General features: G+C 57.3%; 51 protein-coding genes and 1 pseudogene. 33 read left to right on the top strand and 19 right to left on the bottom strand.

Annotated features, from left to right (window positions below; all coding sequences use genetic code 11):
* Positions 1-97 precede the first annotated feature (97 nt).
* Together ACO6VD_RS03135 and ACO6VD_RS03130 are read right to left on the bottom strand one after the other, a co-directional pair.
* On the bottom strand, positions 98-1,024 hold the full coding sequence (locus tag ACO6VD_RS03135) for an S-4TM family putative pore-forming effector (protein WP_422416994.1): 927 nt from the start codon (positions 1,022-1,024) through the stop codon (positions 98-100).
* A gap of 4 nt (positions 1,025-1,028) precedes the next feature.
* Positions 1,029-2,027 (bottom strand): hypothetical protein, encoded by a 999-nt coding sequence (locus ACO6VD_RS03130; protein WP_422416993.1) that lies wholly within the window; start codon positions 2,025-2,027, stop codon positions 1,029-1,031.
* A gap of 308 nt (positions 2,028-2,335) precedes the next feature.
* On the opposite strand from ACO6VD_RS03130, the gene ACO6VD_RS03125 reads away from it, so the two are divergent.
* From ACO6VD_RS03125 to ACO6VD_RS03115, 3 genes are all read left to right on the top strand, one after another.
* Positions 2,336-3,847: a site-specific DNA-methyltransferase gene (locus ACO6VD_RS03125; RefSeq protein ID WP_422416992.1), complete on the top strand. Its 1,512-nt coding sequence runs from the start codon at positions 2,336-2,338 to the stop codon at positions 3,845-3,847.
* A gap of 2 nt (positions 3,848-3,849) precedes the next feature.
* Entirely contained in the window at positions 3,850-6,489 is a 2,640-nt protein-coding gene (locus ACO6VD_RS03120; RefSeq protein WP_422416990.1) for a DEAD/DEAH box helicase, read from the top strand.
* A 579-nt stretch (positions 6,490-7,068) separates the two neighbouring features.
* Positions 7,069-8,619, top strand: a complete 1,551-nt coding sequence (locus ACO6VD_RS03115) for a DEAD/DEAH box helicase (RefSeq protein ID WP_422416988.1) — start codon at positions 7,069-7,071, stop codon at positions 8,617-8,619.
* Positions 8,620-9,322: 703 nt separating this feature from the next.
* Here ACO6VD_RS03115 and ACO6VD_RS03110 read toward each other — a convergent pair.
* From ACO6VD_RS03110 to ACO6VD_RS03100, 3 genes and pseudogenes are all read right to left on the bottom strand, one after another.
* Positions 9,323-9,601: pseudogene (locus ACO6VD_RS03110) on the bottom strand (TonB family protein); the annotation flags it as partial.
* A gap of 596 nt (positions 9,602-10,197) precedes the next feature.
* Positions 10,198-10,491 (bottom strand): hypothetical protein, encoded by a 294-nt coding sequence (locus tag ACO6VD_RS03105; protein ID WP_422416986.1) that lies wholly within the window; start codon positions 10,489-10,491, stop codon positions 10,198-10,200.
* 9 nt (positions 10,492-10,500) lie between these two features.
* A complete protein-coding gene (locus ACO6VD_RS03100; protein ID WP_422416984.1) occupies positions 10,501-10,731 on the bottom strand; it encodes a hypothetical protein in 231 nt (76 codons plus the stop codon).
* A 115-nt stretch (positions 10,732-10,846) separates the two neighbouring features.
* On the opposite strand from ACO6VD_RS03100, the gene ACO6VD_RS03095 reads away from it, so the two are divergent.
* Positions 10,847-11,101, top strand: coding sequence for a helix-turn-helix domain-containing protein (locus ACO6VD_RS03095; protein ID WP_422416983.1), 255 nt, complete (start codon positions 10,847-10,849; stop codon positions 11,099-11,101).
* Between the two features lie 24 nt (positions 11,102-11,125).
* On the opposite strand, the gene ACO6VD_RS03090 is transcribed toward ACO6VD_RS03095, so the two are convergent.
* Positions 11,126-12,688 (bottom strand): TIGR04141 family sporadically distributed protein, encoded by a 1,563-nt coding sequence (locus ACO6VD_RS03090; protein WP_422416982.1) that lies wholly within the window; start codon positions 12,686-12,688, stop codon positions 11,126-11,128.
* Positions 12,689-12,947: 259 nt separating this feature from the next.
* Between ACO6VD_RS03090 and ACO6VD_RS03085 the strand changes: the two genes are divergently transcribed.
* From ACO6VD_RS03085 to ACO6VD_RS03070, 4 genes are all read left to right on the top strand, one after another.
* Complete coding sequence (locus ACO6VD_RS03085) at positions 12,948-13,505, top strand: recombinase family protein (RefSeq protein ID WP_422416980.1); 558 nt, start codon at positions 12,948-12,950, stop codon at positions 13,503-13,505.
* A 336-nt stretch (positions 13,506-13,841) separates the two neighbouring features.
* The gene (locus tag ACO6VD_RS03080) at positions 13,842-15,362 is read left to right on the top strand and encodes a recombinase family protein (protein WP_422417005.1); all 1,521 of its coding nucleotides are present in this window, start codon (positions 13,842-13,844) and stop codon (positions 15,360-15,362) included.
* A complete protein-coding gene (locus ACO6VD_RS03075) occupies positions 15,359-16,261 on the top strand; it encodes a plasmid partitioning protein RepB C-terminal domain-containing protein (RefSeq protein WP_422416978.1) in 903 nt (300 codons plus the stop codon). The genes ACO6VD_RS03080 and ACO6VD_RS03075 overlap by 4 nt, the downstream gene beginning before the upstream one ends.
* Entirely contained in the window at positions 16,258-17,202 is a 945-nt protein-coding gene (locus tag ACO6VD_RS03070; protein ID WP_422416976.1) for a plasmid partitioning protein RepB C-terminal domain-containing protein, read from the top strand. The genes ACO6VD_RS03075 and ACO6VD_RS03070 overlap by 4 nt, the downstream gene beginning before the upstream one ends.
* 333 nt (positions 17,203-17,535) lie before the next feature.
* Here the strand turns inward: ACO6VD_RS03070 and ACO6VD_RS03065 are convergent, their stop codons facing one another.
* Positions 17,536-19,014: a tyrosine-type recombinase/integrase gene (locus ACO6VD_RS03065; protein WP_422416975.1), complete on the bottom strand. Its 1,479-nt coding sequence runs from the start codon at positions 19,012-19,014 to the stop codon at positions 17,536-17,538.
* Positions 19,015-19,225: 211 nt separating this feature from the next.
* Positions 19,226-20,257: an AraC family transcriptional regulator gene (locus ACO6VD_RS03060; RefSeq protein WP_422416973.1), complete on the bottom strand. Its 1,032-nt coding sequence runs from the start codon at positions 20,255-20,257 to the stop codon at positions 19,226-19,228.
* Positions 20,258-20,468: 211 nt separating this feature from the next.
* Here ACO6VD_RS03060 and ACO6VD_RS03055 point away from each other — a divergent pair, with 211 nt between their 5' ends.
* The 9 genes from ACO6VD_RS03055 (at position 20,469) to ACO6VD_RS03015 (ending at position 34,053) form a co-directional block, all read left to right on the top strand.
* Complete coding sequence (locus ACO6VD_RS03055; protein WP_422416971.1) at positions 20,469-22,064, top strand: FAD-binding oxidoreductase; 1,596 nt, start codon at positions 20,469-20,471, stop codon at positions 22,062-22,064.
* Positions 22,065-22,068: 4 nt separating this feature from the next.
* A complete protein-coding gene (locus ACO6VD_RS03050) occupies positions 22,069-23,664 on the top strand; it encodes a glycerol-3-phosphate dehydrogenase/oxidase (protein ID WP_422416970.1) in 1,596 nt (531 codons plus the stop codon).
* A 21-nt stretch (positions 23,665-23,685) separates the two neighbouring features.
* On the top strand, positions 23,686-25,254 hold the full coding sequence (locus tag ACO6VD_RS03045; RefSeq protein ID WP_422416968.1) for an FGGY-family carbohydrate kinase: 1,569 nt from the start codon (positions 23,686-23,688) through the stop codon (positions 25,252-25,254).
* Between the two features lie 253 nt (positions 25,255-25,507).
* Complete coding sequence (locus ACO6VD_RS03040; RefSeq protein WP_422416966.1) at positions 25,508-26,809, top strand: phospholipase; 1,302 nt, start codon at positions 25,508-25,510, stop codon at positions 26,807-26,809.
* A gap of 63 nt (positions 26,810-26,872) precedes the next feature.
* On the top strand, positions 26,873-28,828 hold the full coding sequence (locus ACO6VD_RS03035; protein ID WP_422416965.1) for a DUF1302 domain-containing protein: 1,956 nt from the start codon (positions 26,873-26,875) through the stop codon (positions 28,826-28,828).
* Positions 28,829-28,866: 38 nt separating this feature from the next.
* Entirely contained in the window at positions 28,867-30,240 is a 1,374-nt protein-coding gene (locus tag ACO6VD_RS03030) for a DUF1329 domain-containing protein (RefSeq protein WP_422416963.1), read from the top strand.
* Positions 30,241-30,444: 204 nt separating this feature from the next.
* Positions 30,445-30,822: a type 1 fimbrial protein gene (locus ACO6VD_RS03025; protein WP_422416961.1), complete on the top strand. Its 378-nt coding sequence runs from the start codon at positions 30,445-30,447 to the stop codon at positions 30,820-30,822.
* Between the two features lie 310 nt (positions 30,823-31,132).
* A complete protein-coding gene (locus ACO6VD_RS03020; RefSeq protein WP_422416960.1) occupies positions 31,133-32,572 on the top strand; it encodes an alanine/glycine:cation symporter family protein in 1,440 nt (479 codons plus the stop codon).
* Between the two features lie 584 nt (positions 32,573-33,156).
* Positions 33,157-34,053 (top strand): LysR substrate-binding domain-containing protein, encoded by an 897-nt coding sequence (locus ACO6VD_RS03015; protein ID WP_422416958.1) that lies wholly within the window; start codon positions 33,157-33,159, stop codon positions 34,051-34,053.
* On the opposite strand, the gene ACO6VD_RS03010 is transcribed toward ACO6VD_RS03015, so the two are convergent.
* Positions 34,054-35,451: an amino acid permease gene (locus tag ACO6VD_RS03010; RefSeq protein WP_422416957.1), complete on the bottom strand. Its 1,398-nt coding sequence runs from the start codon at positions 35,449-35,451 to the stop codon at positions 34,054-34,056.
* A gap of 203 nt (positions 35,452-35,654) precedes the next feature.
* Between ACO6VD_RS03010 and ACO6VD_RS03005 the strand changes: the two genes are divergently transcribed.
* Positions 35,655-36,458, top strand: coding sequence for a phytanoyl-CoA dioxygenase family protein (locus tag ACO6VD_RS03005; RefSeq protein ID WP_422416955.1), 804 nt, complete (start codon positions 35,655-35,657; stop codon positions 36,456-36,458).
* Positions 36,459-36,519: 61 nt separating this feature from the next.
* Here the strand turns inward: ACO6VD_RS03005 and ACO6VD_RS03000 are convergent, their stop codons facing one another.
* On the bottom strand, positions 36,520-36,747 hold the full coding sequence (locus ACO6VD_RS03000; RefSeq protein WP_400174040.1) for a YdcH family protein: 228 nt from the start codon (positions 36,745-36,747) through the stop codon (positions 36,520-36,522).
* A gap of 116 nt (positions 36,748-36,863) precedes the next feature.
* Between ACO6VD_RS03000 and ACO6VD_RS02995 the strand changes: the two genes are divergently transcribed.
* The 5 genes from ACO6VD_RS02995 (at position 36,864) to ACO6VD_RS02975 (ending at position 41,557) form a co-directional block, all read left to right on the top strand.
* Positions 36,864-37,229, top strand: coding sequence for a 5-carboxymethyl-2-hydroxymuconate Delta-isomerase (locus tag ACO6VD_RS02995; RefSeq protein ID WP_422416953.1), 366 nt, complete (start codon positions 36,864-36,866; stop codon positions 37,227-37,229).
* 188 nt (positions 37,230-37,417) lie between these two features.
* Positions 37,418-39,043, top strand: a complete 1,626-nt coding sequence (locus tag ACO6VD_RS02990; protein ID WP_422416952.1) for a phosphoethanolamine transferase — start codon at positions 37,418-37,420, stop codon at positions 39,041-39,043.
* Between the two features lie 80 nt (positions 39,044-39,123).
* A complete protein-coding gene (rnd, locus tag ACO6VD_RS02985) occupies positions 39,124-40,257 on the top strand; it encodes a ribonuclease D (RefSeq protein WP_422416951.1) in 1,134 nt (377 codons plus the stop codon).
* A complete protein-coding gene (locus ACO6VD_RS02980) occupies positions 40,254-40,547 on the top strand; it encodes a YcgL domain-containing protein (RefSeq protein WP_422416949.1) in 294 nt (97 codons plus the stop codon). The genes rnd and ACO6VD_RS02980 overlap by 4 nt, the downstream gene beginning before the upstream one ends.
* A gap of 77 nt (positions 40,548-40,624) precedes the next feature.
* Entirely contained in the window at positions 40,625-41,557 is a 933-nt protein-coding gene (locus ACO6VD_RS02975) for a D-2-hydroxyacid dehydrogenase (protein ID WP_422416948.1), read from the top strand.
* Between the two features lie 31 nt (positions 41,558-41,588).
* Here the strand turns inward: ACO6VD_RS02975 and ACO6VD_RS02970 are convergent, their stop codons facing one another.
* Entirely contained in the window at positions 41,589-42,182 is a 594-nt protein-coding gene (locus tag ACO6VD_RS02970) for a nitroreductase family protein (protein WP_422416946.1), read from the bottom strand.
* A 166-nt stretch (positions 42,183-42,348) separates the two neighbouring features.
* Between ACO6VD_RS02970 and ACO6VD_RS02965 the strand changes: the two genes are divergently transcribed.
* Entirely contained in the window at positions 42,349-42,798 is a 450-nt protein-coding gene (locus ACO6VD_RS02965) for a YcgN family cysteine cluster protein (RefSeq protein ID WP_422416944.1), read from the top strand.
* A 55-nt stretch (positions 42,799-42,853) separates the two neighbouring features.
* Complete coding sequence (locus tag ACO6VD_RS02960) at positions 42,854-44,068, top strand: hypothetical protein (RefSeq protein ID WP_422417003.1); 1,215 nt, start codon at positions 42,854-42,856, stop codon at positions 44,066-44,068.
* Here ACO6VD_RS02960 and ACO6VD_RS02955 read toward each other — a convergent pair.
* The 3 genes from ACO6VD_RS02955 to ACO6VD_RS02945 all read right to left on the bottom strand — a co-directional run bounded on the left by ACO6VD_RS02955 (position 44,065) and on the right by ACO6VD_RS02945 (position 45,406).
* Complete coding sequence (locus ACO6VD_RS02955; RefSeq protein ID WP_422416943.1) at positions 44,065-44,424, bottom strand: YgaP family membrane protein; 360 nt, start codon at positions 44,422-44,424, stop codon at positions 44,065-44,067. The two genes, ACO6VD_RS02960 and ACO6VD_RS02955, sit on opposite strands and share 4 nt — an antisense overlap.
* A 67-nt stretch (positions 44,425-44,491) precedes the next feature.
* Positions 44,492-44,962 carry an RNA methyltransferase gene (locus ACO6VD_RS02950; RefSeq protein ID WP_400174048.1) on the bottom strand — a complete coding sequence of 157 codons (471 nt, stop codon included), beginning with the start codon at positions 44,960-44,962 and terminating at the stop codon, positions 44,492-44,494.
* 72 nt (positions 44,963-45,034) lie between these two features.
* Positions 45,035-45,406 carry a YajD family HNH nuclease gene (locus ACO6VD_RS02945; protein ID WP_400174049.1) on the bottom strand — a complete coding sequence of 124 codons (372 nt, stop codon included), beginning with the start codon at positions 45,404-45,406 and terminating at the stop codon, positions 45,035-45,037.
* 126 nt (positions 45,407-45,532) lie between these two features.
* Here ACO6VD_RS02945 and ACO6VD_RS02940 point away from each other — a divergent pair, with 126 nt between their 5' ends.
* Positions 45,533-45,808, top strand: coding sequence for a hypothetical protein (locus tag ACO6VD_RS02940; protein ID WP_422416941.1), 276 nt, complete (start codon positions 45,533-45,535; stop codon positions 45,806-45,808).
* Here the strand turns inward: ACO6VD_RS02940 and ACO6VD_RS02935 are convergent.
* A complete protein-coding gene (locus ACO6VD_RS02935; protein ID WP_422416939.1) occupies positions 45,805-46,275 on the bottom strand; it encodes a cyclic nucleotide-binding domain-containing protein in 471 nt (156 codons plus the stop codon). The genes ACO6VD_RS02940 and ACO6VD_RS02935 overlap by 4 nt on opposite strands.
* 179 nt (positions 46,276-46,454) lie before the next feature.
* On the bottom strand, positions 46,455-48,506 hold the full coding sequence (locus tag ACO6VD_RS02930) for a S9 family peptidase (RefSeq protein ID WP_422416937.1): 2,052 nt from the start codon (positions 48,504-48,506) through the stop codon (positions 46,455-46,457).
* Between the two features lie 84 nt (positions 48,507-48,590).
* Between ACO6VD_RS02930 and ACO6VD_RS02925 the strand changes: the two genes are divergently transcribed.
* Genes ACO6VD_RS02925 through ACO6VD_RS02915 form a run of 3 tightly spaced genes read left to right on the top strand, consistent with a single transcriptional unit; the run spans position 48,591 to position 50,408 of the window.
* Positions 48,591-49,079 carry an MFS transporter gene (locus ACO6VD_RS02925; protein WP_422416935.1) on the top strand — a complete coding sequence of 163 codons (489 nt, stop codon included), beginning with the start codon at positions 48,591-48,593 and terminating at the stop codon, positions 49,077-49,079.
* Positions 49,080-49,102: 23 nt separating this feature from the next.
* On the top strand, positions 49,103-49,876 hold the full coding sequence (locus ACO6VD_RS02920) for a class II glutamine amidotransferase (RefSeq protein ID WP_422416934.1): 774 nt from the start codon (positions 49,103-49,105) through the stop codon (positions 49,874-49,876).
* Between the two features lie 10 nt (positions 49,877-49,886).
* On the top strand, positions 49,887-50,408 hold the full coding sequence (locus ACO6VD_RS02915; protein WP_422416933.1) for a DUF2937 family protein: 522 nt from the start codon (positions 49,887-49,889) through the stop codon (positions 50,406-50,408).
* Here the strand turns inward: ACO6VD_RS02915 and ACO6VD_RS02910 are convergent.
* Entirely contained in the window at positions 50,405-51,316 is a 912-nt protein-coding gene (locus ACO6VD_RS02910; protein ID WP_422416931.1) for a LysR family transcriptional regulator, read from the bottom strand. The genes ACO6VD_RS02915 and ACO6VD_RS02910 overlap by 4 nt on opposite strands.
* 143 nt (positions 51,317-51,459) lie before the next feature.
* Between ACO6VD_RS02910 and ACO6VD_RS02905 the strand changes: the two genes are divergently transcribed.
* The 4 genes from ACO6VD_RS02905 to ACO6VD_RS02890 are packed head-to-tail and all read left to right on the top strand — an operon-like array spanning position 51,460 to position 55,142.
* On the top strand, positions 51,460-52,746 hold the full coding sequence (locus ACO6VD_RS02905; RefSeq protein ID WP_400174189.1) for an MFS transporter: 1,287 nt from the start codon (positions 51,460-51,462) through the stop codon (positions 52,744-52,746).
* 25 nt (positions 52,747-52,771) lie between these two features.
* Positions 52,772-53,524, top strand: a complete 753-nt coding sequence (locus ACO6VD_RS02900) for a 5-oxoprolinase subunit PxpA (RefSeq protein ID WP_422416930.1) — start codon at positions 52,772-52,774, stop codon at positions 53,522-53,524.
* Positions 53,521-54,225: a 5-oxoprolinase subunit PxpB gene (pxpB, locus tag ACO6VD_RS02895; RefSeq protein WP_422416928.1), complete on the top strand. Its 705-nt coding sequence runs from the start codon at positions 53,521-53,523 to the stop codon at positions 54,223-54,225. The genes ACO6VD_RS02900 and pxpB overlap by 4 nt, the downstream gene beginning before the upstream one ends.
* Complete coding sequence (locus tag ACO6VD_RS02890) at positions 54,222-55,142, top strand: biotin-dependent carboxyltransferase family protein (RefSeq protein WP_422416927.1); 921 nt, start codon at positions 54,222-54,224, stop codon at positions 55,140-55,142. The genes pxpB and ACO6VD_RS02890 overlap by 4 nt, the downstream gene beginning before the upstream one ends.
* A gap of 2 nt (positions 55,143-55,144) precedes the next feature.
* Here the strand turns inward: ACO6VD_RS02890 and ACO6VD_RS02885 are convergent, their stop codons facing one another.
* Both ACO6VD_RS02885 and ACO6VD_RS02880 read right to left on the bottom strand, forming a co-directional pair.
* Positions 55,145-56,821, bottom strand: a complete 1,677-nt coding sequence (locus ACO6VD_RS02885; RefSeq protein ID WP_422416925.1) for a type VI lipase adapter Tla3 domain-containing protein — start codon at positions 56,819-56,821, stop codon at positions 55,145-55,147.
* Positions 56,818-57,317 (bottom strand): effector protein Tle3 domain-containing protein (locus ACO6VD_RS02880; protein WP_422416923.1); only part of this gene is annotated, 500 nt, incomplete at its 5' end. The genes ACO6VD_RS02885 and ACO6VD_RS02880, both read right to left, overlap by 4 nt.

Genomic DNA, 57,317 nt, shown 5'->3' with positions numbered 1-57,317 from the left:
GGCCTCCTGCAACCGGCTATGGATAGTCTCACTCGTGTGAAGTGAAGTGAAATGAAAATGTGGTAAGTTTAAAAAACATTAGAGGAAAAATTAGTAATTACCTAAATCTTTCTTCAAGTTGGTGTGTGGTTAAGCGCATAACGTTTTCATCAGAATTACGTAGGATTTTGTAGAAAAAATCAGGAATCAACCAGTCGCTTTTTCGTTTTACATACAGTTGGTCTTGAATTGCTTCAATTGATTTATAAATTTCAGCGTCGTTATGGTTCTGTGCTGCATTGGTAAGTGACTGATCTAGGCATTCAAGCAACCGTTCTGAATTGGAAATAGAGGCTTTATTTTCTTTTAGGGTATTGTAACCATAGTCTAGAATTGGACCAAGCAAAGCGGTCAAATTCGTAACGATTGCCGATGTAGAAAGGTCAAACGCAAAGCACAAGATAAGAGCTGCTGCGAATATCAGAATGCCGAAAATTAGCACTGCGTAATTTATTCTTTTACGCAGGTTGGTGTCCCAATAAAGCGAAGAGTTCTGACAGATCAGGATTTGAAATTTATGTTGAACTGCGTCGCTATCGACGGCATACCAATCTCGCAGTTTCGTGTCTGTGTGTTTTCTGAGATACCATTCACCATGTTTAACAATGTCTTCGATTCTCGGCTGCGAGCCAGCTAAGGCGCTATTCCATCCAAGATTAAATATTTCCCTATCAAATTTTTCCTGAATTTTCGCAGCCAGCTCTCTCGTCGAATCAATTTTTTCGCCAATAATCAGCTTGTCTATGGTTAAGACAATGATTGACGCTACAGCTAACCAGTTCGAATAATCCCGCTGTTGGAAATCGAAATATTTTGCAAGCTCTTCGGAGTTCAGTCCGATAGACAAGAATGTTAAAATGGTCATCATCACAACGTTGAGCATGACATAGCCGTTGTTGTATTTCTTAGCTATAGAGTACAGCCTTCTGAAAGCAGCAATTTTCTGAATGTTTTCATAGGTATTTTGTCTGTCTTTGATAGCCATGCTGTCACCCATACGTGGGGAATTCGTTGCCGAAAATTTCACGCCATTTATTGATAGACCCTTTGTGGTCCTTTTCTGTTTCTAAGCGTCTCGCTTCAGTAGCTCTCTGACAGTCAAGGCTAGCTCGGGCACTGATACTCATTTTTTGCTCGAGGCTAAGGGTATTAAGATCACCCTGAAAACCTTTGGGATCTGCAACGTATTGATATACAGCCGATGAAATATGATTGAATATAGCTGGCAAGGGCATATCCACAAATTGTGAGCAGTCCGTTCGGTGTTGATAGTAGTTTAAGATAATATTTTCTAATAGGTATGAACCCATCGTATGCATTGTCGCACGGCTATTCCAGAATTTCACCGTTCTTATTACGTTAAGCAAATTGCCATTGTTCTGTTGGTTTATTGTGATCGTTCGATTTTTGTCGATGCGCGGGTCGGCTTTTTTCCAATCACCGCTACCGTTAGGGATGATGTAAAAGTTTTTTCCGAACTGCTCGACGGTTAGGAAGCATGGAACAATATCGAACGACCAATCCTTGTTTATCAGGTTTAGTAACACTACTTCTTGTCGCCTGTTTATCTCTGCGCTTCTATAGTGGTAGATATTTGCCAAACTTGATTTGAATTTGTTGAGAATTTTTATCGAGCTTATTGTTTTGTTGTCGTCTTTTGTGTACTGATAGAGCCTGCTGGACGTATCCGTGAGGCTGAGCGTGATATTGTCTGGATCATAGTCATTATACGTCGCTCCCTGCGCCATTAGACAAAAAAACATATCTACGTCATCGAGCGGCCTTTTCTTGGTCCGCCGTGAAAATGACCCGTAATTTATGTCTGCGTCGGTATAAAGGTATGGGAAATAATCTACTGTGGTTTGCAGACCTTGGACTCGGCTTCGTAAATTATCTCTATCCAGTCGAGCAGCTTTGGTATCTTCGGGATCTAAATTAACGGAATTTTGGAGGAATTCGTTAAAAGCATTGATCACAGTGGTAGCCATGTAGCGCCCTTTTTTTGAGAGACCTTGCCTCCAATTGGATCACAAAATGCAGCGAGTCGCTATCAATGTGCCACCTGGTTCTGACAAGGTTCGGATGACTGGTCAGAGAGTGTTGTACGGCTGTAGACGACCTGGAAAGGCATTTGAGCTCCAGGTGGTCTGCTCGCATCGAGGGTGGGGGTGAACAGGACGAGTTAGAGCCTTCTGCTCGCTGATCCGGTCTCCTTGAGCCGATGGTGCGATGGATGGCGGACCTCCAAAGCAGGTAAAGTAGAGGATTGATTTGCCGTCTCTTGGAACCTCTCCGAATGCCTCTACTGTCTTGGTTCAACCGTGATGCCGACCTGACGCGGGCTGCCCTTGCGCCTTACCGTCTGCTTGAGCCGGTTGTTGAACTGTCTCATGGAGAGCCGGACTCTCCGAATATGCTCATTGAGGGCGACAACCTTGACGCCTTGAAAGCCCTGCTGCCTTACTACGCTGGTCAGGTGAAATGCATTTTCATCGACCCTCCGTACAACACGAAATCAGCGTTCGAACGGTATGACGACAACCTAGAGCATTCGAAGTGGTTGTCGATGATTTACCCCCGGCTGGAGCTTCTGCGGGAGCTGATGAGTCAGGAAGGCTCGATCTGGATAACCATCGATGACAACGAAGCTCACTACCTGAAAGTTATCTGCGACGAGATTTTCGGTCGGAAGAATTTCATCGCTGAAATCATTTGGCAAAAGCGCACATCACGCGAAAACCGGGCGGCTGTCGGCTCGTCTCATGACACGATGCTTGTGTACGCAAAAATGGAAGCGTCCAAGTGGAAGAAGTACCGGAATCTGCTTCCGTCCAACGACAAGGGCTACGGGAATGCCGACCAAGATCCTCGTGGACCTTGGCGATCTATCCCTTTCTCCGCGCAGGGATTCCGACCTAATCAGATGTACCCAATTACCAGCGATTCAGGTGATGTGCATCTGCCGCCGAAAGGTCGGTGCTGGGGCGCGGTGGAATCTGTGTTCAATCGATACCGCGAAGAAAACCGTGTCTATTTCCCCAAGGATGGGAAAGGTAAACCTCGTATCAAGCGTTTCCCATGGGAGGATGAGGGGCTGGTGCCCATGACCCTTTGGCATGCTGCGGATGCCGGTACTACCGAGGAAGCCAAAAAGGAAATCTTGGCTCTGTTTCAGGATGTGGAAGCCTTCGACACTCCGAAGCCTGAACGCCTGCTAAGGCAAGTTTTGGAAGTGGCGAGTAAACCCGGTGATCTGGTTCTCGACAGCTTTCTAGGCTCTGGCACGACTGCTGCCGTGGCGCACAAGATGAAACGTAATTGGATTGGCATTGAAATGTCTGCGAACGCTCGGCTTTTCTGCGGTCCACGACTCCAGAAGGTCGTTGACGGGGAGCAAGGCGGTATCTCCGAAGCTATGGGATGGATTGGAGGTGGCGGTTATCGCTATTACAAGCTCGGCGTTCCTGTCTTCGATGACTCCGGTCACATCAGGGAAGGTATTTCCTTCGAGCAATTGGCGGCTCACGTATGGTTCGCTGAAACCGGCACCGCTCGGTCGTCATCTGCCGAAAAATCCCCTTTCCTTGGTGAGAATCACGGTACGTCTTACTACCTCCTATTCAACGGCATTCTCGGTGATTTGACTGCGGCTGGCGGCAACGTCTTGACCAAGCGGATTCTCAAGGCGTTGCCGAAGACTGATGGTCCTATGGTGATTTACGGAGAGGCGTGCGCAATTCCATCTGAGCTACTTCTGGAATCGAAAATTACCTTCCGGCAAACCCCATACGACATTAAGGCTCGTTGATCATGGCTCTGACGCTAAAGCTTTACCAAAACCGCGCGTTGTCGATGCTTGAGAAATTCCTCGACGTGGCTCGTCTGGAAGGACCATCAAAGGCGTTTGAGCAAACCGTAGATGACGGGCTTGTCAGCGACTACAAGCTGATGCCGGGTTTGCCTGAAATCCCTTATGTTTGTCTCCGCATCCCTACGGGCGGTGGCAAGACGGTGATGGGTGCCCACATCATCCAAATCTGTGGTTCTTCCTATCTCGAACGTCAATACCCTGTCGTTCTTTGGATGGTCCCAACGACTCAGATCAAGACCCAAACCATAGAAGCGTTTCGTGACCATCGTCACCCGTATCGCCAAGAGCTTAATGACGCCTTTGGCGGTCAGGTTGCAGTGTTCGACGTAGCGGAGTTCACGCGGATTCGTCCGGCAGATCTGGTAACTAAGGTTTGTGTGGTTATCTCCACTGTGGCAGCACTGCGTGTCGATAAAGAAGAAGGTCGAAAGGTCTACGAGCATCATGAAGACCTTGAGGGGCATTTCACAGGTTCTGCAAGTCAACTCGAACACCTTGATAAAGGGAAAGACGGGAAAGCGGTCGCGTCATTTGCAAACCTTCTCAAGCTTCATGGTCCGCTGGTTATCATGGACGAAGCACATAACGCTACAACGCCGCTTTCATACACTGTCTACGAGCGTCTTGGGCCAAAGGCAGTGGTGGAGCTTACAGCCACTCCTGATGTGTCCAGTTCGAACGTACTGGTCAGCGTCTCTGCATTCGAGTTGAAGGCAGAGAACATGATCAAATTCCCTGTAATCCTCAAGGAGCACAACGGGGAATGGCAGGTTGCGGTCAGCAGTGCCGTAGCACGGCGAAAAAGCCTCGCCAAAACCGCGCTGGATGAACCTGAGTACATTCGTCCAATCCTGCTAATTCAGGCTGAAAATGCCAAGAGCGAAGCCACCGTTGAAGAGGTGAAGCGGCACCTCATCGACACTGACGGTGTGGACGAAAAAGCGATTGCTATCGCGACGGGCACCACGCGGGAAATTGACGGAATCGACCTCTTTGCCAACGACTGTCCTATTGAAATCATTATCACCAAGCAGGCTCTGAAAGAAGGTTGGGACTGCTCATTTGCCTATGTCTTTTGCTCGGTAGCGCAGGTCAAATCTGACAAGGATATTCAGCAGCTTCTTGGTCGTGTTTTGCGCATGCCGTATGCCGTTCCTCGGCGTCAGGACGCGATGAGCAAAGCGTATGCTCACGTCACCACTGATACGTTTGGACGGGCTGCAGGTGAGCTTACACAGTCACTCATCAACATCGGCTTTAACCCGATGGAAGCTGCTGCCGCCATCCGCAAGGAGAAGACTCCTGAGCTGGCATTGCAGGGTGGTCAGATTGGTACTCCTGAGCTTCCTGTATCGCGGGTCTTCGTAGCGAAAGCTCCTGACTTTTCGAAGATTCCCGAGCGTGATCATGAGCGGGTTCAGTTTGTGCTGGGTGCTGATGGAATCGGCGGTGTCGTTGAGCTGAAAGACGAACTCGACCTACTGACCGTCGAAGCCATCGTTTCTACGGTTTCTGGCAAGGAGAAAAAAGCGGCGGTTGCTGCTGAGGTGGAGCGTCATCAACAAGCTACCGTGGCTGCGAAAGCTCCAAGTGAAAGAGGCGTGGTGTTTCAGGTTCCACGGCTTTATTCGGTGGAGCAGGGTGAGCTTGAGCTGGTTGACCGTGGCGCGGTTTCCGCATCGTTTAGCTGGGATCTGCTGTCGTCTCCACCTGACCTATCATCCTTCCGCTTCGACGAAGCGAGCATGACGTTCGAGGTGTATCTGGATGATAAAACCGTCCAGTTCCAGAACATGAAGGACGATGTTCAGACCTACCTTCCCGGCTTCGCACAGGACCGCTCCGCATCAGACCTGATTGGCTGGTTGGATCAGGAAATTCGTGAGCCATCAATCAAACAGCCAGTGCTTCGCGAATGGTTGCGTCGAGCTGTTACCGGGCTGATGGAGGATCGCGGCTTCTCACTGTCGCAGCTTCTGAAAGGTCAGTTCATTCTTCGCAGGAAGCTGGGTGAACAGTTGCTGCTGGCGAAGAAAAAAGCTTACGACCAGGGATTCCAGCAGGCTCTGTTCCATGATGATTTGGAGCTGGTCACTTCGTCAGAACCGGACCATGCGTTCACCTATCCCGCAGACATGGCGCTGTACCCGGCTACTTCGTACTACGCTGGGTCATTCAAGTTCAAGAAGCACTACTACCCATTCCCCGGCATGCTTCCTTGGAAAACATCGAAGGGCGAGGATGCAGAGGAATACCTCTGTGCGCAGGCAATCGAGCTGTTGGATGAAGTCGATTTTTGGGTGCGGAACCTCGTTCACGCAACCCAGTTCTGGATGCCTACCGCGACTCAGCGAACCTATCCTGATTTCGTGGTTAGGCTGAAAGACGGCCGATTGCTCGTGGTTGAATACAAGGGCGGCGACCGTGTGAGCAACGATGACAGCAAAGAGAAGCGTCTGATTGGTGAGCTTTGGGCCAAAAAATCTGCGGGGAAAGGTCTGTATCTGATGGCTCAAAAGAAGGATGAGCAAGGCCGTGGTGTTCGTGAGCAGTTGCTTGCGGTCATTGGGACCGCCTGACTTTCGCGCCCGGCCACTGAGCCGGGCTTTTTCATTGGAAGGAGCGAAAATGGAACTCGTGGTAAAGGCAGAGCAGGTAGCAGAAAACCTTGCTGAGCTGGACCGTGCCAGAGCTTTAACGGACGGCGATGGTAAGGTCTATCGTGATCTCATCAGAAGAGGGACATGCTATTTGCCATAGCTGATCACATGTGCTGCCATCTACAGGGGCATCTATTGAAATAGTGTTGGAGCGTTCTCAGCGAGGTTGGCATCCCAAGGAACAAACATCTGGATGAGCCAGGTAGGAGTGAGAGGAATTGATGGGGTAAGAAGCCGAATTAAGAATGCGAAATCAAAAATGCTTTTAGGGGGTTGTATCATTTTTATAGAAATACTCTGAGTTGGCCTGTGTATGGGTATTGCTTCAGTAATGACGTGCTCTGTAACGATTGCATCAAAAAAATCAGGCATGCGCGATGCCATGCTGTTATAAGTTAAAGTTAAAGTGTGCTGAATGTTTATCCGGGTCGTCAGTGTATAGTAGTATGGGCCCTAAACGGGTGGCATGTTGCGGCTCGAAAAAATTAGGAAATATATTTGATACAAAAAACAATACACCTGGCTCTCGCACTGCCAGGTAGCGGAAAAACACACAATTTCTTGTGCGCAGCTAAAAAGATCATCAGTTCTGGTAAAAAAATCCTCTATGCCCTGCCGACAATTCCGTTGGCCGATGCAATTATGGAGCGTTTGCCAACGGACCTTCAAGCTACACGTGTTGATTCGAGCACTAGGGCAAAGGCGAATGTTGTACGCATGTTAAATGACGCATTGATGCCAAATAGCGGCGAAACGTTTGTTATCTGTCAGCATGCCACTCTTCATAAGTGCTCGACGGAACATTTGAAAGACTGGATATTGGTTGTAGATGAAACACCTGCAGTCCTTAGCCTCAAGCACCACACGTTCAAACTCGACCAATTCAACCAGATCAAATATATCGAGTGCGTAGATGGCGAGGTGCGAATCAAAGCCGGAATGCGTCATATGGTACAAGATGAACTGCAATCGTACAAATCTTCAAGGTCGAATACATCTACAAAGACAGCAAGCACACTCAGTGATGACGTGCATGATGTTTACGATGCTTTGCATAACGACTATCCGGTATTTGTCGATGATAACGCGATAAATGATATTTCCGGCCAAAGCAGAAAAAATAGAACAATCAGAATTATTCATGAAAGAGATTTTTTTCCTCGTTTTGCTGCGGCACAAGAAACACATCTTTTGACAGCGACCGTTGACGGAAGTGTGTTCGACTATTATAGAAAGCTGAATGAACATGTGTACACTACATCAGTGTTCACGCCGCCGACCAGAAACGTATTTCCGTCGATTAGAATTTTCCCTATGTTATCGCAGGGTACGTCTTTCTCAAAAAGCCTCGTCAACGCTGAAAGCGAACTACAGCCGAACATCAAAAATTTATCCGTGATGATCAATTCTGTGAAAACGTATTTGGGCAATAATCAGTGCCTGCTGTTCACCCACAAGTGGGCGCAAAACTTTTACGGGTCAAATATTATTGTATGTGACTTTGATAGTCGAGGAATTGATACGCTTAAATTTTGCGATCACGTATTTGTAGCCATTCATGGGAACCCAACGCCTCCCGAACGTCGATCATTGGAGTTTCTTGCCAAATCTCACGGCACAAAGCTGCCAACAATGTTAAGGGCGTGGGAGGTCACCTACAAGCTTGAAATCACACTCCAAGATGTATTCCGCTCCAGTTTGCGAAGCATGTACAGAGACGACGGAACCTTAAGCGTGGAACCAGAGAACAAGGTTTTTCTGTTTGTGCAAGATTATGCAACTGTCGAGTATTTGAAACAGTATTTACCCGAAGCTATTGTTGATGGATCGTTAGCCAAGTCGTATCGTGAAACGAAGCCCAAAGGGCGAACCTCTCATCCAAGCAAGGAAAAAATGATCAGGATGATCAAAGAAGGATTTGGCACCAACGAGATCATGGCAGAAACTCGAATATCACGAACGACTATTTGTAAAGAACGATTGAGTCTTGCGATTCCGTCAAGGCGTTCAAAGTTGATGGTAATGGAAACCGCAAACAACCCTGAGTAAAAGTAAACATAACCCTTATAATTCTTTAAGGAATTAGTTTACATAAACAGATGAACACACCGTAGGTGTTTCCGAAGCCGCTAGGCGAGGAATATTGACAGTTTTTTAGCTTTCAAATAGACCTAGACGACTCATGTTTATGCTCGCCTATCGGCTTCGCATGAACTGCGTTCTTATGAATATTTTTTGATACATGATTCTATCTGGTTCAGATGGCTTCTATTATTTTTAGACCTCGCTGGTCGACTATGACGATGTAGACGTCAGACAAGTATTAAAGTCTTGTGGATGATCATCGCGGTTCTATCAAGCTATTAACGGTTTCAAATGGTTCTTGCTCTTTCAGTTTGACCTACGTGTTTACTATTCGCTGTGTCGTTAATGCGTTGCAAAAAAATGCTCACCTGTCTGTGCATGTTACATGGTTCGGTACTGTATTGTCATGGCACCCACAAGACACTACAGAAGGCATGATGTATCTTTTCATACTTCCTGCAGGCCTTTGAAGGCTATATGCCTTATAAGGCCTGCCAGAAGCTGTTAGGTGCCATCACGGTACTGGTACCATGCACCTGGTACCAAGTACCATTTAGCTATATGTGAGTGGCAGTTCAAGGCTTCTGAGTTCGAAACTTTTGTTGAATTAAATCCAGCCATGCGGCAGGTGAGATTGATCAATGCGTAAACATAACTCATGTTAGCGTTACAATGCCAAGTCATCTGGTGTAAATGACATTTTAAACAATCGATAGTTGGCGATGTCACTTGGCTTCATATCCTGTACCTCCGATAGTTGGCCGATATTTCTTATCGTCGCGACTACTGAATTATCATACGGAGTATCACCGCTCGGATTTACAACCTCGACTGATGTAATGGTTCCATCGGTGGCCATGCCGATCTGTAACGTTACCGTCATGCTATTTCGTGTTGATGGCGGACGCGCCCAGCCTTCAGATGCCCGTGCCATAATCAGTTCGTCAAGGTGGGAACTGAAATCAGGGGTTTCTGGCTTGATTACATCAATAGTTGGTTTCTTCACTGGCTTCTTCACTGATTGTTTCGCTGTTTTCTTATGCGCGCTCAGCCTAGTGACAATCATGGTTCCGGCTATGTCTGTGTCGATGATTCGGATCAATTGTCCCTTTAGTTTCCTTCCATTGAAGTCACCTTCTTCTTGTTCTACGGCAAGCATTAAGGAAGCACTGCTATCCCGCATGTAACACAGACCATCTCCGCACATTCTGATGGTGAAATCTTTATCCAGTTCAAAAGCCTTGTTTTTGAACCAAGTCAAACCTTTGTGCTGATTATTCGTAAAAGCATCTGAAAGCCCGCCTGAATATTTGACGCCGTTGGCATCTTCCAACGCTTTCAAGTCGGATTGACTCAATGCCTGTCCGAGCGTAACTGCTGGCAATAAGGCCAAGGCCAAAATAGAAATCCGCATAATTCCCAACGATCAAATTAGAATGGTGTGAGTCTTGCTATCAGCAGAGGTGACCGCCATCAAGCATCACCCCTACTGACCACAACAAACATCTAGTTTTATGATTTACAGACTCATCATCGTCGTTATCATTTCTGATGTGTGAGCCAAGCAAGCCCCATCATGATTGCCACCCAAGCGGCGGCTATCAATGACCATTTCAGTGCGGATAGAAAATCCGTACCGCTTGCAGCACCGTACCTGAAGCCCATCCCCCAGTACCGCCATTTGTTAGCGGCATAAGCCACTGGTGGGATCGCAAGCAAGAATGCCCACAGCATTTGGTCAGATGTGTCATTGCCAGTTTGGTTAGCTGATACAGCGTTAGACGCGTTTGCAATTATTGCCGCTGCCAGCCACAACAGACTTCTTCGTTTCTTCACGGCTTGTCCTTATGCCTTGGGGGCTGAGCTGGCCGTTGCACGCAGACGCTGCAAGGTTGATGGAATGCCACACAAGAACAGAATCAGTGCCAGTAGAAGCATCACCAAGGCCACACCGACACCAGCTCCGGTGGCTTGCCGTATATTCCAGACGTAGCCAAGCTCCAAGGCAAAGATGCCGGCCAGACTAGCTATCGGCATGCTTAACGCAGCCAAAAAAAGCCCAAAGTACAATTTCATCCCGGTTTCCTTGTGTTTTGAATTGGTGATTGCTGTACAAGGCATAAAATATCTGAAAATCAGATATCTGGAAAGTAGATATAGCGTATGGGGCTGTCATTTGTGGATAGCTCCCATGCCCAAAGCAATATATCGGCCCGAACACGACATGTTTTTGGCTATTCTAAAGGCTCGCAGAATCGATTCAGGGATGACCCAGGCTGACTGTTCCCAGGCTTTGGGGCGCCCTCAATCATTCATGAGTGATGTCGAACGAGGGGTTAGGCGGCTGGATATAATTCAGATTCATGACCTATGCAAAATTTTGGGATGCAAACTTATTGATGTAATTCAAGAGTTTGAAAGCAGCTTGAACAAAGCAGGCTATTGAGTTTCGTTCAATGTACAACACATATCAAATATCAATTTTGGCTAATTCAACGTGGTATCCCATCGCCACTAAACGCTGCGAATATTGCCGGAAGTTCACCTTTGAAAAGAATGGCATGTGCAATGCGCCTTGACTACTCTGCATAATGGCAAAAACTATATGGTTGTGTCTTGGCTGGACGGCTGGATCAAACTCAAATATATGTGTGCCTTGAGTGGCAAGATGAGCATTAATTTGTTCAATTATTTCTGGGGCGTGTATGAGAGACTCTGCTGAAACATAAGCTTGGGAAAAAAGGTGGCTTAATACACTGGATGAGGAATATTTCTTAACATGTATGATGTGATTGTCTGATGTAAGGATATCGCAGAATTCGATGACACTTGAGGCGCCATTGACTCGTACATTATGCTGGTCGAGTAGGTGGAATGCTATACCATCTGAAATGTTTCGCAGGTAATCACCCTCATGCGCTCCATTGTAGCGAGGGAAGACAATATCTGATCGTGGGAAAACGTCAAAATAGTGGTTAACTTGATTTGCATAGTCATTATCAATGCAATACCAATCGCCTTCACTCAAAAGATAATTCCCTCCTTCAAATTCTACTTCTCCACTAAGGCATTCATATAAAGTCCATGTATCAATTTTGTTGTAGTCTGCACCATATAAATAGATTTTTGTGGATTTTGCAGTTTCTACTGAAAGGTTTCCAACTAATGCTTTTTCGGTCAGGCAGCGTTGTAAATCTAACTCAAATCCCACAACTGGTCCGTTTCCGTTTCGCCCACGCTGTGACGTATATGAAAAGCCTGAGAAGCCTTCATACTCTATAATTCTTGGGGCAGCTATCCAGAATTCATCATAAAAACCTTGATTCACCGAATTGATTAGTAACTCATCTAGTGCAGAGGAAACAGAATCATCTCGTATCGGAACAATGTGGTCCATCCAAGGGTATTTTTCTTTTCCTCTTTCATCTTCATATGCTGTTATGAGGCGCTCTGCAATTTCCGGAAATTGTGCGAGTTGTACATCTGTGTGTAAAGAGAGGGAGTCCGAGCCGCTTACAACTTCGTGTTCATTGCCGTCGGTTGATTCAACTATTCCGGTTAAAGACTTAAGTATTTCTGAATCAAATTTGAATTCAAATTCTGAAATTGAAAGGTTTTTTGATGATTGTGAGCGAGATCGTAGCGGAATTTTATCGATATTCGATTTGTCGATTGACTTAATTAATTGCGGGTCGGTCATGCTTAAAGCCGTTCTTAATCCAAAGTACCTTTCGATTGAGGCTTTGTCGATTAGGTGTCGAGCATGACCAAATGTGAAGCAGAAGACCCTTTCGTTCACGGATAAAACCAATACACCTTGTAATGATCTTCCGCGCATTTGGGTGGTATCTATTTGTTCAATACCGTTAAACAAGTCAACCCATTTTGGCTTTGAAGGGTTTGTTTGATAATAAAACAAACAGGTTGTATTATCTATCTCAAACTGCTGTGGCTGAGTTGCATGCTCATCAGATAATGCGTCATAGATAGTCCGACCGGACTTCAAAAGAAATACATTAATTGTAAGCTTCATTGATCAGTCCCTGATTGAGTGCAGTCCATCAGAAAGCATTTCTACGATGAGTGTAGCTAATCCCGCTCTTATGAGATGACTTATGGTAGGACGGTTCTCAGGCAGTCAGTCCTCGACCTCTGATGAGTAATGGGATCAACAAACGACCGTATTTGAACCTAGCACCGCATCTGCTTCAGAGTGGTGTCAAAAATATGGGGTTGACGTTTTGAGCCTGCCCCTCATAATGACACTACCTTTTTGAGCTAGGGTGTTAGCCATGAGCCGTGTTTTTCTCTATGCCCGCGTATCGACCGCAGATCAGACCACCGCAAACCAACTGCATGAGGTAAAGACGGCTGGTTTCGATATCAAACCAACCAGGATTGTCGAAGAACAAATCAGTGGTAGCGTGCCTACTTCTGAACGCAGAGGGTTCCAGAGCCTGCTAAACAAGATCGAAGACGGTGATGTTCTGGTGGTCACAAAGCTTGATCGCCTCGGACGAAACGCTACGGACGTGCGTTCAACCGTCGAAATGCTACATTCGAAAGGCATCAAGGTTCACTGCCTCGCCTTAGGTGGCGTCGATCTGACGTCGGCATCTGGGAAAATGACGATGCAGGTCCTCGGAGCAGTTGCAGAGTTTGAACGTGACCTGTTAATCGAACGTACACAAGCAGGGTTACAGCGGGCCAAGGCTGCGGGAACGAAGCTGGGAAGACCAAAAGCAGCATCATCAGATGCAGTGCAGACACTTAAAAACGATGGACTTTCCCAATCCGCAGTAGCTAATCAACTCGGAGTTAGTCTTTCTACCGTGAAACGACTCTGGTGATGTGCTTCACGAAGACCGGTAGCAAGCTCCTTCATGACGGAAGCTCGCACAGAGCATCCGCTAAGCCCCGTGAGGTTGGCCCCCCCTAGGGGCGGGGGGCAGCTTTTCGCATGGTACCTAATCGGCTACTAGTGGTAAGGAGAACCCCAGGGCCGGTGTCCTTTCGAATACCCCTCACAGCGGCTTCGCTCGTCAAATGACCTTCCGTCTGGCCGCAAGAGAATCCTGCGAATGTGCCTGTAATCTTCGTTGACTTGTCGAACGTTCAGATCGGCGGGGGAGTTCAAATTGATCTCTAACCCCTCTCAGGAATTTTCGAGTCACGCCCCCGACGGTTTGGTACCGGCTGCGGAGTATGTCCGCATGTCCACAGACCACCAGCGCTATTCGACGGAAAACCAATCTGCCGCAATCAGCACCTATGCCGCGAGCCATGGTATGGCCATCGTGCAAACGTATCGAGACGAAGGCAAGAGCGGATTAGACATTGGCGGTCGCGATGCGCTCAGACGCTTGATCGATGATGTGCAGGCAGGCCGTGCCAGGTTCAAAATCATCTTGGTGTATGACGTAAGCCGATGGGGCCGTTTTCAAAATACTGATGAAAGCGCGCATTACGAATATCTTTGTACCCGGGCTGGGATTCAGGTCGTGTACTGCGCCGAGCCCTTCGACAACGACGGCTCACCCCTTGCGACTATATACAAGGGCATAAAGCGCTCGATGGCTGGCGAGTACAGCCGCGAATTGTCTGCCAAGGTGTTTGCAGGGCAATGCAGACTCGTTCAACTTGGTTTTCACCAGGGCGGACCGGCAGGGTACGGATTGCGTAGAGCTCTTCTAGATGACCGCCAAGCCTATAAGGGTGAGCTGTCTCGCGGTCAGCACAAGAGTATTCAGACTGACCGCGTGATTCTCATACCTGGCCCACAAGCCGAAATTGATGTGGTCCAGCGTATTTATCAGCAGTTCGTGTACGAGCGACTGCCTGAACGAGCCATCGCTGAAGGGCTTAACGTAAATGGATTGACGACAGATTTGGATCGCCCATGGACCCGTGGGACCGTTCATCAGGTGTTAACCAACGAAAAATACATCGGCAACAACGTCTACAATCGAACATCCTCCAAATTACGAAAGCATACCGTACGAAATGCTCCGGCTTTATGGGTCCGCTGCAATGGCGCATTTCAGGGAATCATTTCTGTTGAGCTGTTCACCAGGGTTCGGGAAATCATTCTGGAACGGAGTCGTCGCTTGGACGATGCGGAGCTGCTCGCGATGCTCCGCTCGTTACTGGAGCGTGCAGGATCACTCTCAGGCTTGCTTATAGATGAAGAAGAAGGCATGCCATCCAGTACCACCTACATCAGTCGATTCGGTGGATTGCTGCGGGCATACTCATTGATCGGATACACCCCGAACAGGGACTATCGGTATCTAGAAATCAATCGCGCCTTACGTCGATGGCGTCCCCAGATTCTGGATGAAGTCGCCTCGCATCTATTGCGAGTCGGCGCAGAAGTGGAACGGAATCCTGAAAGCGACATTTTGACCGTCAACGAAGAGTGGACAGCCTCCATTGTCATCGCACGATGCCAACCAACTCAGGCAGGAACACTGCGTTGGCGGTTACATTTTGACATCACCCTGTCCCCAGATATAACCATCGCAATCCGGATGGACCCTGCCAATCAGCACGCCATGGACTATTACCTGATCCCACGACTCGATATGGGGGCGTGGCCGCAACGGTTGGTCGAAGAGAACAGCGCTCTAATTGATAGCTTCAGGTTCGAAACTCTGGCAGTTCTCGACGAGTTGGCCGCACGCAGCCCCCTGAAGGAGGTTTCATGACCGCTAACACCTATTCTCGTGACCATGTCGAACTCATCCCCATCGCGCAAATCCATGTGCTCAACCCCCGAACCAGGAACAAACGAATTCACCGGGAACTAATCGACAATATTCGTGACGTGGGATTGAAGCGACCTATCACAGTTAGTCAACGAGCCGAAGATCGGGGGCCGCACAAGTACGACCTTGTATGCGGACAAGGCCGACTGGAAGCCTTCCATGCGCTGAATCAGACAACGATTCCGGCGTTTGTCATCAATGCCAACGAAGAGGACTGCCTTGTCATGAGCCTTGTGGAAAACGTGGCTCGGCGGCAGCATCGCCCCATTGACTTGATGAATGAAGTCGGACGTTTGCGCGAGCGTGGCTACAGTGACACAGAAATAGCCGAGCGAATCGGGGTGACTGCTTCATGGGTCAATATGATTGTCGGATTACTGAAGCGCGGTGAGGAAAAGCTACTGGCCGCAGTAGAGACTGGTTTGATTCCGTTGAGCATGGCAACGGATATCGCCAGGAGCAGTGAGGCTGAAATTCAAAACCTTCTTGAAGATGCATACGAGCACGGCATCCGTGGGAAAAAGTTAACAACTCTTCGGCATCTACTGGAATTGCGAGCAAAGAAGGACAAGCTGGTTCGAGCCAACCCAATGGGGGGCGGCCAGCCCAAGAAAAAGCGGATGACAACCGCCGATCTCCGTCGGTTATTCGAACGAGAAGCCGAACGACAGCGCTTGATGGTTAAGAAGGCAGCCTATACGCATGATCGTCTGGTTTTCTCGATCCAGGCACTGAAGGAGCTGCTGAACAACAGCGAATTTATCGATCTGTTAAGAGTCGAGAAACTGGGGTCTGTGCCGAAGCTGGTCCAAGCCCGTATACAGCAGATGGGGAAATGAAAATGACACAATTTCCAGACCACCTACCATCTCCCTCACCAAAAAGCGATTTTCTTCATGAGTGTGTAAGGGTAGCAATCGAAAATATTGTGCCCTTGAAAATCCTACGTCCAGCAGTCAAGAACAGCCTTAAATACCAACAGATTCTTGCATCGGTACAGGACGTGGGGTTGGTTGAGCTACCCGCTGTCATGCCCAACGCTAAGCGTCAGGGGCAGTATTTCTTGCTGGATGGCCATCTGCGCATCGAAGCTCTCAAAGACCTTGGGCAATCGGAAGTGGATTGTCTCGTGGCTCTTGACGATGATACTTATTCGTACAACAAACGGATAAATAGGCTGTCTGCTGTCCAAGACCACAAGATGATTGTCCGAGCCATGGAGCGAGGCGTGTCGGCAGAGCGTTTGGGTAAGACACTAGGTTTGTCGCCGCTGACCATCAAGCACCGCTTCCGGCTTCTCAACGGAATCTGTGAAGATGCTGCCGCGATACTTGCGGATACCAACTGTCCTGCGAAGGTGTTTGACATACTCCGTCAGATGAAACCGTTGCGGCAGATCGAAGCGGCCGAATTGATGGTTGGAAACAAGAACTTCTCTGTCATGTTCGCCAACGCCTTGCTTGCAGCAACTCCGGCCAGTCTCTTAGCCTTCGAGTGTAAGGCCGCGCCGGAGCAGCAAGTATCAGCAGAGTCCATCGCCCGCTTGGAGCGCGAGCTTGCCGCTTTGCAGATGCAAATCAAGGTCGTTGAAGACGACTACGGACCGGATGTTCTCCATCTCACGGTTATTAAAGGTTACCTGACCAATATGCTGACTAACGCAGCAGTCGTGCGCTGGCTGGCAAAACACCAGCCGGAATATCTGAAGGAATTTCAACGCATTACTGAAATGACAGATTTACCTGGGGAGGATTATGGAGTCACCCCCAAGGCGGGATGACTGTAAGGCACCAAGTAATTCCTTGACACCGCCGCCACAAGCCTGTGTGACCAGCGCTGCACAGCTTTCTACAAGCTTGTAGTAGCGCTAGACGGCGGTGCTCTTTCAGCCAACGTGTGATCACATTTCGCTGCGGATAATTGGGCCTATAAAAAACGGGGCAAGCCGGGCTTGGGCTTCATGTCCCGCCATGGTCCAACAGAAAGCACCGAAATGCTCCTTATTGAGCAGTCATTGTGGGCGCTGTTTGATAATTGATCCAATTCACCGATTGAAAGTCGTTCTAGAGAGGATTGCTGCCCGTCACTGTGAGTTTCAGGCTAACATTTTGGCCTATTTAACAGCGGGTGTACGGACGGGGTTCAGAACTGGTAGTTTTGAAATCGCTTCGTATTTCTGGCTCATGGATGAACCTTGGCTGTAAACATCGAATGTGGTCTGTCCGACCTCATGCCCTACCAGTTCTGCAATCAAAGTCCCTTGCACGCTCGCCCTGACAAGCTGAGTGATGGTCGTTTTTCGGATTGAGTGAAATACACGATCAGGTCCGAAACCTAGAGAAGCCTTGAGCCTGCCGAATGCCTTCACCATCGGGTCAGAGCGAATGCCATACTTACTACGACTGTTGGTAGCAATTAGATATCCATCCTCTGAATCATCGATCAACCTCTTCACAATGTTTTTGATATTTGGATGTACAGGCACGACTCTGATACCGGCCCTTGTCTTACTATCGGTAATGTCGAAAGCTTGAACACCATCAATATCAATCACATTGTCTGTCTTTAACTGACACAGTTCCTCGATGCGGGCACCTGTGTAGACGCCAAGCAAAATCAGGTCTGCGAGTGCATGCAACTTTTCGGATTTAGCTGCCGCATGTAGCCTGGAGAGATCTTGGAGTGCAAAGTCTTTGCGTTGTGCGTCAGCACGATCCTTGCCTCGCACCTTCGGTAGGTCGTGGTCTTCAAAGGGGTTCGCCTTGCCCTTGTAATCGATCCGCCAGCGGATATCGTGCTTCATCGCCCATTTCCAAAAGACGTTCCCTGCCAGCAGATACTGAGTCAGTGTCTTGCTGCTCAAGCTAAACGAATCAAGCCACGCTGACACTGCGTCAAAATCGAGTGGGCGGCCTGTTTGGGTTAGGAATTTTGACAGTTTTTCAAGCTTGGATTGTTGTTGGTCAATCGTCTTGGCAGCGACATTTCTATTTTCACGGAAGGTTCTGAACTCGGTAAGCCTTGCTTTCGTGATGGGGGACCTTGGTGTGTATCCACTGGGATTATTGATCAAGGCATCCAGTTCTTGACGCTCGTCTGTTGAAAAACGGTGCTTGTCGGTCATCTCCCTTCTTATCGCCTTTTTGAACACCCCATGCAGCACTTCCTGGATGCGTAGGTCACCGTCGACTCCGCTGTCTCGCTCGTGCTCGACAATTTTCTCAATCAGGGCCGTCAAGGCGGAATTTCGCGACTTGAAGGTTTGGACTTCTTCCTCGCTTACCGGCAGGGGCTGTACTTGCTCACCGATGATCTTCAGCTTTCGGTTTCTTTTCAGAGACTCCAGTTCGGCGACCGCTGAATGCACAGCGTCTTGCCAGTCCTCGGGTAGCGGTTTTCCTTCCCGTGCGATTTTGATCTGTGCTTTCCAAGTTGCAAGGATCGGTAGCCTGCGATCCAAGGCTTCTTTGTAGACCCCGGTCATGAGTGATCGCGAAAGGATGCGACGTCCGCCGAATGCTTTTTGTACGTCCGCAGGGATGGCTAGTCTTACGTGGTAAGTGCCTCCTTGAAGTTCTAGGTTGTTGGCCATTTTTGTTCACCTGTTTTCTGTTGTACGTATTTATTGTACGTAAAATCATTATGAAAGCCAGGTTGCGTAGGGGTTTATGGTGATTTCCGTATAAAATGGAGCGTCCCTATCTCTCCGCCATATATCGAAAAGCCCCTGAATCGCAAGATTCAGGGGCTTTTTGTTTTCCGCTCGAATTCACGTCCGAGTGAGCACCACGGCGTCAGGACACTTAAGTTTGATCCGCCGGCTCGCGGTACGTCTGACGAAACTCTCCCGGTGGTATCCCGCGCCGGCTTTTGAAAGTGCGGTGGAACGACCGTGGTTCGGTGAAGCCCAGGTACTGGGCGATGTCCTGGATCGGCAAGCTGCTGTGCAGCAGGTAATGCTCCGCCAGTTCCTGGCGCAGATCATCGAGGATTTGCTGGTAGGAGGTGTTGGCCTGGTGCAGCTGGCGTTGCAGGGTGCGCACCGAGACGGCGAACTGCTCGGCCACCTGTTCCTTGCGCGGCAACCCTTCCTTGAGCAACTGACGCAGGATGTTCTTCACCCGTTGTTCCAGCGACGCGTCTTCCAGTGTGGCCATCAGGCCCAGGGCATGGTCTTCCAGGGTGCGCAGCAACTGCGCATCGGCCTGGCGCAAGGGCAGCTGCAGGTAGGGCAGCGGCACAACGAGCGCCGAATAGGGCTGGCCGAACAGCACCGGGCAGTCAAAAAACTGTTCGTACTGGGTACGTTCAGTGTCCACCGGCTGAGGATGTTCAAGCCACACGGCGGTGGGCGAAAGTTGGGCGTCGGCGATCCAGCGCGCGTATTGCAGCCAGGAGCCAAGGACGTTTTCCACCAGGTGGCGGCGGATGCGTGGGCGTTGGTGGCGGCAGGTCCAGATCAGGTGCACGTGCTCACCCTGCGCTTCGGCGCGGCTGACGCCCATGTCGCCTACCAGTTTCTCGAACGGCATGATGCGATTCATCGCATCGCCCAGGGTTGCACAATTCATGGTGATGTAGCCCAGCACGTTCCAGGAGTTGGGTAACACGAAGCGCGCCGAGTTGAGGCCGAACAATGGATCACCGGAATGCTCGCAAAAGTAGTCGAGCAAGCGTTCATGGGCTTCGCCTGGCACCCGCAGGCTGTTGTCGCTCAGTTGCTGGGCTTGCAACCCGGCCAGCGCCAGCGCCGGTTCAACGGCCATGCCCAGTTGTTCGGCATGACGCACATACTTGAGCAGGGGGGGAACCGAGCTGTAGCCGAGGGATTGCATGATCGGGTTCCTTTTGACCGAGGCAGACAGGCGCAGGTGAAGACCCTGAAAGGTAATTTGAAACCACCGCTAAAGTAAATGGCGGCAGCCGCCTGTGCGTTGGCTCAATCGGCTACTCGAGCTGGCCGGATGCGACCGTGACAGGTTCGGGTGGCTGGCTACTATAGGCGCCTGAACTGTTACCTGATAAGAGCCATAAAAGGACACACGCATGCGACGCTGGAACGGCTGGGGGGATGCAACCACGGTGGTCGAGCTGCCGGCCCAGGGCGCGGGGTTTCTCGCTGCCCGGGTAGGCGCCGGGGCTGCGCTGCCCGACGCCACGCTGGAGGCGGCACTGGCACGAGTTCCGGCTTCGCGTCTGGCGGCGCATCCGCTGTACAACCTGGAGGCTCATGATCGTCTGCTGCATGCGCGTGGCCAGAGCTTGCCGGACTGGTTGGCGTTACGTGAAGGTACGCTGGGAACCTACCCCGATGCGGTGGCGTTCCCGCAGGATGTCGAACAGATCCGCCAGTTGCTGGCGCTCGCCCAGGATAAAGACCTGTGCCTGATCCCTTACGGTGGCGGCACTTCGGTGGCCGGACACATCAACCCGCCATCCTCCACGCGGCCGGTGCTGACCGTGTCGCTGGCGCACATGAACCGTCTGCTCGATCTCGACGAACAGAGCCTGCTGGCTACCTTCGGTCCCGGCGCCACCGGGCCGCAAGTGGAAAGCCAACTGCGTGCCCGCGGTTATACCCTGGGGCATTTCCCGCAGTCGTGGGAGCTGTCGACCCTCGGCGGCTGGGTCGCCAGTCGCTCCAGCGGCCAGCAGTCGCTGCGCTACGGACGCATCGAGCAGTTGTTCGCTGGCGGTACCCTGGAAACCTTCGCCGGCCCGTTAGAAATCGCAACCTTCCCGGCCTCGGCCGCAGGTCCCGATCTGCGCGAAGTGGTGCTGGGCAGTGAAGGGCGCTTCGGGATCATTTCCGAGGTCAAGGTGCGGATCACTCCGCTGCCGGCGGACGAACGTTTCTATGGGGTGTTCCTGCCCGACTGGAAGCGGGCCCTGCACGCCATTCGCCAGTTGGCCCAGGCACGCGTGCCGCTGTCGATGCTGCGCCTGTCGAATGCCACGGAAACCGAAACCCAGCTGGCCCTGGCCGGGCACCCGCAGCAAATTGCCTGGCTGGAAAAGTACCTGGCCTTGCGCGGAGCGGGTGCCGGGAAATGCATGCTGACCTTCGGTGTGACCGGCAACCGACGGCAGAACGCGCTGTCGCTGAAGCAGGCGCGGCAACACTTGAAGGCCTTTGGTGGGGTGTTCACCGGCACGCTGCTGGGCAACAAGTGGGCGCAGAACCGCTTCCGTTTTCCTTACCTGCGCGAGAATTTGTGGAACGCCGGTTACGTGGTCGACACCCTGGAAACCGCCACCGACTGGAGCAATGTCGACAACCTGCTCCAGCGCATTGAAAGCAGCTTGCGCGACGGTCTGGCGGCCGAGGGCGAGCGGGTGCATGTGTTTACCCACCTGTCGCATGTCTATGGCGAAGGGTCGAGCATCTACACCACCTATGTGTTCCGCCCGGCGGCGACTTATCCGGCTACCCTGGCGCGCTGGCAGGCGCTCAAGCAGGCGGCCAGCCAGACCATCGTCGACAACCACGGCACCATCAGTCACCAGCATGGCGTCGGCAAGGATCATGCTCCCTACCTGCTGCGCGAGAAGGGCGCACGGGCGCTGGACACCTTGCAGGTGCTGAGCCGGCATTTCGACCCGGCCGGGCGCCTCAACCCCGGCACCCTGTTGCAGGAGTGACGGCATGAGCCAGGACTGGAATGCCGCGTGGCGACAGCAGGTACTGCCGACCCTGGCGGATGAAACCTGGGACCTGATCGTCATTGGTGGCGGCATCAGCGGTGCCGGGATCCTGCGTGAAGCGGCCCGCCGCGGCTGGCGCTGCTTGCTGCTGGAACAGCGCGATTTTGCCTGGGGCACCTCCAGCCGTTCTTCGAAGATGGTCCATGGCGGCTTGCGTTACATCGCCAAGGGCCAGTGGCGCCTGACCCGCGATTCGGTGCACGAACGTCAGCGCCTGCTCGACGAAGCGCCGGGGCTGGTGGAGCCCGCGAGTTTCATGATGCCGCACTATCGTGGCGGCTTTCCCGGGCCGCGGGTGTTGGGGGGGCTGTTGACGGTGTATGACGCCCTGGCCGGGCGGCGCAGCCATCGTTTTTACGACGCGCAACAGCTGCACTACCTGGCGCCGGGTTTGAAGGAGGATCAACTGCTGGGGGGCACCTGTTTTGTCGATGCGCTGACCGATGATGCCCGCCTGGTCATGCGCGTGCTGGCTGAAGCGCGGGCGGATGGCGGGTTGGCGCTCAATGGTGTGCGAGTCCGGCAACTGCTGCGTGAAAATGATCGGGTCTGCGGCGTGCAGGTTGAGAACACTGAGGATGGCGAGCTGTTGCAGCTGCGTTGCCGGGCGCTGGCGGTGGCGACTGGCGCCTGGGCCGAACGCCTGCGCCCGAGCGACGCGCCGCGGCAATTGCGGCCGTTGCGCGGCAGTCATCTGCTGTTGCCCGGCTGGCGTTTGCCGGTAGCTCAAGCGATCACCTTCTTGCATGCTGACGATCAGCGGCCGGTGTTTGTCTTCCCTTGGGAAGGTGCCACGGTGGTGGGTACCACGGACCTTGACCATCAGGAGGACCTGGATCAGAGCGCGAGCATCAGCGCCGAGGAACTCAACTACCTGCTGGCTGCCTGTGCCCAGCAGTTTCCCCAGGCTAACGTGGTTGCCGGCGATGTATTGTCGACCTGGTCGGGGGTGCGTCCGGTAGTGGGCAGTGCCAGCGCAGAGCAGCAGGGCAAACCGTCGAATGAAACCCGTGAGCATGTGCTGTGGCTTGAGCCCGGTTGTGTGACCTTGGCCGGCGGCAAGCTGACTACCTTTCGGCCTCAGGCGCTCGAAGTACTCAAGGCCTGTGCGCCGATGCTCGGGCGCGAAGTCAGCGATGACGGCGCCCCGGTTTTTACCACGGTACCGGCGTTGCCGATTGCGGATCTCAACAGCCGCCAGTGGCGTCGCCTGGCCGGGCGTCATGGTCGCGACCTGCCACGCCTGGCGCTATTGCTGCAACAGTTGGGCTGCGCCAGCGTCGGGGCCAGCGACACCTTGTGGGCCGAGCTGGCGTTTGCCTGCGAGACAGAGCTGGTTCTGCACCTCGATGACCTGCTGCTGCGCCGCACCCGTATCGGCCTGTTACTGGCCCGGGGGGCGGAGGAATATCTACCGGCCATCCGCCAGTTGTGTCAGCCACGGCTGGGTTGGGATGACCGGCGCTGGCAGGCGGAAGAACAGCGTTACCGGGCGTTGTGGCAACGCCACCATGGCTTGCCGGACGCCACGCACTGAATGCCCATTGAAGAGAGCTCCATGGATAACGACAAGAACAAGCGCTACCTGCTGGCGATCGACAATGGCACCCAGAGCGTGCGCGCATTGCTGTTCGACCTGCAGGGTAATCTGTTGGGCAAGGGCAAGATCGAGCTGCAGGCCTACACTTCGGCCCAACCGGGCTGGGCCGAGCAGCAGCCGGATTATTACTGGGCCAAGCTGGGCGAAGCCTGCCAGCAGTTGTGGCAACAGACCGGCATCGATCGTACGCAAATCGCCGGTGTATCACTGACCACCCAGCGTGGAACGGTGATCAACGTCGACGCTCAGGGCAAGGCCCTGCGTCCGGCGATTCTGTGGCTCGATCAACGCCAGGCCGAGGTCGAGGGCGGGATCAAGGGGCCGTGGGGCTGGTTGTTCAAACTGGTTGGCGCGCAGGCTACCGTGGATTACTTCCGTGCCCAGGCCGAAGCCAACTGGATTGCCCAGCACCAGCCCGAGGTGTGGGCGGCGACCGACAAATTCCTGCTGCTTTCGGGTTTTCTCACCCATCGCCTGTGCGGGCGCTTCGTCGACTCGGTGGGTTGCTGCGTGGGCTACCTGCCGTTCGATTTCAAACGCCTGCGCTGGGCGGCACCTTCCGACTGGAAATGGCAGGCCCTGGCGGTGCGCGCGGAACAATTGCCGACGCTGCTCAAGCCTGGCGAAACCCTGGGCCATATCAGCGCCGAGGCGAGCCGGCATACCGGCATCCCCGAAGGCGTGCCGCTGATCGCTGCCGGTGCGGACAAGGCCTGTGAAGTACTCGGCGCCGGCGTGGTTGATGCGTCCACGGTGTGCCTGTCCTATGGCACCACCGCGACCATCACCATGACGCGTTCGCGCTATCTGGAAGTCGTCCCGTTGATCCCGCCTTATCCTGCGGCGGTACCGGATCAGTACAACTGCGAAGTGATGATCTACCGCGGCTACTGGATGGTCAGCTGGTTCAAGAACGAGTTCGGCCTGCGTGAAATGCAGCAGGCCAAGGAACAGGGGCTGGAGCCAGAGCAACTGTTCGACGCCCTGGTCGATGCGGTGCCGCCCGGCTCCATGGGGCTGATGCTGCAACCCTACTGGTCGCCGGGGATTCGTGAGCCGGGTATGGAAGCCAAGGGGGCGATGATCGGCTTTGGTGACGTGCATACCCGCGCACATATCTATCGGGCAATCCTTGAGGGGCTGGCCTACGCCTTGCGTCAGGGCAAGGAGAAGCTGGAAAAGCGCTCGAAACAGTCGATTCAGCGTCTGCGCGTTGCCGGTGGCGGGTCGCAGAGTGATGCCGCGATGCAGCTCACGGCGGATATTTTCGGCCTGCCGGCCGAGCGTCCGCATGTCTATGAGGCGTCGGGCCTGGGGGCAGCGATTTGTTGTGCGGTGGGGCTTGGCCTGCATGCCGACTTTTCCTCGGCGATTGCGGCGATGACCCGCGTGGGCGCGGTGTTCATGCCGCAGCCGGAGGCGCAGCAGGTCTATGAGCGGTTGTACCGGGAGGTATACCTGCGCATGTACCGCCAGCTCAAACCGCTGTACCAGAGTATTCGGCAGATCACTGGTTACCCAGCCTAGCAGTCCCTCTACCGGTGGGAGCGGGGGGGGGGGGGGGGGGGGGGGTTTCCTTTCGACCCTCCCCCCCGGGAAACACCCTCCCCCCCCCCCCTCCCTCGTCCCCCCCCCCCCCCTCCCACCAGCCCCCCCCCCCCGCTCCCACTGAGAGTTCGTGGCGCAATTGGAGAATTTATTTGGCGACATCGGACAGTGTCAGGGGCAGGGTCGGTTGTTAGGCTCAGCCCTCAAGCACTTCCAATAAGAACTAATAACAATGAAGCTGAAACTTCTCCTGATGCTGCTCTGTGGTATCGCTCCGGCGGCATGGGGCTGGTCCAACCATACGGTCGGCAGCTACCTGGCGTTGCAGGATCTACCGGCGCTGCGCGAAGCACCTGAAGTTGAAGTCGAGCCGTTGGAGCAGTTTCTCACCCAGCAATATGACGCCATCGCCGCGCTGCTGGACGAGCAGGAGCGTTTCGCCTGTCAACACGTTGCCCAGTACCCGCCGCGTCCCGACAGCCTGAAGCTGCCCGCCGTGCCAGGGGACAATCTGCGCCGCGCCTTTCTCAGCGCCCTGCGTATCAATCCGCAGATCCATCTGGCCATGGTCATCCAGCCGTTACCGGGGCAAGACCTGCCGCAGCGTGAACACCTCAAGGCCGAGCAGGTGATGGTCGAGCAGACCCTGTCGCCGTGGAATCAACAGCGCTTCATCCGTTTGGCGAACGGCGAAAAAGTCGCGCCGTTGGCGGTGTTGGCCAGCGCCGCCGACGAGCCGGATTACGGTCACGACATCAATCTGTTCAGTGACAACCCCGGTGAAGTGTCGGCGCTCTACGGCTTTGGTCCGCAGCCATTTGGCGATGAACGTTTCCAGTACAGTTCGCAGGCGCCGTTCCATATGGGCTTCTTCCATGAGAACCCGGTGGTTTACGCCGCCGCCGGGTTTCTTCAGCGCAGTTGGCCGCACTGGCGTGCGTACCAGTACCTGGGCCTGGCGCGGCTGGCCTTTGCCACAGGCCATCGCTACTGGGGCTACCGCTTTCTCGGCTGGGGCATGCACCACGTTCAAGACCTGACCCAGCCGTATCACGCCAAACCACTGCCCGGTGTCGGTCTGCTCAGCATGCTGCTGATGGAAGGCAAGGCGCTGGCCGGTTATGACAGTGACAAGCACGCCGCCATCGAGCGGGTCGCCACCCGGCACATGGAGGTGGAGAAGTATCAGGCCGCCTGGCTTTCTCGCCTGCTGCGCAACGGGCAGCGGGTGCATCCGATGCTCCAGGCCTATGCCGACACCGCACAAGACGCCAGCTATCCGCCGTACTCGGTGGACTACCTGCGCGACGTGGTCAGCGCCCAATCCGCCGCCGCAGGTGCTGCGTTTGATGAGGCCATCGGCCAGTGGCTGGCCACGGCACCGGTCACCAGCAGCTTCAGCGCCGGTAACCAGGTGCAGCGTGAGCGTTACGACCATCCGTTGCTCAACCAGCAGTTGTTCCAGCTGCTGGGCAATTTTGCCGCGCACAGCCGCAGCTATGCCCGTGCGGGCCTGGCTCCGTCAGAGCATTAACGTCGCGCCGTAACCGCTGTCAGGACACAAAAACAACAAGATCAGCACAGGGAGAAGCACACCATGGGGATTCGATTACGCCAGTCTGGCGCAGTGATGTCTGGGGTAGGGTTGGCCGGGCTGTTGCAATTGTGTGCGCTCGAGGGCGCGCAGGCCGTTGAGTTCAAGGTGCTGGACAATCAGGTCACCGGCTCGATCGATACCACCTTGTCCTACGGCCGCTTGTGGCGGGTCCAGGGACGGGACAAGAGCAACGATGACATCAATACCAACGACGGTAATCGCAACTTTGACACCGGGCTTGCTTCGGAGGTCTACAAGATCACCTCGGAGCTGGAAGCCAACTACCAGAACTACGGGGTGTTCATGCGCGGCACTGCGTTCTACGACACCCAATTGATGGACAAGCGCAACGATTACTACGACAACAACAACCCGTCGCAACCTAGTCAGAACTTCCCCAACGACGACCGTTTCACCGACCAGACCCGCGACATCGCCGGCCACCACATCGAGATGCTCGACGCCTATGTCTATGGCAGCTGGGACGTGGCGCAGATGCCACTGACCGCGCGCCTCGGGCGCCAGGTATTCAACTGGGGCGAGGGCATGTTCTACCGCGGCGGGATTAACACCACCAACCCTGTGGATGCGGCAAAGTTTCGCTTGCCGGGTGCTGAGGTGAAGGAAGTGTTGATGCCGGTGGAGGCCGTCAGTTTCAACATCGGCCTGACCGACAGCCTGACTCTGGAGAGTTTCTACCAGACCAACTGGAAGGAAACCCGCATCGACCCGGTCGGTACTTTCTACTCCCAGACCGATCTGTTCGCCGACGGTGGCAACACCGCCTACAACAACTTCAGCGGCACTGCCCTGGACAGCCCAGTGCCCGGTTTTGGCAATGTCATCGGTCTATACGAGGGGCTGGGCAACGACCCGCTGTTCAGACAGGTCCTGGGCAGCACCGGTCTGTACGCTAACGGCGTGACCCCGGCCTTTGGCAATACGCTGAAAGTGGCGACCATCGGCAAGGACTTCAATGCCCGCAACGACGGACAGTTCGGCTTCGCTTTCCGTTACATCGTCGAGGAGCTCAACAGCACCGAGTTCGGCCTGTACATGGTCAACTATCACGCCAAGGAGCCGACCATCTCCGCCGACCTGGGTGGTTACCAGGGCATCGACATGAACGCCCTGACCAACCTGCTGGCGGGGATTGCCGGTAGCCAGGCCGGGGCGCTTGCCGGTGGCCTGGCTACCGCCGACGTGATGGGCAATATCCAGGCGCATCGGCGCTACGCCGAAGACATCCGCATGTACGGCTTCAGTTTCAACACCACCGTGGGGCAGGCGTCGGTGTTTGGTGAACTGGCCTACAGGCCCAATCTGCCCATCGGCATTGCTGCCACCAACGACCTGATCGGCGACCTGGCCAATGGTGCTGCGGCCGCGGCTGCCGGCCAGACCGTCAACATCGGCGGGCAAATGGTCCAGCTCGACAGCCAGATAAACAACGCGGAACGAGTGGAGTCCTTCAATACCTCGCTGGGCACGATCTATAGCTTCGGCCCCGGGCTGTCCTTCGACTCGATATACGGGGTGTTCGAACTGGCCTCCGAGCACTTGCGTGGCAGTAGCCTGCATTACACCGCCTATGACGGCAGCAGCCGTTACTACGCCGGTAGTGGCAACACCTCCTATGTATCCGGCGGTGAGCGTGGCGACCAGGTCAACCGCAACTCCTACAGCTACACGGCGATGCTCAACGCGACCTGGAACGATGTCTACGCCGGGATCAACGTTTCGCCCTATGTCGTCTACAAGGACGACTTCGAGGGCAACAGCTATCAGGCGGGCAACACCATCGAGGGGCGCAAGGCTTACACCCTGGGCATCAAGGCCAACTACCAGAACAAGCTGGAAGCCGAGTTGCAGTACACCGAGTTCTATGGCGGTGGCCAAAACAACAGCATTCGCGACCGTGACAACGTCGGCTTCAACCTCAAGTATTTCCTGTGACGGCTCAGACCTCAAGGTCTTCAATGCGGAGAACATCCATGCTTTACACACCACGACTGCTCAAGGCCACGCTGGCGCTGGCCCTGAGTCTGGCGGCCGGCGGGACGCTGGCCGCGATTTCGCCCCAGCAGGCCGAACAACTGAAAACCACCCTGACGCCCATGGGCGCCGAGCGCGCGGGTAACGCCGCCGGGACCATCCCGGCCTGGGACGGCGGTCTCACCCAGGCCCCGCAGGGCTATGTGCCAGGCAAACATCACCTGGACCCGTTCGCGGCGGATAAACCGTTGTTCACCATTACCAAGGCCAATCTGGACCAGTACAAGGACCAGTTGAGTGCGGGCCAGATCGCGTTGTTCAACAGCTACCCCGACACCTTCCAGATGCCGGTGTACCCAAGCCGCCGCTCCGGTTCGGCACCGCAGTGGCTGTACGACAACACCTTCAAGAACGCCACTTCGGCCAAGCTGCTCGAAGGCGGTAACGGTTTCAGCGACGCTTATGGCGGCGTGCCGTTCCCCATGCCCAAGGATGGCGTCGAGGCGCTGTGGAACCACATCACCCGCTATCGCGGTATCTATGTGGTCCGGCGTGCTTCAGAAGCACCGGTGCAGCGCAACGGCAGCTTCGCGCTGGTGACCGCGCAACAGGAAGGGATGTTCAACTACTACCGTCCGGGTGGGCAGTTCGCTGACCTGAAAAACACCCTGTTTTACTACCTGACCTTCGTCAAGAGCCCGGCGCGCCTGGCCGGTGGCGCAACGCTGGTTCATGAGACCCTCGACCAGGTTGTGGACCCGCGTCAGGCCTGGATCTATGACGCTGGGCAACGCCGCGTGCGGCGCGCGCCGAACCTGGCGTACGACGTGCCGATCGCCTCGTCCGACGGCTTGCGCACGGCCGACGATACCGACCTGTTCAACGGCTCGCCGGACCGTTATGACTGGAAGCTGGTGGGCAAGAAAGAGGTCTACATTCCTTACAACAACTACAAGGTCTCAAGCCCCGAGGTGAAGTACGCCGACCTGCTCAAACCCGGGCACCTCAACCCGCAGTACACCCGTTACGAGCTGCACCGGGTGTGGGTGGTGGAAGGCACGCTCAAGGCAGGTTCGCGGCATATTTATTCCAAGCGTGTGCTGTTTCTCGATGAAGACAGCTGGGGCGCGGCACTGGTCGATCAGTACGACGGGCGCGGGCAGTTGTGGCGGGTGTCGATGGGCTACCTGAAGAACTTCTACGACCTGCCTACCACCTGGAGTTCGCTGGACGTATTCCACGATTTGCAGGCGCGTCGTTACTATGTGCAGAACCTGGATAACGAAGAACCGCAGACCGTGGACTTTGCCCAGCCGGTGCCCGAGGACGCCTACTTCATGCCGTCGGCATTGCGCCAGCGCGGTACACGCTAAGCGTCTTTGTAGGAGCGGATGAATCCGCTCCTACAGACCGCGTGGTCTGGACTGCTCGGTGGGAACGGGCAAGTGCAATAGCGGGTTTAATCGGTAATCTGTGACGCACTTGGCAGTGCGCAAATTTTGCTATCAGGCAGGTATGAACATTCTGCTGAACGTGCCGACACTCAAGACAAGGACTTTTTCCTGGGGAGTGTCTGCATGAGTGGCAAGCTGAAGATAACCAGTGTGGCCGTGCTGTTCAGCCTTTGTGCCGTGTGCCAGGCGGCAACCCCGGTGGCTCAGGGCGAGATCAGGTTTACCGGCAGCATCGTTGAGTCATTCTGCACGACATCCCCCCAATCGAGCGGTTGGCGCATGCAGGGCTGCCCCTCGATGGCGCGGGGGACAGGCATTGATGTACGCCGGATCGATCCACAAGCCACGGTCAGGGCTTTGGATAACGCTTCGGCGCAGGTCAGGCTGGTTGCTGACAGTGGAGAGCGGGGTCGTTACTACGATCAGCAATATGCGCTGGTCGATAACGCGGGCAGGCCGGTAACTACGGGTAACTACCTGATCACCCTGACCTCGCCGTAACCTCTCTGGACGGCGCATTACCACCAGGCAGACCCCTTCGCGAAGGCAACGGCAAGATCTGCTATCATGTCGCCCCTCAACACAGGGACCTGCGCATTTATCAATGCATGCGGGTCACATCGAGCCGCTGATGCTCGACCTCATTCATCACCAGACCGGTGATGCCGAAGCGCTTTGCTGAAACAGTGGGCGCCTCCCGTTGTTACAGGCTTTTCACATTGCAGAAGGCACGGGTCGTCCGCTGACGCCGGTTGCTTTACAGACTGAGCAGGGCCTTTTAACGGCCCTGCGCTTTATTTGGGAACATACAATGACAGCCGTGATCAACGCCGTTAATACCTTCTTCTGGGGGTATGTCCTGATCTATGGCCTGCTGGCCGCAGGTATCTATTTCACTGTCCGCTTGGGCTTTATCCAGTTTCGCCATTTGCCGGAGTTCTTCCGCTCGGTGCTGCGCGCGCCTGCTAACGATCCCAGCGGCATCACGCCGTTTCAGGCGTTGTGCACCAGCCTGGCCTCGCGGGTAGGTACCGGCAACCTGGCCGGTGTGGCCGTGGCCATTACCCTGGGTGGGCCGGGTGCGGTTTTCTGGATGTGGGTGGTGGCCTCGCTGGGCATGGCCACAGCCTACGCGGAAAGCACCCTGGCCCAGCTGTACAAGGTACGCAACAGCAACGGTGAGTACCGCGGTGGCCCGGCGTTTTATATCGCCAAGGGGTTGAATGCGCCCTGGGCGGCAGCGATTTTTTCCGTGTGCCTGATTATCGCCTTCGGCCTGGTGTTTGGTGCCGTTCAGGCCAACTCCATTGCCGATGCCACCCTGGGTGCCTTTGGTGTGCCCAAGCTGACCACCGGGGTAGTGGTCGCAGCACTGGCCGGGTTGGTGATTTTCGGCGGCATCAAGAAAATCGCCCGCATCGCCGAATGGGTTGTGCCGTTCATGGCCGGTGCCTACTTGTTGGTGGCGGTCTATGTGATCGTGACCAATCTGGATGCCGTACCGGGCGTGCTGATGCTGATCATCAAGAGCGCCTTCGGTCTGGAGTCGGCGGTCGGCGGTGTGGCCGGGGCCTTGCTCAACGGCGTCAAGCGTGGCTTGTTCTCCAACGAAGCGGGTATGGGCTCGGCGCCGAACATCGCGGCGGTAGCGACACCCAACCCTCACCATCCATCCTCGCAAGGCTTTGTGCAGGCCCTGGGTGTGTTCATCGATACCTTGCTGATCTGTACCGCCACCGCGATCATGATCCTGCTGTCCGGTGTGGTGCCGGGCCCGGAAATGACCGGCACACCGCTGACCCAGGCGGCGATGAACGTCCACATCGGTTCGGCCGGGCAGTACTTCATTGCCGTGGCGATCTTCTTCTTTGCCTTCACCTCCATCATTGGCAACTACACCTATGCCGAAAACGCCATGGTGTATCTGAAGCTGAACTCTCGCCTGGGTCTGACCGTGTTGCGCAGCGCAGCATTGTTGATGGTGGTCTGGGGCGCTTATGAAAGTGTTGCCACTGTATTCGATGCAGCCGATGCGGCGATGGGCCTGATGGCGACCATCAACCTGATCGCCATCTGCTTGCTGTCGGGTGTGGTGGTCAAGCTGACCCGTGACTACTTCGCGCAGAAGGCCGTGGGCACACCGGAATTCAATGCCAAGGACTATCCGGAGCTGGCAGGCAAGATCGATGCGGAAATCTGGGGGGCTGCCGACGGTAGCGGGCAACCCTTGCAGGCGCTGAAACAGCGCTGACAGGCAAAACCGAAGCCCCGCCATTGGCGGGGTTTTTTATTGGTTCTTCATGGAACTCCGGGGACTATGATCCTTGGGTTGTGATGTTGGGACTGCGAGCTTATCCATTTGGTGTGGCGCCGCTGCTGGCCCCTTCCGCCCTTACGACGGCCTACTTTTTTCTTGGAAAAAGTAGGCAAAACCGCTTGCTCCTGCATACGGCCCTACGCTGCGCTCCGGGTCCCTTCGCTCCGGCACCTTCCGGGGCCACGCGGCCTACGACTTGCTTCGCCAAGTCTACGGCTCGCGTTCTTCGGCTACGCCGAAGGTGCTGCGCACTGGCCCCTACAGGCACCTCCACTCAGCCTCCTGAAGTCGCAGTTCGCGGCGTCTGTACTTGCGTGGAACAAGATCAAGATCAAGATCAAGATCAGAAGCGGGCTTGCCCGCAGGTTTCAGTCTGGCTTCGCCAGATTTGATTTCGAAGATGCGTCAGTACAGGCACCGCCCGTAACTTTGCGACTTCAGGAGCCACAGGTTGCTGGACGACATGCAGCAACAGGCCATAATGGCCCGATTGTTCAGTCATCTCTCGGGGCATTGCGATGATCGGCTTCACCTTTCGCCAGTTGGAGTACTTCATCGCTGCCGCCGAGCAGGGCAGCGTCAGCGCTGCGGCGCGGGCCAAGCATATTTCCCAGCCTTCGGTGTCGCTGGCGCTGTCGCAACTGGAGGCAACGCTGGGTGAAAAGCTCTTTCATCGCCAGGTCAGTCGCGGTCTGGAGCTGACGCCCGCAGGGCGCAAGTTGCTGGAGCAGGCGCGGGACATGCTGAACCTGGCTGCGGCAATCAGTGGCAAGGGCAAAGAGCAGGATGTGGTACGTGGGGCCTTGAGCCTGATCTGCTTCCAGGACCTGGGGCCGTACTATGCGCCGCGCTTGCTGAGCGGCTTTCGCCAGCGCTATCCGGAAGTCACCATCACCTTGCTCGAAGCGGACCTTGCCGAGGTCAATCGGCGTCTGGCCGATGGCAAGGCAGAGTTGGCGCTGACCTATGATGTCGGGCTGGATTCGCCAATTGAAAAGCGTGTGCTGGCGCAGTTGAAGCCTTACGCCCTATTGCCCGCCGACCATCCCCTCGCGCTGCAGGAGCGGGTGTCGCTGGTGGACCTTGCCAATGAATGCCTGATCCTCGAAGACATCGCCAGGACTCGTGAATACTTCCTGTCGCTGTTCTGGGCGCACGACCTGCAGCCAGGTTCGTTGCAACTGACGCAAACCTTCGAAATGCAACGCGGCCTGGTTGCCCATGGCTATGGGGTGGCGTTGTCCTGCACCCGGCCAGTGGCTGATTGCAGTTACGACGGTCAACCGCTGGCGTGCCGGCCACTGCTCGAGTCGGTGAGCCCGCAGCCGGTGGTGCTGGCCCAGTCCAGTGCCATGCGCCCGTCACCAGCGGCGCAAGCATTCCTCGACTGGGCCAGCCAGCAGTTCCCGAGCTGATCAGCTACGGGCGGTATCCGCCAGTACCGCTACGGGCTGGCGCGCCACGAACAGCCAGTAACCCACTGACAGCAAGGCCAGCCAGCCGATACCCACGTACAGCGCCATACGGGTGTCGGGGAACCAGGCCAGCACACCGAAGATGAACAGCATGAAAGCTGCTGCGCACGCCGGACCTACCGGCCAGAGCGGGACCGGGAAGCTCAACCCGGCGACTTCTTCGGCGCTCATGCCGCGACGCATGACCATCTGCGAGAGCAGGATCATCAGCCACACCCAGACGATCGAGAAGGTCACCACCGCGGCCAGGATCAGGAACAGGTTTTCCGGCACCAGGTAATTGAGCACCACACCCAGCAGCAGAGCGACGGCCATCACCACCACGGTCATCCACGGCACGCCGAAGCGCGACAGCTGCGAGAAACTGACCGGTGCCTGACCGTTCTGGGCCATGCCATACATCATGCGTCCGGCACTGAAAATGTCGCTGTTGATCGCTGAAATCGCCGCCGAGATCACCACGATGTTCAACAGCGTCGCCGCCGAGCCAATCCCCAGGCCACTGAAAATCTGCACGAACGGGCTGCCTTCGCTACCGATCTTGCTCCAGGGGTAGATCGACATCAGCACGAACAGGGTAAGCACGTAGAACAACAGGATCCGCAACGGCACTGAGTTGATCGCCTTGGGGATGACCCGCTGCGGGTCCCTGGCTTCACCGGCGGTAATGCCGATCATCTCGACCCCACCGAAGGCAAACATCACCACCGTGAACGAGGCAATCATGCCGCCCACGCCGTTGGGGAAAAAGCCACCGTGGCTCCACAGGTTGCCGACCGTGGCCAGTTGCTCGCCGGAGCCGCCGAGCTGGATGCCGAACATCAGCACCGCCGCCCCGGCAAGAATCATCGAAACAATCGCCGTGACTTTCAGTAGTGACAGCCAGAACTCCAGTTCGCCGAACACCTTGACGCTGCACAGGTTCAGCGCACCGATGAAGAACACGATGCCCAGCACCCAGATCCAGCGCGGGGTCTCCGGGAACCAGAAACTCATGTACACCCCGAAGGCGGTGACGTCCGCCAGGCACACCACCAGCATCGAAAAGGCGTAGCTCCAGCCGGTCAGAAAGCCCGGGAAGCGGCCCAGGTATTGGCTGGCGTACTGGCCAAACGAGCCGGATACCGGATTGCGCACGGCCATTTCACCGAGCGCGCGCATCATCATGTAGATGGCTGCGCCACCGATCAGATACGCCAACAGTACGGAGGGACCAGCCAGTTTGATGGCCGCTGCAGAGCCGTAGAAAAGCCCGGTGCCGATGGCGGAACCGAGCGCCATGAAACGAATGTGACGGGTACTCAGACCGCGCCGCATGGCGCTGCTGTTTTCGTTCATCCCAGGTAACTCCTCATTGTTCTTATTCTTCGATAGCAAGGCGCCGTAGGACACAGGCAAGGCTATTAACCGGCCAAAGACCGGGGCTTACAACAGCTGCCCCATACAGATTGCCTATAGTGGCGAATAGGTAATCTGTGGTTTACCGGGCGTTCGCCAGCCGCCAATACTTTTGTCACTACAACAAGAGAGGAGGGGCCCCGATGAATGCCGATATCGAACAGTTTCAGCGCAACGGTGCGATCGTGTTACGTGGCGTGTTCCGCGACTGGATCGAGCGCTTGCGTGAAGGGTTCGAGCAGAACCTGGCTGCGCCCAGTGCCTTTGCCATCGAGAACGTTGGCAGCGGCGAAGGCGGACGCTTTTTCGAGGACTACTGCAACTGGCAGCGCATTCCGGCGTTCACCGACTTTGTGCGCAACTCGCCGGCAGCGGCAATTGCCGGTGAGCTGATGCAGTCCCGGGAAGTGCAGGTGTTTCATGAGCACATCCTGGTCAAGGAACCCGGTACCTCCAAACCGACCCCCTGGCATCAGGACCTGCCGTACTACTGCGTCGATGGCCTGCAGACCGCCAGCTACTGGATTCCCCTGGATCCGGTGACCCGCCACAACACCCTCAGCGTAGTGCTGGGCTCGCATCGCTGGGCCAAGCCGGTGCGGCCGAAAAGCTGGGCCAGCAACAAGGATTTCTACGGGGCTGATGATGCGGATACGGGCCAGAGCCTGTTCATGGACATGCCGGATGTGGAGAACGGCGAATTTGAAATCCTCTCGCCCGAGCTGGAGCCGGGCGATGCCGTGGTGTTTGATTTTCGCACCGTGCATGGCGCCGCCGGCAACAACGGCAGCAATCGACGACGGGCGTTCTCGACCCGTTTCATGGGCGATGATGTGCGCTATGTGCAGCGACCGGGGCGCACCTCGCCGCCATTCCCCGGTATCGACCTGAAAACCGGTGATCGGATGCGTGAAGACTGGTTTCCGGTGGTCTGGACCCGGCCTTGAGCTTCAACGCTAAAAATGAAAAGCCCCGCGCCTGCGGGGCTTTTTACTATTCTGCGGGTGCTCAGGATTTCACATGGGCGACGATTTCGTCCTTGATCTTCAGACGTTCCTTGCGCAGCCGGGTGACGGTGTCATCGGCGCTGCTGCTCTGCTCGGCTTCGACCACTTCGGCGTCTTTGCGGTTGTAGTCCTCGTGCAACTGGCTCAGCCGCGGGTCGGTTTTTTTCTTCTCGATGAACTGCTCTTTGGTCAGATTAAGGTCTGCGAGTAGATCGTGCTTTACCGGCATTTCTTCACCTCTCCGGGGTTTGGGGTGGAAGTCATGAACTATGAGGATAGTCGTGTTTGTCGGGTTTCGTGATTGAGGTAGTCTGTTGCAACATTTCTCACTTCAGGGCTCTTGCAATGCCTCATCTGCACGTGGAATACAGCGACAACCTGGGCGAACTTGATGTCGATCGCTTGCTGCTGCGCCTGAACCATGCACTGGTCGGCAGCGGCCAGTTCGCCGATGAGCTGGACATCAAGAGTCGGGCCGTGGCCCTGGCCAGTTACCGGGTGGGCACCGCGTTGAGTGAGCGAGCCTTTGCCCATATCAAGCTGGCGATCCTCAGCGGCCGTTCGCCTGAGGTGAAGCGGCAGTTGTCGGCGAGCCTGCTGGAGGTGCTCAAAGAGGCCATCCCTAGCGTTGCCGGGCTGGATATCCAGTTGTGCGTCGAGGTACTCGATATTGATCGCGACTCTTATTCAAAAATACATTTGCCGGCGTAGGGGTGGCATAGTCGGTGTGAAAAATCTCAATGATTAATGTGAAAAAAATGTAATGTTAAAATTGACGTCATCGCACTAAACGTTGGCGTCTTTTTCACAAAAAATTGATGCTGTTCTACTTAACGTTCGCTTGGTCTAAAAACGCTGCCGCAACGGCACTATTACCGATCAATAATCAAGCGAGCATCATGTTCAAGATCAAACCACTGCGGGCCGAATGGGTCACTCTGCTGGCCAGCCTGTACCTGCTGGTCGCGTTTAACTCAGTGCTCTGGCAACACCTGTCCAGTGTTGTAGAACCCGGCGTTTCAGGCATGCTCCTGCGGCTGGCGTTCGCTGTACTGATCTTCTGTGCGTTCAACCTGATCTTGACCTTTGTCGCCTTTCGAGGCGTATTGAAACCGGTGCTTGTGATATTGCTGCTGCTCGGCGCCGGTGCCGCTTATTTCATGAATCAATATGGTGTATTGATTGATGTTGGCATGTTGCGCAATACCGCTGAAACCAATGTCACGGAAGTTCGCGATTTACTTTCGTTGAAACTTGCCCTGTATATAGTGCTCTTGGGTGTTGTGCCATCGTTGCTGCTGTATAAAACCCCGATCAACTACCGAGTCTGGTATCGCGAACTGTTCGGCAAGTTACTCGCCAGTGTCGCCTGTATTGCCGTGCTTGGCGTCGTGGCATTGCTCAACTACCAGGGGCTGGCCTCGCTGTTTCGCAATCATCATGAGATTCGCCTGATGTTGGTGCCCAGCAATGTGGTCGGTGCCTCTTTCGGTTACATCGGCGAGCAGATCGGTACGGCGGCCAAGCCCTTTGCCAAGATCGGTGAAGACGCCCAGCGCGACCCGGCCTGGCAGCAGCATGCGCGCAAGTCTCTGACGGTGCTGGTGGTGGGGGAGAGCGCCCGGGCGCAGAACTTCGGGCTGCTGGGCTACAGCCGTGACACCACGCCGCAATTGAGCAAAGAGGCGGGATTGATTGCTTTCAGTGATGTTCACTCCTGCGGCACCGAAACGGCGGTGTCGGTGCCGTGCATGTTCTCCGGCTTCACCCGCAAGGATTATCAGGCCAGCAAGGCCAGGAGTCAGGAAGGCCTGCTTGATGTGCTGCAGCGCGCCGGCTTGAGTGTGCGCTGGCGTGACAATCAGTCGGGCTGTAAAGGCACCTGCGACCGGGTTCAGTTCGAAGATGTCAGCAATGCCAAAGATCCCGCGCTGTGCACCAACAGCGAGTGCCATGACGAAATCCTTCTGCAAGGCCTGGCGTCGATGATCGATAACCTGGAACAGGACACGGTACTGGTGTTGCACCAGATGGGCAGCCATGGCCCGGAATACTTCAAGCGTTATCCGATGGCCTATGAGCGTTTTACCCCGGTGTGCCCGAGCAACGCACTGAATCAGTGCAGTGAGCAAAGCATCATCAACGCGTATGACAACACCCTGGTTTACACCGACCACGTATTGGCATCGCTGATCGACATCCTGCGCAGCAAACAGGACAAGGTCGACACGGCCATGCTCTACCTCTCCGACCATGGCGAATCGCTCGGCGAGTACAACCTGTTCCTGCATGGCACACCCTATGTGCTGGCACCGGAGCAGCAAAAACACGTGCCGATGCTGGCCTGGTTCTCCGACAGCTATCGTCAGGACTTCGGCGTTGATACCGACTGTCTGAACAAGGTGCGCGACGAGCCACTGAGCCAGGACAACCTGTTCCACTCAATGCTCGGGCTGTTGCAGGTACATACCGGCGTCTACGATCAACAACTGGACCTGTTCGCCAGTTGCCGACCGACGCTGTAGGAGCGGGCTTTTGTGGGAGCGGTTTCCCGGCGATGGCCTGCGGCGTATATACTGCGCGCCATTGTTTGTGGGAGAGCCTTGTGGCCATCGAAATACACTGGATTTGCGACGACAGCAGCCTGGCCGAACACTGCCAGCAGTGGCGCAAGCTGCCGTTCGTGGCAGTCGACACCGAGTTCATGCGGGTTGATACCTTCTATCCGATTGCCGGGTTGATCCAGGTCGGCGACGGGGCGCGTGCCTTTTTGATCGATCCGTTGCGCATCAGCAACTGGCAACCGCTGGCCGAACTGCTGGAAGACACCCAGGTCATCAAGGTGCTGCACGCTTGCAGCGAAGACCTCGAGGTGCTTTCGCGCCTGACCGGCAGCCTGCCGGCCCCGCTGTTCGACACGCAACTGGCTGCAGGTTATCTGAACCTGGGTTTCTCCATGGGCTACTCACGCCTGGTCCAGGAAGTACTCGGCATCGAACTGCCCAAGGGCGAGACCCGTTCCGACTGGCTGCAACGCCCGTTGTCGGAGACTCAGGTGAGCTACGCAGCTGAAGACGCGGTGCACCTGGCCGAACTCTACGAGCGCCTGCGCCCGCAACTGTCGGACGACAAGAACGCCTGGGTGCTGGAAGACGGCGCCGAGCTGGTGGCGCAGTTGCGTCGGGAAACCGACCCCTATGAGCTGTACCGCGATGCCAAGCTGGCCTGGAAGCTTTCTCGTGCGCAACTGGCCGTACTGCGTGAGCTGTGCGCCTGGCGTGAACGCGAAGCGCGCGCTCGCGACCTGCCGCGTAACCGCATCGTCCGTGAAAACGCCTTGTGGCCCATGGCCCGCACCCAGCCGGACTCGCTGTCAGCGCTGGCGAAAATCGAAGACATGCACCCGCGCACCATTCGTCAGGACGGTGAATTCCTCCTCGATCTGATCAAAAAGGCCGCCAGCCTGCCGCCGTCGGAGTGGCCACCGGCGGTGCCCGAGCCGCTGCCGATCGAAGCCTCGGCGTTGCTCAAGCAACTGCGCGCCATCGGCCAGGCCGAGGCCGAGCGCCTGAACATCGCCCCGGAGCTGATGTTGCGCAAGAAAATCCTCGAGTTGCTGCTCAAGAGCGGTTACCCCAACGGACCTTATCAACTCCCCGAGTCGCTGCGTGGCTGGCGCCGTGAACGCATGGGGCAAGCGCTGCTCGACTGCCTGTCCAGCGCTGGAGAATCGCAATGAAACGTATCTGCTCGATCTACAAGAGCCCGCGCAAAAACGAAATGTACCTCTACGTGCTCAAGGCCGATGGTCTGGAGCGCGTACCGGAAGCCCTGCTGCCGTTCTTCGGCAAGCCGGTGCATGCCTTTGACCTGGTGCTCACCCCGGAACGCCAGCTGGCCCGCGAAGACATCACCAAGGTTCTGGAGAACCTTGAGGGGCAGGGCTATCACCTGCAGATGCCGCCCGTCGAAGATGAGTACATCGAGCACCTGCCCGAAGAACTGCTGCGACGCAACGATCCGGTCTGAACCCGGCCTGCCTGCTGTGATGCCGCCAAGGCCCAAGGCCTGGCGGCCTTCGATGTTTCTGCCAAGGTTGTAAAGACATGCGTGTTTTGATCGCTGAACAGGATCATGCCCTCTACGCTCGCCTGCTGCGTGAAGCTGCACCGGAGCTAGAGGTGCTGACCAGCGGTGACTCGGCCGAACTGGCCGATCAGGCCGCTCAATGCCCGGTGTGGCTGGGACAGCCGGACCTGTTGGCGACCTTGTTGCGCCAGGGCCACCAGCCACAATGGCTGCAGTCGACCTGGGCCGGGATCACCCCGCTGCTGGCTGACGGCCTGCAACGTGACTATCGCCTGACCCGTGCGGTCGGCATCTTCGGCCAGGTGATGGCCGAGTACGTACTGACTTATATGCTTGGCCATGAGAGGGAAGTCATGGCGCGCCTGGTTAGTCAGGTCGAGCGCAAATGGGATGATCGCCCTGGCCGTAGTCTGGAAGGACGGCGGGCACTGATTGTTGGAACTGGTGACATCGGTCAGCGGGTCGCCGAGTTTCTCTTGCCTTTTGGCGTCAAACTCTACGGCATCGCCAGCCAGGCCCGTGAGCAGGCTCCGTTTATCGAAGTGGCTGCCATGAGTGAGTTGGGGCGTCTGGTGGGTGAAGTCGATTACGTCGTCAACCTGTTGCCCGACACCCCGGCAACTCATGACCTGTACGATGCCGCGTTGTTCGCCCTCTTCAATCCCGAGGCGTTGTTCATCAACGCCGGACGCGGTGTGGCGGTGGTCGATGGCGATCTGGTCGAGGCGTTGAAACAGGGCCATCTGGCCGGCGCGGTGATCGATGTGTGCCGTCAGGAGCCGCTGCCGGCGCGTCATCCGTTCTGGACCGCCTGGGGCTTGCTGTTGACCGGACACAGCTCTGCACCGACCTCGCCAACGGCGATGGTGCGTCTGTTTGTCGAGAATCTGCGGGCGTATCAGGCAGGTGAAGCGTTGCGCGGGGAAGTGGATTTCCAGCGCGGATATTAAGAGCATCGCGGGGCAAGCCCCGCGATCAATCTTACAAGGTGAAATCGCCTTCAGCCGCCAGCTCGCTCAGCGGACGGCGCGGGCTCGGCACTTCACGGGCCTGCAGGGCTTCAGCCAGGCTGGCCTTGTCACCCAGTTTGCCAATCGCCACCGCCGCATGCAGGGCATAACCCTCAGGAATCTTCAGCTCCTTGCGGGTCAGCTCCTGGTCGAAGCCGGCCATGCCATGGGTGTGCCAACCGCTGATGCTGGCCTGCAGGGCCAGGTGACCCCAGGCCGAACCGGTGTCGAAGGTGTGCCACAAGGCCGGGGTTTCTTCGCTGGCGCCAGGTGCTGCGAAGGTGGTCTTGGAAATGACGATCACCAGCGCCGAGGCATGCTGCGCCCAGCTGCGGTTGAACTCATTGAGCAGGCCCAGGTAGCGCTCCCAGTTCGGCGTGTCACGGCGCGCATACAGGAAGCGCCAAGGCTGCGAGTTGTAGGCCGAAGGGGCCCAGCGTGCGGCTTCAAGGAAACTCAGCAGGGTGGCTTCGCTGATCGGTTCGGCGGTGAAGGCGCGTGGCGACCAGCGCTTGATGAACTGATCGTCGATGGCATGTTCGGCAACGCGAGGATTAGCACTCATGGCGAGTTCCTGAAAAGGCCTGAAAAGGCGGAAAAGGTGGGGAGCAACTGGCGCTCAAACTACTGGGTCGCGCCAGCCCTGACAAGCGGTCTGGCTTTGCCGCAAGACTCGCCCTAGACTGGCGCCGCCGCATGCGGCGTCTCTATTGAAACAGGACACCCGTTACATGATTGCCAGCGCCAATTCCTTCTGGAAGCGTAAAACCCTCGAACAGCTCGACCGCCAGGAATGGGAGTCGCTGTGTGATGGCTGTGGCCTGTGCTGCCTGCAAAAGCTTGAAGACGAAGACGACAACAGCGTTTATTACACGCGTATCGCCTGCAAACTGCTGGACCTCAATACCTGCCAGTGCAGCGACTACCCGAACCGGCTCAAGCTGGTGCCCGATTGCATCCAGCTGACCCCGGGCAAGGCCGACCAGTTCAAATGGCTGCCGACTACCTGTGGTTATCGGCTGATCAGCGAAGGCAAGGACCTGCCGAGCTGGCACCACCTGGTCTGTGGCGATCGTCAGCAGGTGCACAAGCAGCGTATTTCCCAGTCCGGACGAATGTTGAGCGAAAACAGCGTTGACGAAGACGACTGGGAAGATCATCTGATTTTCCGCGCCGGCTGAGCCGACCAGGCTTGCCGGGTATCGCGTCAAGGGAACAAGGAGTTTCTGTATGCGTGTGCATTGCCATTGGCTGTTGGCCCTGGGCCTGCTGGCCAGTTCGCCGGCCTGGGCGAAGAAGGTCAATCTGGACTATCACGTCCGCCTGATTCCCCAGAGCGAGCAGGCCGAAGTACGCCTGATCCTGGCCGAAGGTGCGGCAGTGCGCAGTCTGGATTTCGATCTGGGCAAAGAGGGCGCCTACAGCGACTTCAAGGCCGACGGCCAATGGCAGCTGCAAGGCGAAGGCCTGCGAGGCCGCTGGCAGCCGGCGCCGGGCAAGAGCCAGCTCAGCTACCGCGTGCGCCTGGCACATCGTCAGAGCAATGGCAGTTATGACACCCGGCTGACAGCGGACTGGGCGCTGTTTCGCGGTGACGATCTGGTGCCCCCGGCACGCCTTGACCAGCAGGATGGCACCGAACTGGTGGCACGCCTGAGCTTCGAGCTGCCCAGCGGCTGGAAGAGCGTCGAGACGCCGTGGCCGCGGATCGGCAAGCAGCGCTTTCGCATCGACAATGTTTCGCGGTTGTTCGACCGCCCGACTGGCTGGATGGTCGCAGGCACCATCGGTACCCGGCGTGCGCGCCTGGGCGAGACCGAGGTCAGCGTTGCCGCTCCCCAGGGCCAGGGGATGCGCCGAATGGATAACCTGACCCTGTTGACCTTCGTCTGGCCGCAGCTGCAGGCGGTGTTCCCGCGCAACCCGCCAAAACTCCTGCTGGTGGGCGCACGCGACCATCTCTGGCGTGGCACGCGGGCCGGGCACAATTCAATCTACCTGCACACCAGCCGGCCGCTGGTCAGTGAAAACGGCTCAAGTCCGTTGTTGCGGGAACTGGTGCACGTCTTTGCCCAGATCAATGATCGCGAAGGCAGCGACTGGCTCAGTGAAAGCATTAATGACTATTACGCCATCGAGTTGCTGCGCCGTGCCGGCGGTATCACCGACGAGCGCTTCCAGGCCCAGCAGGCCGGTCTTGAACAGCGCGGTGCCAAGGTCACCAGCCTGCGCGGCGAGGAGGCCGACAGCGCGGTGACCGCGCGCGGTGTGCTGCTGTTGCAGGCACTCGACCGGGAAATCCGCCTGCACACGCATAACCAGCGTTCGCTGGACGATGTCACCCGGGCGCTGATGCGCCTGAACAGTGTCAGTACCCAGGAGTTCATCCAGCTCAGCGAAAGCGTGCTGGGCCGCGAATCCGAAGTGCTGTCGAGCAAGTTGCTGCGTTAGCTTTTCGGGTTCTTCAGCGAATCGTTACCGGTGATCGTGGCCGTGCGGGTGGCGGCGTCGGCACTGGCCTTGAGGGCTTCGAGTTCGGCACCGTTGCGCTCGATATTCGCGCGCAAGTTGTCGAGGTCACTGCGGCCACGCTCCAGCAGGCTTTTGATTGAGCTGTGACCGGTGATGCCACGGGCCAGGGCGACGCCACCGATGGCCACCTGTATCAGGCCGAACAGTCCGCCACGGCGCAGGCCCTTGCCCACCATGATCACCCCACCCGCCACCGAGCCTGCACGCTCCCAGCCCTGCACGTTGTGGTCGGGTTGGCTTTGCGGGACACGGATCAACGTCTTGTTATCGGACATGGTCATTCTCCAATCGGGGGCAATGATATTCAGCAGACCACCGCAGGCGCCGGGCTGTTCCTTCGGGTTACTTGAATTTCGGTCCGGAGCGGGTGTTCAGGCCCTTGGCCAGTCGATCGTAGAGCACCACGTTGACTGTGGCCGCGAGGTTCATGCAACCGTTGGTCGGAATATAGATGGTTTCTTCACACCAGGCCCGGACGTCGGGGTCGAGGGAACCGTCTTCCGGGCCAAAGATGTAGATCGCCCGGTCTGGGTGAGTGTACTCGGGCAGCGGGCGTGCGCCGTCGATCAGCTCTACGGCCACTGGTGTGCAACCCAGGGGGATGATCTTCTGCAGGTCGTCGATGCCGATCAGCGGAATGTCGTAATGCACGCGCTTGGTATCGGTGACAAAGTCACGGGCGCGCTCATAGCGCTTGCCGGTGTAGAACACCGAGTTGACGCCGTAGCAACCCGCTGCGCGCATCACTGAACCGACGTTCTCCGCTGACTTGGGGTTGAACAGACCAATGCAGCTGTACCGTTTGTTCGCCACGTGCCGGGGCCCTTCGCAAAAAAGAACGCGATTATACGGGCTTGCCGGCACTGTGGGGGCAGGGGATTGCGCTCAGTCCTTCTTCAGCAGCCCGGCCAGCCCGGCGAACGGGTTGTGCGTGGCCTTGGCAATGCTCGGGCTGCTGGTCGAGCCTTCGCTGAAGTACTGCTGGTCGGTGTAGCGCGAGTGCTCGTTGTCGTGGCAGTACAGGCACAGCAGCTCCCAGTTGGAACCGTCCTGGGGGTTGTTGTCGTGGTTGTGGTCACGGTGATGCACGGTCAGCTCGCTCAGGCGCTTGCCGGCAAACTCGCGGGCGCAACGACCACAGACGTGCGGGTACATTTTCAGGGCTTTGTCGCGATAGCCCATCTCCTTGTCGCGCTTGGCGTCGGCGAGGATACGGTCGAGCCGGGCGGTAGCGGCGGCAGAGGATGGCGAACTCATGGGATTACCTTTTCTCGGGCTTGTTACGGTTATATCTGGAAGTTTAGCGTGAGGACGGGCTATTCGGACAGGCAAACCGCTACGCTTGGGAGTAGCCTGTGGGAAGGTGTTACCAGGAGTCTGTGTATGCGCTGTCTGACCCTCGCCATCCTGTTCCTCGCCAGCGTGCAGCCGACGCTGGCCGCTGACCTGCAACCGCGGCCGATCGCGCCGGTGCCGGGCGCGCCGGGTACTGCGACGCCGACACCTTACCCGCAGATCACTCCCAGTAGTGTGCCGCGGGCCGGTGATGCGCGGCCGGGTTCACCCTTGCTGCCGGCTATCAAAGTGCCTGCTCCGCCCAGGGACCAGCCGTTGCCGGGGCTGACGCCTGAGGACAGCAAGAGCAAGAAAGCTGACTAGACCTGTGCCAGGCGCTGGCCGTCCTGCATGCGCAAGCGTCGGGACAGGGCCACGGCCAGGGCGCGAATGATCTTGGCGGCGATTTTCGGCGCGTCGTTGATCATCTTTTCCAGTGAGTCCTTGCCCAGGCTCAATAGCTGGCAGTCGCTGGCGGCCACACAACTGGCCGAGCGCCGCTCGCCGTCGAGCACGGCCATTTCGCCAATCGCCCGGCCCTTGCGCAGGGTGGCGATTTCCACCTGTTGCTGCTCGCTGTCGGTTTTGCGCACTGAGACAGTGCCGTGGTGGATGATGCACATGAAGGTGCCGGCATCGCCCTCGGCGAAGATTTCCTCGCCAGCGCTCAGGGTGGCGATGCTGAAGTAACCGGCGGCGTGCTGGAAGTCGCCGGGTTGCAGCTGGTCGAACAGGCCGCAGTCCATGAGCATGTCGCGGATTTCGTTGTTCAGATGGGTCGGTTCAGGCATTTGCGGTCGTTTCTTGTTGATTTGTGGTGTCTGCTTTTTATTGTAGGAGCGGATTTATCCGCGAAGGGGCGCGTAGCGGCCCCAGAAATGGGACTGCTACGCAGTCCATCGCGGATAAATCCGCTCCTACAAAAAGCCTCGTAATCCTGTGTTCGCGATCAGACAACAGAATTTGCGATTTACACCACGCCAAGCACTTTAAAAACGAACCCATACTCCAGCGCCACATCCCGCAGGCCTTGATAACGTCCGCTCATGCCACCATGCCCGGCGTCCATTTCGGTCTTGAGCAGCAACAGGTTGTTGTCGGTCTTGGTCACCCGCAGCCTGGCCACCCACTTGGCGGCTTCCCAGTACTGCACGCGGCTGTCGTTGTAACCTGCGACTACCAGCAGCGCCGGGTAGGCCTGGGCCTTGACGTTCTCGTAAGGCGCGTAAGCCTTGATCCGCTCATACACCTCTGGGTCTTCAGGGTTGCCCCACTCGTCGTACTCGGTGATGGTCAACGGCAGCTCCGGGTCGAGCATGGTGTTGAGCACGTCGACAAACGGTACTTCGGCAATCGCCGCCTTGAACAGCTCGGGGCGCTGGTTGAGCACCGCACCGATGAGCAGACCGCCGGCGCTGCCGCCACTGATGGCCAGTTGATCGGCGCGGGTCACGCCTTGGGCAATCAGGTGTTCGGCACAGGCGATGAAGTCGCTGAAGGTGTTGTGTTTGTGTTCCTGCTTGCCAGCCCGGTACCAGGCTTCGCCCAGTTCGCCACCGCCGCGCACATGAGCAATGGCGAAGGCCACACCACGATCAAGCAGGCTCAGGCGGGCATGCGAGAACCACGGGTCGAGGCTTTCGCCATAGGCGCCGTAACCATACAGGTACAACGGCACCGGCTTGCCCAGGTCGCTGCGGCGCTGCACCAGGCTGATCGGCACCTGGGTACCGTCACCGGCCGTGGCCCACAGGCGCTGGCTGACGTAGGCGTCGGGGTCGAAGGGGCCGAGCACCGGGGTTTCCTTGAGGACCTGCTGGGCGCCGTCGGCAAGCTCCAGCTGGCGCACCTGGGCCGGGCGGTTCAGGGCCTGGTAGCGCAGACGGATACGGGTGCTGGAAAATTCCAGGCTGTCCTGTACGTAGAGGCTGTAGGCCGCATCCGGCAACTCCACCCGATAAGGCGCAAGGCCGTGCGGGTGGACTTCGATGATCGGCAGGCCGCCTTCGCGCAGGCTCAGGCTCAGGGCACTGGCGTTGAGGCTCAGGCCTTCGAGCATGACGTGGTCGCGGTGGGGCACCAGCAGTTGCCACTGTTCGCGGCTCGGCACCTGGTCACTGCCGGCCTGGTACAGGGCGAAGTTGATGCCATCCTGGTTGGTGCGGATGAACCAGCGCCACTGGCCGTCGAGCTGGCCGTGGTCGGGGAAGTATTCGTGGTCTTCGACCCGTGGTGCCAGGCAGGTGAAGTCGCCGTCAGGCTGCTCGGCGTCGAGCACCCAGGCTTCACTGGTGGTCTTGCTGTTGAGCAGCAGGATCAGTTGGCGTTCAGAGCTGGCCCGGTAGCAATGCAGAAAGAAGCGTCCGTCGGCCTCCTCGAACACCACCTGGCAGCCTTCGCGGCCGAGGCGATGGCGCAGCAGCTTGTGCGGGCGGTGGGTGTCGTCCAGTTCGGCAAAGAACAGCGTCTGGTTGTCGTTGGCCCAGGTCATGCTGCCGTCGCAGTCTTCGAAGGGCAGTTGCTCGATGGCACCGCTGGTCAGGTCTTTGATGTACAGGGTGTAGATTTCGTCGCCCGTGGTGTCGAGGCTGTAGGCCAGGCGCTGGTGGTCCGGGCTGACATTGAAGGCACCGAGGGAGAGAAAGCCGCCGTTGGCCAGCTGGTTAGGGTCCAGCAGCAGTTCTTCCTGGCTTTCGTCGACCGTGTTCGAGTCATCCGCCGGACGTGGGCAACGGTAATGGCGTGGGTATTCTTCGCCCGCGGTGGTGCGGCTGTAGTAGAGGTAGGGGCCCCAGGGCGAAGGCAGCGACAGGTCGGTTTCGAGGATCCGGCCTTTGATTTCTTCGAACAATTGCTCGCGCAGGGTGGCCTGATCAGCCAGTTGGGCTTGCTGGTAGGTGTTCTCGGCGTTCAGGTACTCGATGACTTCGGGGCTGTCGCGTTCCTGAAGCCAGGCATAGGGATCAGCGCCTTCGGTCTTGCGGGCAATCGGGGCGCGGGGAATGGTGGCATCTGCGGACATGCGGGGATCTCTTGGCTGGGGGGCGCCTGCGCGCTGAAATGTGTTTATCATAAGCGTCTATTTGCCTAGCTTGCCACGGACACCATGACCGAGAACGACTATCTGCTCGCCTGGGGCCTTTATGCCCTGGCTGCCCTGGGTTGCCTGGCGGTGGGCTTTCGCCTGACCCGCTGGATGTGGCGCTGGTTGCGCGAACCGCTGCGGGTACTGATGGCAGTCTTGTTGCTGACCCCGACGATCATTGCTCCGGTCAAGGACAAGTTCGCCCCCGCCATCGCCATTACTGCCCTCGACCTGTTGTTCAAGGTGGGTAACAACGTCTTGCGCGCCGCCGCCGACCTGGCCATGTACGGCATGATTGCCTTTGCCTTGTACGGGGTCTTCGTGGTGCTGCGCTGGCCGCTGGAAAAACGCGCCAAAGCCCGCCGTGAGCAGGCCGAGGCCGCCGCCAAGCGCGAAGCTGAAGAGGCCCCGGCCGCTGAGTCCTTTGCCGCCGATAACCGCGACCGCTACCGCAACCCGCCTGAAGCACCCCTGGGTGGTAACCGTCCGCGGGTCGAGCCGCGCTTGTAGTCTTTGCCCGGGAGCAGCCAAGCATGTGTGAACTATTGGGCATGAGCGCCAACGTGCCGACCGACATTGTTTTCAGCTTCACCGGGCTGATGCAGCGTGGTGGCCGCACCGGCCCGCATCGCGACGGCTGGGGCATTGGTTTCTATGAAGGTCGCGGTCTGCGCCTGTTCCAGGACCCGGCGGCGAGTTGCGAATCGGAAGTGGCCAACCTGGTCCAGCGTTATCCGATCAAGAGCGAAGTGGTGATCGGCCACATTCGCCAGGCCAACGTTGGCCAGGTCTGCCTGTCCAACACCCATCCGTTCGTGCGTGAACTGTGGGGGCGCAACTGGTGTTTCGCCCATAACGGTCAGCTCGGCGAGTTCCAGGGCCAGGCGACCTTCTATCGGCCGATTGGTGACACCGACAGCGAAGCGGCGTTCTGCGATTTGCTCAACCGCATACGCGAGGCATTCCCGGAGCCGGTTGCCGTCGAAGTGCTCCTGCCTGTGCTGGTCGAGGCCTGCGCCGAGTACCGTGGCAAGGGCGTGTTCAACTGCCTGCTCAGCGACGGCGACTGGCTGTTCTGCTTTTGCTCGACCAAGCTTGTGCATATCACCCGCCGTGCCCCGTTCGGGCCGGCGCGCCTGAAAGATGTAGATATGATCGTCGACTTTCAGGCCGAAACCACCCCCAATGACGTAGTCACGGTGATCGCCACCGAGGCGCTCACCGAGAACGAGACCTGGCAGCGCTACGAGCCCGGTCAGTGGGCGCTGTGGCGCCGCGGTGAGTGCATTGCCCAGGGTCAACGCTAAGGAATAGCCGATGTTCAGAAGTTACCTGCGGTTACTGCTGTTCACCTTCGGGTTGCTGGTAGGGGTGCAGGTGCCTGGCCTGATCAATGACTACAGCCAGCGGGTCGAGGCGCACCTGCTTGAGTCTCGCGAGGGCCTCAAGGGTTTCGAGGCGACCGCCAGGCGTTTCTTCAATGGCGACCTGCAAGCTCTGGTGCGTCACTACCGCAGCAGCGACGATCCGGTGTTCAACAGCGATGCCAACAGCATCGACAGCCTGTTGATCCGCAATCGCCTGTTCGAGCAGGAGTGGCAGATTCTCCAGGGCCCCTGGCTACAGCGGACCTGGCATGTGCTGGTGAACGCCGACAGCCAGCTGCGCGAAGAGACCCTCAAGGGTTACAGCTACCAGATTCTCCTGGCGCCCGAGGCCATGGCCTGGGGGCTGAGTTGTGCCTTGCTGCTGGCGCTGCTGGTGGAAAGCCTGTTGTTGCTGGTTGGCTGGGTGGTGCTCGGTGGCCGTCGCAAACCGGTGGCGGAGAGCTGGCGCTAAACCAGTTTTATCCGCTCTGGCCCGGCATTGGCGGCATAGCGCTCGAGCACATTGCGACACAGCGCTACCACTTCATCGACCAGCTCCACCCCGGTCTGCCAGGCCACCACCAGCTCCAGGCTCGGTGGTTGTTGCGCCAGCGGCAGCAGGGTGAGTTCACCCCTGGCAAGTTCTTCGCTGACCAGGGCCGGGGGCAGGGCGCCGATTCCAAAGCCGTCACGCAGCAAGCGCGTGATCGCCGCCACCGAGTTCACACAGTTCAGGCGTGGTGCACTGACGCCTTCGGCCTGCAGCAGGCTGAGCACTTCCTGGTGCGGCCGGGAGTTTTTCGAAAAGGTCACGATGCGCTCACGGGCAAGCTCGGCGAGGGAGCCATAGTCGCGGTTGTAGATCGACTGGCTGGCGACGATCCAGCCCATGGGGTAGCGCGCCAGGTCCAGGCTGCGGATCGATTCCTGGCGCAGCAGGTCGGTTTGCAGGATCACATCGAGAAAGCCTTTTTGCAGTTGTTCGCGCAAATTGAGCGCGGTATCGGCGACCAACTCGATTTCAACTTGCGGGTAACGCTCCATCAGTTCCGAGACCAGCGGGCTCATCCAGGTATGGATCACCGTGTCCATCACCCCCAGGCGGATTCGCCCAACCTTGGCCCGGTCACTGTCCAGCGATTGCTTGAGCGCCTTGGCGGTGTCGAGCATTTGCTCGGCGTACTCAAGCACCTTGCTGCCCTCAGGCGTCAAGCTGACCCCACGGGAATCGCGCAGCAGCAGCTTGACCCCGAGGTCGGCCTCAAGCGCGGCGATGCGGCTGGAGATCGACGCCTGAGTGGTGAAGAGCTTTTCGGCGGTCAGACGAAAGCTCTTGAGACGGGCAACCCAGACGAAGGTTTCAAGGAACTTGAGGTTCATGGTGCGCTCACTGATCAATTTTTTCTTATGCCAGACCGCTGGTTTTTCTCGTTGGACGGGGATGCGCCCCCATCGAAAAATGACGGTCACGGTTGCGACAAAGATCGCCGCCTTTAAAACAATACCAACAAGCTGAGGCAACCATGAACCCATCGGGCGTGCAGCAACAGGTCAAATCCAGGTCAGTGGCGGGGCCTTTCGACTGGTACCGCAACATCAACAAGCAGGAACGCCGGACCTTCTGGAGCTGCAAGATCGGTTATGGCCTGGATGGCATGGACACCCAGATGCTCAGCTTCGTCATCCCCACCCTGATCGCGCTGTGGGGAATCACCACCGCCGAAGCCGGGTTGATCCACACCAGCACCCTGATCGCCTCGGCCCTCGGCGGCTGGATCGCCGGCATCCTCTCCGACCGCATCGGTCGGGTACGCACCCTGCAACTGACGGTGCTGTGGTTCGCCTTTTTCACCTTCCTCTGCGGCTTCGCCCAGAACTATGAGCAGTTGCTGATCGCCCGTACCCTGATGGGCTTCGGTTTTGGCGGTGAGTGGACGGCCGGTGCCGTGCTGATCGGTGAAGTCATCCGCGCCAAAGACCGTGGCAAGGCTGTGGGTATGGTGCAGTCTGGCTGGGCCATCGGCTGGGGCCTGACGGCGATTCTCTATGCCGTGCTGTTCACCCTGCTGCCGCCTGAAGACGCCTGGCGCGCGCTGTTCCTGCTGGGTATCGTGCCTGCGGTATTCGTCATCTTCGTCCGCCGCCTGGTCAAGGATCCGGAAATCTACCGCCTGGCCAAGGCGGCGGAAAAAACCGAAGCGCCGTCGCATTTCTATGAGATTTTCGCCCCTGGCATGCTCTTCACCACGATTCGCGCTTCGCTGCTGACCACCGGTGCCTTGGGCGGCTACTACGCCATTACCTCCTGGCTGCCGACCTTTCTCAAGAACGAGCGCGGTCTGAGCGTGCTCGGCACCGGTGGCTACCTGGCCATGGTGATCTTCGGCTCGTACATCGGCTATGTGATCAGTGCCTACCTTACCGACCTGCTGGGCCGTAAAAAGAACTTCATCCTGTTCGCCGTGGGCTCGTTCATCATCGTCCTGCTGTACACCCAGATGCAGGTCAGCGATGGCGTGATGCTGTGGCTGGGCTTCCCGCTGGGCTTCTTCGCCTCGGGGATTTTCAGCGGCATGGGCGCGTTCCTCACCGAACTCTTCCCCACCCGTATCCGTGGTTCGGGGCAGGGCTTCTGCTACAACATCGGCCGCGCCCTGGCGGCGTTCTTCCCGCTGCTGATCGGTATGCTCAGCCAGAAGATCCCGTTGGGCCTGGGTATCGGCGCATTTGCCGCGGTGTCCTACGGGGTGGTAATTCTGGCGGCACTGAGCCTGCCGGAAACCCGCGGCAAAGAACTTGAAGCCCAATAAGGCCGAGCCTGAAGGAGTGACAGACGTGAGCCGCCTACTACTGAATTGCGACATGGGTGAGAGTTTCGGCAGCTGGACCATGGGCCTGGACGCCCAGGTCATGCCCTTCGTTGATTGCGCCAACATCGCCTGTGGTTTCCATGCCGGGGATCCGGGGATCATGCGCAAGACCGTGGCCCTGGCCATCGCCAGCAACGTGCGCATCGGCGCCCACCCGGCCTATCAGGACCTGGCCGGCTTCGGCCGCCGCTCCATGGCCTGCAGCGCCGAGGAGATCCGCGACCTGCTGCACTACCAGATCGGTGCGCTGGATGGCATCTGCCGCACCCAGGGCACGCGCGTGACCTACGTCAAACCCCATGGTGCGCTGTACAACGACATGATGGCTGATCCGCTCACGCTGCGGACAGTGATTGAAGCGGTGGCCAGTTATGACCGGCAACTGCCGCTGATGCTCATGGCCACCGCCGACAACAGCGCCGCGCAGGCGCTGGGCGATGAGTACGGCGTTACTTTGTGGTTCGAGGCCTTTGCCGACCGTGCCTACGATGCCGCCGGTCACCTGGTATCGCGGCGCCTGCCGGGCGCGGTGCATCACGATCCGGCGCAGATTGTCGACCAGGCCCTGCGCCTGGCCCGTGGCGAGGCGCTGATCGCCGTCGACGGCAGCGAGCTGCACCTGCAAGCGCAGACCCTGTGCGTGCATGGTGACAATGACAGTTCCGTCGCCGCGGTCCAGCAGATCCGCCAGGCCCTTGATGCCCTGGTGGCGTCATGAGTTACCGGATTGAAACGGTCGCCATCGATTGCCTGATGGTACGGTTGTTCGACGCTATCGATGAAGCCAACATGCCCTGGATGCTGGCGGCCAGTCAGCGTTTGCGTGCGGTGTTCGGCAAACAGCTGATTGATCTGGTGCCGTCCTATACCACGGTGATGGTGCATTTCGACCTGCTGCAACTGTCGCCGGAGCAGGCCCGCACCTTGGTACGCGAAGCGCTGGAGAACCTGCAGGCGGACAATGGCAGTGGAGGGCACCAGCACGAGATTCCGGTCTGGTACGACCTGAGTGTCGGTCCGGAGCTGAGCTTGCTGGCCGAGCGTTGCCAAACGTCGGTGGCCGATATCGTGCGCCGTCATAGCGAACGCGAGTATCAGGTGTTTGCCCTTGGTTTTGCCCCCGGTTTCGCCTTCATGGGCCTGGTTGAAGAAGCCTTGGCCGCGCCGCGCCTGGCGACCCCGCGCAAACGCGTGGCAGCCGGCAGCGTGGGCATCGCCGAGCGCCAGACCGCAGCCTACCCGGCGGTCTCGCCCGGTGGCTGGAACCTGATCGGCCGCACCCCGAGCAAACTCTTCGACCGTCAGCGTGACGGCTATAGCCTGTTGCAGCCGGGCGACCGGGTGCGTTTCGTGGCCGTGGATCACGCTACCTTCATCAACCTGGGCGGCGACGATACCCCGCTGGAGGCTTTGGCATGAGCCGCTTGTCGATCGAGGCCAGCACGCCGCTGTGCCTGTTGCAGGATGCTGGGCGTTTTGGCGTACGTCATCTGGGCGTGACTCAGGGCGGGGCGCTGGACTGGGTGTCGATGCGCTGGGCCAACTGGCTGCTGGGCAATCCTGGCGAGGCTGCGGTGGTGGAAGTCACCCTCGGCGGCTTCAGTCTGGTTGCTGAGGAGGATTGCTGTCTGGCGCTGGCAGGTGCTGACCTGGATGCGCGTATCGACGGTGAGCCGCTCAAGCCCTGGTCCAGCTTTACCCTCAACAGAGGCCAGCGCCTGCGCCTGAATCAGCCGCTGCAGGGCGCTCGGGCGTATCTGGCTGCGCCTGGAGGTTTTACCGCGCCGCAGGTGCTGGGCAGTTGTGCCAGTGTGGTACGCGAGGAGCTGGGTGGCCTTGATGGCCTCGGTTCGGCACTGTCAAAAGGGCAACAGCTTGAGTATGGCGGTGTGGCGCCAGCCTTGAAAACAGTGCCGGAGACGTTGCGGCCAGTCCTCACTGACGCCAGCGCACTCGACCTGGTGCTGGGGGCGCAGATCGGCGACTTCAGCGGCACAAGCCTGTTTGAAGCGTTCAACCGTGACTGGACCCTGGATAGTCGTGCCGACCGCATGGGCATGCGTTTGCTGGGGCCGGCATTGCAGTATCAGGGCGCGCCGATGATTTCCGAGGGGATTCCGCTAGGGGCGGTGCAGGTGCCGCCGGATGGGCAGCCGATCGTGCTGCTCAACGATCGCCAGACCATTGGTGGCTATCCGCGGCTGGGGGCGTTGACGCCGTTGGCGTTGGCGCGGCTGGCGCAATTGCTGCCGGGGAGTGTGGTCAGGTTCAAGCCAGTGGTTCAGGCGCTGGCCTGGCAGCAACAGCGAGATTTTCTGCAACGGTTTGCTGTCTGAATTCATGTCCTCGGCCCCGGCGCGCCGAACATGAACGGATCAACCCCGCGGGTTTCCTGGTTCTTTGCCTTGCGCGCCTGATCCGGAGGCCGGACCATCTGCACGCTCAGGCTGCCGTCCGCGCCGGCATAGACCACGGCGCTGACGCCGCCGTTCTGGTAGCTGGCGATGGTCGCCAGGTTGATCTGTACCAGGGCGCTGCTGACCCCGGTGTTGCCCAGGCGCCGGCCGATGTCGTAGCCCTCGTCGACATTACCCAGCTCAAGGCCATGGCCATCGGTGTTGAGGGTGTGCAGGGCGTTGGTCAGGGCGATCTCACCATCGATATTGTCGGTGCTGTCGTAAAACACCCGTACCGGCTGTTCCCCTTCGGGCAGGCTCGCCAGGGCTTCGAGCCAACCGGCTTGCAGGGCTTTGGCCCGTAGTGCGGGTTTGAGGCGTTGGCCCTGTTCGTCGTGCAGCACGACTTTGATCGGGCGGTGCAGATAGCCGAGCACTGGCGAGGCGTCGAACTCCTTGAGTTGATGCCGGGCCCAGCGTACCGGTAGCCAGGGCGACGGTTCGAAGTAGCCAGGGCCGCGGTTGCTCAGGGTTTGCCAAAGGCTGGGGAGTTGCGAGTGCCAGTAGGCGGTGGACATGGTGCCGGGGCCTATGGGGTTTTTAGCGCCTTTGGCACGTTCTTGCGCTTCATACACCGTCCTGGATGCCGTGGTGTTTTTCCAATAGAACGCCCACAACTTGCCCAGGTCGCTGGTTTTGTCCTGGTTGTTCTCACGCGTATCCGTGGCATAAGGGCGGATGTAGCGCTCCACCCGGTCCGTGCGGGCCACCAGCAGACCGGTCATGCTTTCGAACACTGTGGGCACGACATGGACGTTTTGCAGGCCGGGGGTCCCGGGCACGCGATAGGCACTGCGGGTGACATCGCCGTCCCGGCTGATGATCAGCGCCTGCGGCGGCTTGGAGTTGTCATCAAAAAATGCGAACAGCCGCTCGATCATGCCCTGGGCATGGGTGGTGTTTTCGGCCTCCTGCCAGAGAAACAGGGTGACGCCCAGGGTCGCAGCGTTGCGGCCACCGAGGATGTTGCTGGAAGCCCCGGTGTCTTCAGGTTGCTTGGGCGGGGCGATGGCGAAGGTCGGGATCGGCCAGTAGGCCACGGCGTTGCCGGCCGAATGTTGGAATGCCACGCGAATAGCGACCGCTTGGGTGATCTCCCGGTAATCCACCGAGGCTTTATAGTCTTCAGAGTCTCGTGAGTAAATAGAAGAAAAATTGTCGTTTTTGCGTTGAACCTGCCGCCAGATGTTTGATTGATGCCAAGCATCGACCGCAATACCGGTGCCGCGTATTTCCAGCGCATAGGTCCGTTTATAGGTGGCCCGGTGCTCCTCGTTCTGGGCCATGACCGTTGCCTTGTAGGCGGCAAGCTCGGCCTTTTCATTGGCTACGGCATTAGCCCACCAGTGCACGCCGTAAGCGGCTCCCAATACCCCGAGAATACCGGCGAGGCCCCAGCGCAGGACTGAACCTATGTCATGAATGTTCACGTTATCGACCTGTGCCTTGTAGTAAACGAATCCGACGAAACCGAGCCATGCAGTAGTCAATAGCAGGGCTACCCAGACATAGCCCTTCAGCGTTGGTCGGGTTCTTGTGTGCAGTTGACGCTCCCTCACCGGACTGCTCCTTTCTTCACGACGCACGCGAGCAGCGACGGCGGCTCCAATGACACCAGTTCGGTGGAAGGAAACTCTCCAAGCCGGTAGTACCAATGACTGGCCGACACCAGCGCCTGGGACTTGACGTCAAGCCGTGACCAGCCGGGTAGCTTGATGAGTTTTTCGTATCGATCTTCATCCAGTTTCCAATCGGCTATGGCCACCAGCACCTCGCGCATGGCCGGGTCGTTGAGGCACTCGGCCTGGCCGATGGCGATGTCCATCGCCGTGACCCAGCGGTGGTTTTCCGGGCTGCGCAGCATGGCCGAGTGATAGCTGTTGGCGTCCCACTCGTTCGGATCAACCGGCAGGCGCGCACGAATTTCGTTGGGCGTTTCTTCGCGTTCGATCCGGTAGTGATCCTGGGTCTTCAACATGGCGTTGCCCGACACCGGGGTCTGGCGTAGCGCGGCGGTCTGGTCCCCAGCCTCCTTGCCGTGGTTCCAGCGTTCGC

Origin of the sequence: Pseudomonas sp. GZD-222 (genome assembly GCF_049310525.1) — a bacterium.
GTDB lineage: Bacteria > Pseudomonadota > Gammaproteobacteria > Pseudomonadales > Pseudomonadaceae > Aquipseudomonas.
This window is presented reverse-complemented; position numbering and strand designations above follow the sequence as displayed.

Coding starts and splice junctions, on each gene's coding strand:
- ACO6VD_RS03050 (WP_422416970.1), top strand. CDS start 22,069: ATGAGCCAGGACTGGAATGCCGCGTGGCGACAGCAGGTACTGCCGACC.
- ACO6VD_RS03025 (WP_422416961.1), top strand. CDS start 30,445: ATGAGTGGCAAGCTGAAGATAACCAGTGTGGCCGTGCTGTTCAGCCTT.
- ACO6VD_RS03060 (WP_422416973.1), bottom strand. CDS start 20,257: ATGCAATCCCTCGGCTACAGCTCGGTTCCCCCCCTGCTCAAGTATGTG.
- ACO6VD_RS03120 (WP_422416990.1), top strand. CDS start 3,850: ATGGCTCTGACGCTAAAGCTTTACCAAAACCGCGCGTTGTCGATGCTT.
- ACO6VD_RS02930 (WP_422416937.1), bottom strand. CDS start 48,506: ATGTCCGCAGATGCCACCATTCCCCGCGCCCCGATTGCCCGCAAGACC.
- ACO6VD_RS02975 (WP_422416948.1), top strand. CDS start 40,625: ATGCGTGTTTTGATCGCTGAACAGGATCATGCCCTCTACGCTCGCCTG.
- ACO6VD_RS02920 (WP_422416934.1), top strand. CDS start 49,103: ATGTGTGAACTATTGGGCATGAGCGCCAACGTGCCGACCGACATTGTT.
- ACO6VD_RS03020 (WP_422416960.1), top strand. CDS start 31,133: ATGACAGCCGTGATCAACGCCGTTAATACCTTCTTCTGGGGGTATGTC.
- ACO6VD_RS03065 (WP_422416975.1), bottom strand. CDS start 19,014: ATGGCCAACAACCTAGAACTTCAAGGAGGCACTTACCACGTAAGACTA.
- ACO6VD_RS03030 (WP_422416963.1), top strand. CDS start 28,867: ATGCTTTACACACCACGACTGCTCAAGGCCACGCTGGCGCTGGCCCTG.
- ACO6VD_RS02990 (WP_422416952.1), top strand. CDS start 37,418: ATGTTCAAGATCAAACCACTGCGGGCCGAATGGGTCACTCTGCTGGCC.
- ACO6VD_RS03055 (WP_422416971.1), top strand. CDS start 20,469: ATGCGACGCTGGAACGGCTGGGGGGATGCAACCACGGTGGTCGAGCTG.
- ACO6VD_RS03075 (WP_422416978.1), top strand. CDS start 15,359: ATGACCGCTAACACCTATTCTCGTGACCATGTCGAACTCATCCCCATC.
- ACO6VD_RS02935 (WP_422416939.1), bottom strand. CDS start 46,275: ATGCCTGAACCGACCCATCTGAACAACGAAATCCGCGACATGCTCATG.
- ACO6VD_RS02945 (WP_400174049.1), bottom strand. CDS start 45,406: ATGAGTTCGCCATCCTCTGCCGCCGCTACCGCCCGGCTCGACCGTATC.
- ACO6VD_RS03125 (WP_422416992.1), top strand. CDS start 2,336: ATGCCTCTACTGTCTTGGTTCAACCGTGATGCCGACCTGACGCGGGCT.
- ACO6VD_RS03010 (WP_422416957.1), bottom strand. CDS start 35,451: ATGAACGAAAACAGCAGCGCCATGCGGCGCGGTCTGAGTACCCGTCAC.
- ACO6VD_RS03085 (WP_422416980.1), top strand. CDS start 12,948: ATGAGCCGTGTTTTTCTCTATGCCCGCGTATCGACCGCAGATCAGACC.
- ACO6VD_RS03135 (WP_422416994.1), bottom strand. CDS start 1,024: ATGGCTATCAAAGACAGACAAAATACCTATGAAAACATTCAGAAAATT.
- ACO6VD_RS02910 (WP_422416931.1), bottom strand. CDS start 51,316: ATGAACCTCAAGTTCCTTGAAACCTTCGTCTGGGTTGCCCGTCTCAAG.
- ACO6VD_RS02940 (WP_422416941.1), top strand. CDS start 45,533: ATGCGCTGTCTGACCCTCGCCATCCTGTTCCTCGCCAGCGTGCAGCCG.
- pxpB (WP_422416928.1), top strand. CDS start 53,521: ATGAGTTACCGGATTGAAACGGTCGCCATCGATTGCCTGATGGTACGG.
- ACO6VD_RS03090 (WP_422416982.1), bottom strand. CDS start 12,688: ATGAAGCTTACAATTAATGTATTTCTTTTGAAGTCCGGTCGGACTATC.
- ACO6VD_RS03040 (WP_422416966.1), top strand. CDS start 25,508: ATGAAGCTGAAACTTCTCCTGATGCTGCTCTGTGGTATCGCTCCGGCG.
- ACO6VD_RS02995 (WP_422416953.1), top strand. CDS start 36,864: ATGCCTCATCTGCACGTGGAATACAGCGACAACCTGGGCGAACTTGAT.
- ACO6VD_RS02970 (WP_422416946.1), bottom strand. CDS start 42,182: ATGAGTGCTAATCCTCGCGTTGCCGAACATGCCATCGACGATCAGTTC.
- ACO6VD_RS03070 (WP_422416976.1), top strand. CDS start 16,258: ATGAAAATGACACAATTTCCAGACCACCTACCATCTCCCTCACCAAAA.
- ACO6VD_RS03100 (WP_422416984.1), bottom strand. CDS start 10,731: ATGAAATTGTACTTTGGGCTTTTTTTGGCTGCGTTAAGCATGCCGATA.
- ACO6VD_RS03045 (WP_422416968.1), top strand. CDS start 23,686: ATGGATAACGACAAGAACAAGCGCTACCTGCTGGCGATCGACAATGGC.
- ACO6VD_RS03005 (WP_422416955.1), top strand. CDS start 35,655: ATGAATGCCGATATCGAACAGTTTCAGCGCAACGGTGCGATCGTGTTA.
- ACO6VD_RS03095 (WP_422416983.1), top strand. CDS start 10,847: ATGCCCAAAGCAATATATCGGCCCGAACACGACATGTTTTTGGCTATT.
- ACO6VD_RS02965 (WP_422416944.1), top strand. CDS start 42,349: ATGATTGCCAGCGCCAATTCCTTCTGGAAGCGTAAAACCCTCGAACAG.
- ACO6VD_RS03130 (WP_422416993.1), bottom strand. CDS start 2,027: ATGGCTACCACTGTGATCAATGCTTTTAACGAATTCCTCCAAAATTCC.
- ACO6VD_RS02925 (WP_422416935.1), top strand. CDS start 48,591: ATGACCGAGAACGACTATCTGCTCGCCTGGGGCCTTTATGCCCTGGCT.
- ACO6VD_RS02915 (WP_422416933.1), top strand. CDS start 49,887: ATGTTCAGAAGTTACCTGCGGTTACTGCTGTTCACCTTCGGGTTGCTG.
- ACO6VD_RS02980 (WP_422416949.1), top strand. CDS start 40,254: ATGAAACGTATCTGCTCGATCTACAAGAGCCCGCGCAAAAACGAAATG.
- ACO6VD_RS03000 (WP_400174040.1), bottom strand. CDS start 36,747: ATGCCGGTAAAGCACGATCTACTCGCAGACCTTAATCTGACCAAAGAG.
- ACO6VD_RS03015 (WP_422416958.1), top strand. CDS start 33,157: ATGATCGGCTTCACCTTTCGCCAGTTGGAGTACTTCATCGCTGCCGCC.
- ACO6VD_RS02955 (WP_422416943.1), bottom strand. CDS start 44,424: ATGTCCGATAACAAGACGTTGATCCGTGTCCCGCAAAGCCAACCCGAC.
- ACO6VD_RS02905 (WP_400174189.1), top strand. CDS start 51,460: ATGAACCCATCGGGCGTGCAGCAACAGGTCAAATCCAGGTCAGTGGCG.
- ACO6VD_RS03035 (WP_422416965.1), top strand. CDS start 26,873: ATGGGGATTCGATTACGCCAGTCTGGCGCAGTGATGTCTGGGGTAGGG.
- ACO6VD_RS02890 (WP_422416927.1), top strand. CDS start 54,222: ATGAGCCGCTTGTCGATCGAGGCCAGCACGCCGCTGTGCCTGTTGCAG.